At 71.8% G+C, this 57,671-nt stretch carries 40 protein-coding genes and 2 pseudogenes (2 of these 42 running past the window's edge); 19 read left to right on the top strand and 23 right to left on the bottom strand.

Features of this window, described 5'->3' with window-relative positions; translation table 11 throughout:
• The 5 genes in view from ACIQI7_RS13055 to ACIQI7_RS13035 are tightly spaced (each overlapping or abutting the next) and all read right to left on the bottom strand, a layout consistent with a single transcriptional unit that may run on beyond the window.
• Positions 1-791, bottom strand: the 5' portion of a protein-coding gene (locus ACIQI7_RS13055) for an SDR family oxidoreductase (RefSeq protein WP_401108375.1). The gene continues 25 nt to the left of window position 1, outside the view; only the first 791 of its 816 coding nucleotides appear in the window; its start codon is at positions 789-791; its stop codon lies beyond the left edge, outside the window.
• Positions 784-1,779 (bottom strand): zinc-binding dehydrogenase, encoded by a 996-nt coding sequence (locus tag ACIQI7_RS13050; protein WP_401108373.1) that lies wholly within the window; start codon positions 1,777-1,779, stop codon positions 784-786. Before ACIQI7_RS13050 ends, ACIQI7_RS13055 begins: the two co-directional genes overlap by 8 nt.
• Positions 1,776-2,990 carry an MFS transporter gene (locus ACIQI7_RS13045; RefSeq protein ID WP_401108371.1) on the bottom strand — a complete coding sequence of 405 codons (1,215 nt, stop codon included), beginning with the start codon at positions 2,988-2,990 and terminating at the stop codon, positions 1,776-1,778. Before ACIQI7_RS13045 ends, ACIQI7_RS13050 begins: the two co-directional genes overlap by 4 nt.
• Entirely contained in the window at positions 2,987-4,111 is a 1,125-nt protein-coding gene (locus tag ACIQI7_RS13040; protein WP_401108368.1) for a 3-oxoacyl-ACP synthase III family protein, read from the bottom strand. Before ACIQI7_RS13040 ends, ACIQI7_RS13045 begins: the two co-directional genes overlap by 4 nt.
• Complete coding sequence (locus ACIQI7_RS13035; protein WP_401108366.1) at positions 4,108-5,376, bottom strand: sedoheptulose 7-phosphate cyclase; 1,269 nt, start codon at positions 5,374-5,376, stop codon at positions 4,108-4,110. The genes ACIQI7_RS13040 and ACIQI7_RS13035 overlap by 4 nt, the downstream gene beginning before the upstream one ends.
• Positions 5,377-5,617: 241 nt before the next feature.
• Between ACIQI7_RS13035 and ACIQI7_RS13030 the strand changes: the two genes are divergently transcribed.
• The gene (locus ACIQI7_RS13030) at positions 5,618-6,229 is read left to right on the top strand and encodes a TetR/AcrR family transcriptional regulator (RefSeq protein ID WP_401108363.1); all 612 of its coding nucleotides are present in this window, start codon (positions 5,618-5,620) and stop codon (positions 6,227-6,229) included.
• Between the two features lie 189 nt (positions 6,230-6,418).
• On the opposite strand, the gene ACIQI7_RS13025 is transcribed toward ACIQI7_RS13030, so the two are convergent.
• Positions 6,419-7,909: an alpha/beta hydrolase family protein gene (locus ACIQI7_RS13025; protein WP_401108360.1), complete on the bottom strand. Its 1,491-nt coding sequence runs from the start codon at positions 7,907-7,909 to the stop codon at positions 6,419-6,421.
• A gap of 449 nt (positions 7,910-8,358) precedes the next feature.
• On the opposite strand from ACIQI7_RS13025, the gene ACIQI7_RS13020 reads away from it, so the two are divergent.
• Together ACIQI7_RS13020 and ACIQI7_RS13015 are read left to right on the top strand one after the other, a co-directional pair.
• Positions 8,359-9,576, top strand: coding sequence for a sensor histidine kinase (locus ACIQI7_RS13020; RefSeq protein WP_401108853.1), 1,218 nt, complete (start codon positions 8,359-8,361; stop codon positions 9,574-9,576).
• Positions 9,573-10,247 carry a response regulator gene (locus ACIQI7_RS13015; protein ID WP_401108358.1) on the top strand — a complete coding sequence of 225 codons (675 nt, stop codon included), beginning with the start codon at positions 9,573-9,575 and terminating at the stop codon, positions 10,245-10,247. Before ACIQI7_RS13020 ends, ACIQI7_RS13015 begins: the two co-directional genes overlap by 4 nt.
• A 177-nt stretch (positions 10,248-10,424) precedes the next feature.
• On the opposite strand, the gene ACIQI7_RS13010 is transcribed toward ACIQI7_RS13015, so the two are convergent.
• Positions 10,425-14,594: a hypothetical protein gene (locus ACIQI7_RS13010; protein WP_401108356.1), complete on the bottom strand. Its 4,170-nt coding sequence runs from the start codon at positions 14,592-14,594 to the stop codon at positions 10,425-10,427.
• 635 nt (positions 14,595-15,229) lie between these two features.
• Here ACIQI7_RS13010 and ACIQI7_RS13005 point away from each other — a divergent pair.
• Both ACIQI7_RS13005 and ACIQI7_RS13000 read left to right on the top strand, forming a co-directional pair.
• Positions 15,230-23,017, top strand: coding sequence for a polymorphic toxin-type HINT domain-containing protein (locus ACIQI7_RS13005; RefSeq protein WP_401108353.1), 7,788 nt, complete (start codon positions 15,230-15,232; stop codon positions 23,015-23,017).
• A gap of 80 nt (positions 23,018-23,097) precedes the next feature.
• Positions 23,098-23,430, top strand: a complete 333-nt coding sequence (locus ACIQI7_RS13000) for a hypothetical protein (RefSeq protein ID WP_401108350.1) — start codon at positions 23,098-23,100, stop codon at positions 23,428-23,430.
• A 179-nt stretch (positions 23,431-23,609) separates the two neighbouring features.
• On the opposite strand, the gene ACIQI7_RS12995 is transcribed toward ACIQI7_RS13000, so the two are convergent.
• The 6 genes and pseudogenes from ACIQI7_RS12995 to ACIQI7_RS12970 form a co-directional block, all read right to left on the bottom strand.
• Positions 23,610-24,938 carry a tyrosine-type recombinase/integrase gene (locus tag ACIQI7_RS12995; protein ID WP_401108347.1) on the bottom strand — a complete coding sequence of 443 codons (1,329 nt, stop codon included), beginning with the start codon at positions 24,936-24,938 and terminating at the stop codon, positions 23,610-23,612.
• Positions 24,938-25,147 (bottom strand): helix-turn-helix domain-containing protein, encoded by a 210-nt coding sequence (locus ACIQI7_RS12990; protein WP_401108344.1) that lies wholly within the window; start codon positions 25,145-25,147, stop codon positions 24,938-24,940. Before ACIQI7_RS12990 ends, ACIQI7_RS12995 begins: the two co-directional genes overlap by 1 nt.
• Positions 25,147-26,593, bottom strand: a pseudogene (locus tag ACIQI7_RS12985) (replication initiator). The gene ACIQI7_RS12990 and the pseudogene ACIQI7_RS12985 overlap by 1 nt, the downstream one beginning before the upstream one ends.
• A 140-nt stretch (positions 26,594-26,733) precedes the next feature.
• Complete coding sequence (locus ACIQI7_RS12980) at positions 26,734-27,486, bottom strand: DUF2637 domain-containing protein (RefSeq protein ID WP_401108341.1); 753 nt, start codon at positions 27,484-27,486, stop codon at positions 26,734-26,736.
• Between the two features lie 41 nt (positions 27,487-27,527).
• Positions 27,528-28,928 (bottom strand): cell division protein FtsK, encoded by a 1,401-nt coding sequence (locus tag ACIQI7_RS12975; RefSeq protein WP_401108340.1) that lies wholly within the window; start codon positions 28,926-28,928, stop codon positions 27,528-27,530.
• Positions 28,929-29,034: 106 nt separating this feature from the next.
• Positions 29,035-29,367: a hypothetical protein gene (locus ACIQI7_RS12970; protein WP_401108337.1), complete on the bottom strand. Its 333-nt coding sequence runs from the start codon at positions 29,365-29,367 to the stop codon at positions 29,035-29,037.
• Between the two features lie 195 nt (positions 29,368-29,562).
• Here ACIQI7_RS12970 and ACIQI7_RS12965 point away from each other — a divergent pair, with 195 nt between their 5' ends.
• The 5 genes from ACIQI7_RS12965 (at position 29,563) to ACIQI7_RS12945 (ending at position 34,206) form a co-directional block, all read left to right on the top strand.
• Positions 29,563-30,657, top strand: coding sequence for a GntR family transcriptional regulator (locus ACIQI7_RS12965; RefSeq protein ID WP_401108334.1), 1,095 nt, complete (start codon positions 29,563-29,565; stop codon positions 30,655-30,657).
• A gap of 564 nt (positions 30,658-31,221) precedes the next feature.
• Positions 31,222-32,469: a helix-turn-helix domain-containing protein gene (locus ACIQI7_RS12960; protein WP_401108331.1), complete on the top strand. Its 1,248-nt coding sequence runs from the start codon at positions 31,222-31,224 to the stop codon at positions 32,467-32,469.
• Positions 32,470-32,603: 134 nt separating this feature from the next.
• On the top strand, positions 32,604-33,008 hold the full coding sequence (locus ACIQI7_RS12955; protein WP_401108328.1) for a hypothetical protein: 405 nt from the start codon (positions 32,604-32,606) through the stop codon (positions 33,006-33,008).
• Complete coding sequence (locus ACIQI7_RS12950) at positions 33,008-33,259, top strand: hypothetical protein (RefSeq protein ID WP_401108325.1); 252 nt, start codon at positions 33,008-33,010, stop codon at positions 33,257-33,259. The genes ACIQI7_RS12955 and ACIQI7_RS12950 overlap by 1 nt, the downstream gene beginning before the upstream one ends.
• Before the next feature lie 584 nt (positions 33,260-33,843).
• Entirely contained in the window at positions 33,844-34,206 is a 363-nt protein-coding gene (locus ACIQI7_RS12945) for a hypothetical protein (protein ID WP_401108322.1), read from the top strand.
• A gap of 384 nt (positions 34,207-34,590) precedes the next feature.
• Here ACIQI7_RS12945 and ACIQI7_RS12940 read toward each other — a convergent pair.
• Positions 34,591-35,522 (bottom strand): annotated as a pseudogene (locus tag ACIQI7_RS12940) (IS5 family transposase).
• A gap of 718 nt (positions 35,523-36,240) precedes the next feature.
• Between ACIQI7_RS12940 and ACIQI7_RS12935 the strand changes: the two are divergent.
• The 7 genes from ACIQI7_RS12935 to ACIQI7_RS12905 all read left to right on the top strand — a co-directional run bounded on the left by ACIQI7_RS12935 (position 36,241) and on the right by ACIQI7_RS12905 (position 48,059).
• The gene (locus ACIQI7_RS12935; RefSeq protein ID WP_401108319.1) at positions 36,241-37,950 is read left to right on the top strand and encodes an acyclic terpene utilization AtuA family protein; all 1,710 of its coding nucleotides are present in this window, start codon (positions 36,241-36,243) and stop codon (positions 37,948-37,950) included.
• A complete protein-coding gene (locus tag ACIQI7_RS12930) occupies positions 37,947-39,545 on the top strand; it encodes an acyl-CoA carboxylase subunit beta (protein ID WP_401108317.1) in 1,599 nt (532 codons plus the stop codon). Before ACIQI7_RS12935 ends, ACIQI7_RS12930 begins: the two co-directional genes overlap by 4 nt.
• A gap of 14 nt (positions 39,546-39,559) precedes the next feature.
• The gene (locus tag ACIQI7_RS12925) at positions 39,560-41,584 is read left to right on the top strand and encodes an acetyl/propionyl/methylcrotonyl-CoA carboxylase subunit alpha (protein ID WP_401108315.1); all 2,025 of its coding nucleotides are present in this window, start codon (positions 39,560-39,562) and stop codon (positions 41,582-41,584) included.
• A gap of 12 nt (positions 41,585-41,596) precedes the next feature.
• Complete coding sequence (locus ACIQI7_RS12920) at positions 41,597-42,769, top strand: acyl-CoA dehydrogenase family protein (RefSeq protein WP_401108313.1); 1,173 nt, start codon at positions 41,597-41,599, stop codon at positions 42,767-42,769.
• Positions 42,770-43,082: 313 nt separating this feature from the next.
• Entirely contained in the window at positions 43,083-44,681 is a 1,599-nt protein-coding gene (locus tag ACIQI7_RS12915) for a 4-coumarate--CoA ligase family protein (protein WP_401108312.1), read from the top strand.
• Between the two features lie 113 nt (positions 44,682-44,794).
• Positions 44,795-45,415, top strand: a complete 621-nt coding sequence (locus ACIQI7_RS12910) for a TetR/AcrR family transcriptional regulator (RefSeq protein ID WP_387747763.1) — start codon at positions 44,795-44,797, stop codon at positions 45,413-45,415.
• Between the two features lie 148 nt (positions 45,416-45,563).
• Positions 45,564-48,059 carry a SpoIIE family protein phosphatase gene (locus ACIQI7_RS12905; protein WP_401108309.1) on the top strand — a complete coding sequence of 832 codons (2,496 nt, stop codon included), beginning with the start codon at positions 45,564-45,566 and terminating at the stop codon, positions 48,057-48,059.
• Between the two features lie 126 nt (positions 48,060-48,185).
• Here ACIQI7_RS12905 and ACIQI7_RS12900 read toward each other — a convergent pair whose 3' ends face one another.
• The 6 genes from ACIQI7_RS12900 to ACIQI7_RS12875 form a co-directional block, all read right to left on the bottom strand.
• Positions 48,186-49,769 carry an MFS transporter gene (locus ACIQI7_RS12900; protein ID WP_401108306.1) on the bottom strand — a complete coding sequence of 528 codons (1,584 nt, stop codon included), beginning with the start codon at positions 49,767-49,769 and terminating at the stop codon, positions 48,186-48,188.
• Positions 49,766-50,455 carry a TetR/AcrR family transcriptional regulator gene (locus ACIQI7_RS12895; RefSeq protein ID WP_401108304.1) on the bottom strand — a complete coding sequence of 230 codons (690 nt, stop codon included), beginning with the start codon at positions 50,453-50,455 and terminating at the stop codon, positions 49,766-49,768. Before ACIQI7_RS12895 ends, ACIQI7_RS12900 begins: the two co-directional genes overlap by 4 nt.
• A gap of 148 nt (positions 50,456-50,603) precedes the next feature.
• On the bottom strand, positions 50,604-50,996 hold the full coding sequence (gene sepF / locus ACIQI7_RS12890; RefSeq protein ID WP_387747771.1) for a cell division protein SepF: 393 nt from the start codon (positions 50,994-50,996) through the stop codon (positions 50,604-50,606).
• 282 nt (positions 50,997-51,278) lie between these two features.
• Positions 51,279-51,794, bottom strand: a complete 516-nt coding sequence (locus tag ACIQI7_RS12885) for a DinB family protein (RefSeq protein ID WP_387747773.1) — start codon at positions 51,792-51,794, stop codon at positions 51,279-51,281.
• A gap of 141 nt (positions 51,795-51,935) precedes the next feature.
• Entirely contained in the window at positions 51,936-52,664 is a 729-nt protein-coding gene (locus tag ACIQI7_RS12880; RefSeq protein ID WP_401108301.1) for a TVP38/TMEM64 family protein, read from the bottom strand.
• 138 nt (positions 52,665-52,802) lie between these two features.
• A complete protein-coding gene (locus ACIQI7_RS12875) occupies positions 52,803-53,339 on the bottom strand; it encodes a CGNR zinc finger domain-containing protein (RefSeq protein ID WP_401108298.1) in 537 nt (178 codons plus the stop codon).
• A gap of 247 nt (positions 53,340-53,586) precedes the next feature.
• On the opposite strand from ACIQI7_RS12875, the gene ACIQI7_RS12870 reads away from it, so the two are divergent.
• Complete coding sequence (locus tag ACIQI7_RS12870) at positions 53,587-54,888, top strand: MFS transporter (protein ID WP_401108295.1); 1,302 nt, start codon at positions 53,587-53,589, stop codon at positions 54,886-54,888.
• Positions 54,889-54,977: 89 nt separating this feature from the next.
• On the opposite strand, the gene ACIQI7_RS12865 is transcribed toward ACIQI7_RS12870, so the two are convergent.
• A complete protein-coding gene (locus ACIQI7_RS12865) occupies positions 54,978-55,910 on the bottom strand; it encodes a LysR family transcriptional regulator (protein WP_401108292.1) in 933 nt (310 codons plus the stop codon).
• A gap of 128 nt (positions 55,911-56,038) precedes the next feature.
• Here ACIQI7_RS12865 and ACIQI7_RS12860 point away from each other — a divergent pair, with 128 nt between their 5' ends.
• Positions 56,039-56,605 (top strand): cupin domain-containing protein, encoded by a 567-nt coding sequence (locus tag ACIQI7_RS12860; protein ID WP_401108289.1) that lies wholly within the window; start codon positions 56,039-56,041, stop codon positions 56,603-56,605.
• 47 nt (positions 56,606-56,652) lie between these two features.
• Here the strand turns inward: ACIQI7_RS12860 and ACIQI7_RS12855 are convergent, their stop codons facing one another.
• Both ACIQI7_RS12855 and ACIQI7_RS12850 read right to left on the bottom strand, forming a co-directional pair.
• Positions 56,653-57,423: a dienelactone hydrolase family protein gene (locus tag ACIQI7_RS12855; protein WP_401108287.1), complete on the bottom strand. Its 771-nt coding sequence runs from the start codon at positions 57,421-57,423 to the stop codon at positions 56,653-56,655.
• Between the two features lie 94 nt (positions 57,424-57,517).
• Positions 57,518-57,671: the 3' portion of an MFS transporter gene (locus ACIQI7_RS12850; protein WP_401108284.1), read on the bottom strand. Its footprint extends 1,088 nt past the window's final position; the window shows 154 of its 1,242 coding nt (coding positions 1,089-1,242); its start codon lies off the right edge, out of view; the stop codon is at positions 57,518-57,520.

Below are 57,671 nucleotides of genomic sequence, written 5' to 3'. Positions count from 1 at the left end.
GGAACGGTGGTGAAGGCGTGGCGCGCGTTGGCCTCCGCCGCGGTCAGGGCGAGCCCGCCGTCGGCGAGGACCGAGGCGCCGGTGAGGTAGCCGGAGTCCGGCCCGGCCAGGAAGGCGATCAGCGAGGCGATCTCCTCGGCCCCGGCCGGGCGGCCCAGCGGGATGTCGGGACGGCGGATCTCCCGGTAGGCGTCCTCGTCCTGGACGCCGTTCATGGCGGTGGCGGTCTCACCGGGGGCGACGGAGTTGACCCTGATGCCGTACCGGCCGAACTCCAGGGCGAGCACCTTGGTGACCATGCCCAGGGCGGCCTTGCTGGCGCAGTAGAGCGCGCCGCCGGTGATGGGCACCGTCTCGTGGACGGAGGTGACGTTGACGATGCTGCCGCGGACGCCGTCGCGGATCATGCGGTGGCCCACCGCGGAGGCGAGGGCCATCGGGGCGAGGGTGTTGACCGCGAACACCTCGTCGGCCCGCTTCAGGTCCAGGGCGTCGGCGGCGCTGCGGTCGTTGACGCCGGCGTTGTTGACCAGGCCGTCGATGCGTCCGACCCGGTCGACGGCGGCCAGGCAGCTGTCGACGGCGGCCCGCGGATCGCCCAGGTCGGCCCGGACCGGCACGCACTCGACGCCGGTGGCGTGCCGCAGTTCCCCGGCGAGCCGGTGGATCCGGTCCTCGCCGGTGGCGTAGCCGAGCAGCAGCCGGTGGCCGGGGCGGGCCAGCGCCCGTGCGGCGGCCCGGCCGATGCCGCTGCTGGCGCCGGTGATCAGGACGGTGTGGAGGTCAGCCAACGCCCAGCACCACCTTGGGCCGGGTGCGGCCGAGTCGGAGCACCTCGAAGGCGTGGGCGACCTCGGCGAGCGGCACCACCCGGTCGACGAGCCCGGCGCCGAGTTCGTCGACGAGCGCGACGGCGCGGGCGTAGTGGTCGACGCCGTGCCGGACCCCGGAGATGCGGATGCCGTCGAGCGCGATCCGGCCGGGTTCGACGGTCTCGGTCTGTGCGGGGACGCCGACCAGGAGGCACAGGCCGCCGGGGCGCAGCCGGTCCAGCGCGGCGTTGAGGGTGCCGGGGGCGCCGGAGCACTCCACGACGGTGTCGTAGCCGGTGGGGGCCTCGCCGGTGCGGGTGAACCGGTCGCGGTAGCTGCCGGGCGGCAGGTGGCCGACGGTGCCGGGTTCGGCGATGTCGACGGTCACCGGGTAGCGGGCGAGGACGGCGGCGGCGAGGCTGCCCATGGTGCCCGCGCCGACGACCAGGATCCGGTCGCCGGGCCGGGGGTCGGCCGCGTCGACCGCCTCCAGGACGGTGACCAGGGGCTCGACCAGGACGTGCTCCGGGCGCGGGCGCTCGGTGCCCGGGCCGAACGGGACCAGGGCGTGGCGGGGCATCACCAGGTACTCGGCGGCGGCGCCGGTCCAGCCGTACAGGCCGACCTCGCGCAGGTCGGTGCAGAGGTTGCGGTGGCCGGAGGCGCAGGAGCGGCAGGCCTGGCAGGGGATCATGGTGGAGCCGGTGACCACCTCGCCCCGGCGCAGTCCGGTGACTCCGGGGCCGGACTCCTCGACGGTGCCGACCCATTCGTGGCCGAAGCGGTGCGGGAAGGCGGCCCGCCCGTCGACGAGGTACGCGGAGGTGCCGTGGAGGATCTCCAGGTCGCTGCCGCAGAGGCCGACGTAGGCGATCCTGACCAGGACCTCACCCGGCCCGGCGTCCGGGCGGGCGGTCTCCACCAGGCTCGCGGTGTGCGGCTTGTCGATGACGGCGGCCCGCATCATCGCCCCTCTCCGGCCGCCGGGGTGCGGCGGGTGCCCACGACCAGGGCGAGCACGGCCGCCAGGGCGAGCACGGCGCCGACCGTCGGCAGCGAGACCAGCGATCCGCCGAGGGAGAGGGTGAGGGAGCCGATCCAGGCGCCGGCGGCGTTGGCGAGCTGGAAGCCCGCGATGTTGACGGTGGCCGCCAGGTTGGGGGCCCCGCTCGCGGCGGTGATCAGCTTGGAGGCCAGCGGGGGGATGATCGAGAAGCCCGTGGCGCCCAGGACGAACAGCCAGGGTGCGGTGAACCAGGTGCTCGAACCGAAGAGCGCGAGCAGGCCGAGCGAGACGGCGAGGGCGCCGAGCGCGACGAGCAGGGTGCGGTCGATGGAGCGGTCGGCGAAGTGCCCGCCGAGCTGGTTGCCGGCCACCGAGCCGACGCCGAACACGAACAGCAGCACGGTGACGTGGCCGGCCGAGAAGCCGGTGTAGTCGCGCAGGAAGGGCGCGATGTAGGTGAAGACGACGAACAGGGCGGCCTGGCCGAGCGCCGTCAGGGCGAGGGCGGCCCACACCGCGGGGCGGGTGAAGACGGTGAGCTCGGCGGAGATCGACCCGGCCGGGCGGGCGGGGGCGCGCCGGGTGACGGCCACCAGGCCCACGGTCGCCAGGGTCTGGAACACCGCGACCACCAGGAAGGAGGTGCGCCAGCCGAACTGGCCGCCGATCAGGGTACCGAGCGGCACGCCGAGCACGGTGGCGAGGTTCAGGCCGAGCGAGACCCTCGCGATGACCCGGCCCTGGAACTCCGGCGGCACCAGCGAGGTGGCGAGGACCAGGCAGAGCGCGAAGAAGGTGGCGTGCGGCAGCGCGGTGACGATCCGGAAGACCACCAGCAGGGCGAAGTCGTCCGCCAGCGCGGTGCCGAGGGTGCCGACGACGAAGACCGCCATGGAGCCGATGATCAGGGCGGTGCGCGGCACCCGGGTGGTGACGATGGTGAGCAGGGGCCCGCCGATCATCACGGTGACCGCGTAGACGGTCACCAGGAGGCCGGCGGTGGCGTCGGACACCTTGACGTCGCTCGCGATGTCCGGCAGGACGCCGGCCGCGAGGTACTCGACGGTGCCGACGCCGAAGACGGCGAGCAGCATCCAGAGCACCGCCGCGTTGGCGTTCGCCGCCGGTGCGGGGGCGGGCGCGGCGGTCCCGGTCCTGATGGTGTCGGTCAACGGACAGCTCCCGTCGTCTCGTTCTTCTCGGTGGTGGGCGCGGTGGGCGCGGTGGTGGGCGCGCCGGTGGGCGCGGTGGTGGGCGCGCCGGTGGTGCGGGCGGGGGTGCCGGTGTACTCCACGACGGCGCAGCCCCAGGTGAACCCGACGCCTATACCGGTGAGCAGCACCAGGTCGCCCGGGGCGAGGGTGCCGGAGCGGCGCAGCAGGTCGAGGCCGATGACCGGGTCGGCGGCGCCGGTGTGCCCGATCTCCCAACCGCGTTCGGCGAGCGTCCGGTCGGCGTCGATCTTCAGCGGTACGAAGCACTGCTTGCGCAGCAGGACCCGGCCGAAGTTCGGCACCAGCCAGTGGGCGATGTCGGAGTGGCTCGCGCCGGCGTCGGCGAGCGCGGTCTCGGCGCAGCGCGACAGCGCGGCGGCGTTGCGGGTCCAGAACTCCTCGGTGCCGCGGTCCCCGACGAAGACGGAGACCCGCTGGGGCAGGTTCAGGGGCGTGGCGGAGCCGTACTGGGGCATCGTCATCGGGTCGTCGCCCCGGTGCATTCGTTCCAGCGCGGGGTCGCTGACCACGGAGGTGGACAGGACCCGGAAGGGGCCGCCGTCGTGGCCGAGGACCAGGGCGCCCGCGCCGTCGCCGTAGACCACCCCGCTGTCGGAGGACCAGCGGTCGAAGAGCGGCAGCTGCCAGGCGTCGGAGGCGGTGACCATGCCCTTGCCGGAGCCCGCGCACCAGCGGCCGACGAGTTCCATCCCGACGACGGCGCCCGCGCAGGCGGTGCGTATCTCGATCGGCAGGCAGTCCTCGATGCCGAGTTCGCCCTGGAGGTAGGCGCCGCAGTTCCAGGCCTCCAGCCCGTTGTGCAGCACCACCGCGTGGACCAGGAGGTCGATGTCGGAGGGGTCGGCGCCGGCGTCGGCGAGTGCGGCGCGTCCGGCGGTCACCGCCATCTCGGGGGCGCTCTCGCCGCGTTCGGGGCGCGCCACGGCGACGGACACCTGCCCGGTCTTCTGGTGCTCGATCTCGTCGTACCGTCCGGCCGCCACCATCTCGGCGGCCGACTCACGCTCCTCGGGCAGGTAGGAGCCGAATCCCTCGATGTAGAGGTCGTCCCACTTCACGCGGCCTCACCGGCTCCGACGAGTCCGGCGGCCGACCGCAGTGCCGCTCCGTTGCGCTGTGCGGCCCCGGTGCGCTGTGCGGCGTCGAGCTCCTTGAGGGCGATGCCCAGTTCCCCGGGGGTGACGTCGTTGACGAAGCGGTGGTGTCCGATGCCGACCGGCAGCGGCAGCCGCTGCTGTCCGTCGCGGTGGCGCACGGTGTCGGCGAGTGCGCCGTCCAGGATTCCGGGGCGGGCCAGGACGTCGGCCCACAGGGGCAGGCGCAGTCTGCCCATCAGGGTCAGGACGCGCTCGGCCTGGTGCTTGGTGACGTCGCCGCGCATCCGTCCCAGCACGGTGGTGAGCGCCATGTCGACGGCGACCGCCTCACCGTGCAGCAGCTCCGGGAGCGCCTCCATCTCGATGGTGGGGCTGAAGGTGTGCCCGTAGTCGACGCACCGTTCGAGGGTCTGCTCCCACAGGTTCGGCTGGAGCTCCTCCAGCATCAGGTGGATCGCCTCGGAGACCACCTGGCGGGCCGCGGTCTCCAGGGCGGGGGTGCTGCCCTGGAAGCGGTCCTCGATCAGTTGCGGCCCGAAGTCCTCCAGCAGGTCGAAGAGTTCGGCAGACTTGATCAGGGCCATCTTGAGGATCTCGGCCAGCCCGTTGGAGAGGTGGCGGGCGTCGAGGGTGCTCAGGAAGGAGCGGTCCACGAAGGTGGCCACCGGGGGCGCGTAGGTGCCGAGCCGGTTCTTGCCGTGCCCGTGGTTGACGCCGGTCTTGACGCCGACCCCGGCGTCGACCAGGCCCACCAGCGTGGTGGGTATCCGGACGTACGGGGTGCCGCGCCGGTAGAGGCTGGCGGCGAGTCCGACGACGTCGAGCAGGACGCCGCCGCCGATCGCGATCACCGGTTCGCGCCTGCGGTCGATGCCGAAGTCGTTCATCGCGTCGACCACGTCGGTCACCGACTCCCACCGCTTGACGCTCTCGTCCGCGCGGACGGGCAGCAGAGTGGCGGCGATGCCGTGGTGGGCGAAGTAGCGGGCGATCCGTTCGCCGTGGAGTTCCTGGACGGTGGAGTCGATCACGACGAGCCGGCGGTCGCCGGACCGTAACGGGGCGTCGGCGCAGCCGGAGAGCAGCAGGGTGCTGGCGGGCTCGAACAGTCCCGAGGCCTCGACGACGTGGTAGCGGACCTGTTTGACGGCCTCCACCGTCCAGGACGGGGCGGTGGAGCGTCGGCGGGTCAGACCTTCGGTGTAGTGCGGGGCGGTGGCATGCATGTGCGGTCCTCGGTGGTCGGGGGAGTCGGTGTGTCGCGGCCGGCGATCAGGTGAATCACCGTGCCACACAAGCGATATGACGGATCGTCAGGCCTTTTGGGCGTGACGGTTCCCGTCACCGGCCCGGCGATACTAACATTCGTGTAGTGCCCGCTACATGAATAGCGTGTTTCACTGGTGTGAAGCCGTCCTTCGGCGCGCACCCGCGACCGGGCGCGCCACCGACGACATGGGAGCTGCGATGGCAGGTGTACGCGGCCAGGGCCGCAAGTTCGATCTTGAGGACATCCTGGAGAAGGCGATGTTCGTCTTCTGGCGGCACGGCTACGACGGCACGTCGGTGGCCACGCTCACCCGGGAGATGGGGATCGGAGCCCCCAGCCTCTACGCCGCGTTCGGAAGCAAGGAGGGCCTGTTCCTCGCCGTCGTCGAGCACTACAACAACGGCTGGGGCGGCTTCATGCAGCGCGTCTTCGACGAGGAGCAGCGCGCCGCCGCCCTGGTCCGCCGCCTGCTGTACGAGGCGGCCGAGGCCTACGCCCACACCGACTGCCCCGGCGGCTGTCTGATCATCAGCTCCGCCACCCGGGTCTCCGAGGCCGGCCAGGAGGTCGCCGACCGCCTCCGCGAGCTGCGCAACGCCAACATCGACCGGCTGGAGGCCCGGATCGGGGCCGACGCCGACGCGGGCGTCCTGCCGGCCGGCACCGACGCCCGCGCGCTCGCCGAGTTCCTCGGGGCGGTCGTCCAGGGCATGTCGCACCGGGCCCGCGACGGCGCGACGGTCGCGACGCTGCGGACCGTCGCGGGGATGGCGTGGGACTCCGTACGGGTCCCGCTCGGGAAAGCGTGAGCCGACGGCCCTGACCGGGCGTCGGCTCACGTGGATCGGACGGGCGGCTGTCGCGGTTCGGACGGTCGGCTGTTGCGGTTCGGGCGGTTCGGGCGGTTCGGGCGGTTCGGGCGGTCGGCGCCGGGGCCCGGGCAGGCGGCGTCGAGGGGCGGTCGGCCCCTGCTGAGTCGGCCCTGGCGGTTCGGCCGGTCAGCCGCCGGCGCCCGGGCGGTGGACGGTGAGGTCGCCGTAGGCCGACAGCGCGCCGGCCAGGTCGCCGGGTTCCTGCCGCAGGGTGGCGTCCAGGAAGGCGAGCGTGGTCGCGGCGACGACGCGCGGGCCCCGGGTACGGCCCAGGGAGCCGACCAGCGAGGGCACCGGCGGCAGGTACAGGGGCGCGTCCGTGAAGGTGAGGTGGGCGGCACCGGGGACGGTGAGCCGGTAGCCCGTCGCGGTGCTGCGCCCGAGGACCTCGGTGAGGCGCGGGAGGTACCGCGGGTCGGTCGTCGGGCCGAGGGCCTGGGTGAGCGCCAGCGCCGGCTGGTGGAAGGGGAGCGGCTCGGGGTCGCGGGGGTAGCCGTCCAGGTCGATGACGGCGGCGAACCGGCGGTCCTGGCGGGCCGCCTGCAGGGCGGCGGCGCCGCCCAGCGAGTGGCCGGCCGCCGCGGCCCGGCCGGTGTCCAGCCGTCCGGCCAGCGGGCCGTCGATCTCGCCCCGGTCCAGCCGTCCCAGCTGGGTGAGGACGAAGCCGAGGTCCGCGGCCCGGATCCCGGTCGTCTCGGCGGCCCGCCGGTCGTCCTCGGCGTCGTCGCCGGTGGCGGCGAGGACGGTGCCGACCGTCCGGCCGTCGGCGAGCACGACGGCGGCGGAGTCGTACGGGTGGTCGAGCGCGGCGACCACGTAGCCGTGACTGGCCAGCTCCTCCGCCCAGGCGGTGTTCTGGGTGCGCACGCCGCCCAGTCCGGGGGAGAACAGCACGACCGGGAACCGTCCGCCGTCGCCGGCCACCGGGGCGTCGACCACCGCGTGGCCGTGGGCGCGCGGAACGCCGTCGACCAGGAACCCGGGGAGGCCGGAGTAGCGGGCGAGGGCGCCGGCGACGGTCCGCGCCTCCTGCTCCGTACGGCCGAGGTACCGGGCCCGCTGCGCACCCGCGGGGCCCCGCTGCGCGGGGTACCAGAGCTGGACCACGACCGTGCGCCGGTCACCGGGTTCGGGCGTGGCGGTCTCGGGGCGGTCCGGGTCGGTCCACTGCACCACCCGGGTGCCGACCGCGAAGCGGCCGGTCGGCTCGGGGAGGACGGGCACGGGGAAGGCCCAGGCGGCCGCCGGGCCCGCGGCGGTCAGGGCGGCGCAGACCAGCGAACCCGGCAGCGCCACCCACCAGCGGGCCCGCCTGACCGGTCGGCCGCCACGCCGGCGCAGCAGCGGCGAGACGGCGAACGGCAACGCCAGGGCGCCGCCCGCCAGGACCGGCAGCAGCTGCCAGCGGAGCCCCGACACGCCCAGTGCTGTCGCGGACAGCGCGAAGACCGGTCCCGCCGCGACGGTGACGGGCCGACGGGCGGCGGGCGGAAGCCAGCGCGCCACGACCAGTGCGAGGGCTGCCAGCAGGGCGAGGATTTCCAGGGGGGACATCTGCGGTCCCGTGATGATGTCGGTCACCCGGCCATCGTCGGCGCGCGGTGCGTGCCGCCACATCGATCCCGGGTCGCCACCGCGTGCGACCGGAGCCGGAACCGGCGGCACGTCCCCCGCCGACCACGGCAGCACCCGGGTGCGTCGCCCGTGCGACCGGAGTCGCAGCCCGACACGCCTGACCAGCGGTCCTTCTGCGACCCCGGGAGGTGGTGGGACTCCTCCTGCGGTCGTACTCCGGACCGTCGCCCTCCGACGGTGGACTCATGCGCTCCGCCCGCGCGCGGCCCTACGGTGGCAGGGCCGCGGTACGCGGAGGCGGGCCCGACCGGGCCGCCATGACGCCGGATCGACAGGAACGTGCGATGACCGAGGTGGCAGCGGGCACCGGCGGTGCCCGTCCGGTGCGGCGGGGCCGGGTGCCGGGCCGGGTACTTCGGGCGTGGGCGGTCGTACGGCCGGGGGAGTACGCCGACCCGGGCGCCGCGTCCTCCGCCTGGGCGGCGCGAGCGCTGAGCGCCGTGCGGCGCCGGGGCTCCCGGCTGCCGCCCACCGTGTGGGACTCGCTGCTGCCCGCGCTGCTCGTCCTCAACATCGCGACCACGCGCGGGCCGCAGGACCTGCCGGAGGCCGCCGCCTTCACGGCCGCACTCGCGCTGCCCCTGGTGTGGCGGCGCCGGGCGCCGCTCGCCGTGTTCGGCACCGTTGCGGCCGTGGCCTTCGTCCAATGGCTGATGGACGTCCAACTGCCCGCGGACATCGCCCTGTTGGTGGCGCTCTACACGGTGGCCGCGAACGCGGGGCGGCGCGCCACCCTCGTCGCCGGTGCCGTCGTGGAGGCGGGCGCCCTGCTGGCCTGCCTGCGCTGGACGGCGGACGGCGCGTTCCTGACCCCCTTCGTCGCGGCGAGCGCGATGGCCGTCGCCGCCGCCGTCCTCGGCGTGAACGTGCGGACCACGCGCGCCTACCTCGCGGCCGTGGAGGAACGGGCCGCCCGCCTGGAGCAGCAGCAGGAACAGCAGGCGCGGCTGGCCGTCGCCGAGGAGCGGGCCCGCATCACCCGCGAGATGCACGACATCGTCACCCACAACCTGTCCGTCATGGTCGCGCTCACCGACGCCGCCGTCTACGCGCAGCACCGGTCGCCCGAGAAGGCGACCGCCGCGATGCTCCAGATCTCCGAGACCGGCCGGCAGGCCCTGACCGACATGCGTCGCTCCCTGGGCCTGCTGCGCACCGACGAACCGGACGCCGAACCGGACGGGGAGCGCCACCCGCTGCCCGGCATCGCCCAACTGCGGGCCCTGGCCGACCAGATGTGCGCCGCCGGGCTGCCGACCCGCCTGGAGGTCCACGGCGGCCACACCCACGTCCCCGCCACCGCCCAACTGACCGTCTACCGCCTGGTACAGGAAGCCTTGACCAACGCCCTCAAGCACACACCCCCCGGCACCCGGGCGAACGTCCGGGTGCGGTGCTCGGCCGAGGACGTCACCGTCGACGTCACCGACAGCGGCCCGTGCCCGCCGTCCTCAGGCTCCACTCCCTCCGGCGCCACGCCCTCCGGCTCCACCCCCTCCGGCGCCACTCCCTCCGGCCACGGCATCCCCGGCATGCGCGAGCGCGCCGCCGCCTACGGGGGGACGTTGCGGGCCGGACCGCTCCCGGACGGCGGCTGGGGCGTCCGGACCCGCCTCGACCTCGGCGGCGGTACGGAGGCGCCCGCATGACGATCCGCATCCTGATCGCCGACGACGAGGCGCTGCTCCGGATGGCCTTCGGCACCGTCCTGGAGGCCCAGCCCGACATGGTCCCGGTCGGCGAGGCCGCGGACGGCGCCGAGGCCGTCCGCCTCGCCCGGGAACTGCGGCCCGACGTCGTCCTCATGGACGTCCGGATGCCCGGCACCGACGGGATCGAGGCGACCCGGCGGGTGGTCCGGGCCTCCCCGCAGAGCAGGGTGCTGATCCTCACCACCTTCGACCTCGACGAGTACGCCTTCGCCGGACTCGACGCCGGAGCCTCGGGCTTCCTGCTGAAGAACACCAGGCCCGAGGAACTGCTCACCGCGATCCGCAGCGTGGCCGCCGGTGACGCGGTGGTCTCCCCGCGGATCACCCGCCTCCTCCTGGAGAACTTCCGCCCCCACCTCCCCGGCAGCCGCGACACCGCCCGCGACAGCGCCCGCGACGAGCGCCTGCGACGGCTCACCCCCCGCGAACGCGAGGTGCTCGTCCAGGTCGGCCGCGGCCTGTCCAACACCGAGATCGCGGCCACCCTCCACCTCGCGGAGGCCACCGTCAAATCCCACCTCGGCCGCGTCCTGCAGAAGCTCGAACTCCGCGACCGCATCCAGGCCGTGGTCTTCGCCTACGAGTCCCGCCTCGTCCACCCGGCCTGACAGCCCCGCCCGCCCCTGCCCGGGGATGCGACCAGTTACTGCCGGTCCGCCGATCCGGTCTTCGGTGGCGCTCTGCAGAGGTCCCGGCAACTGCGTGGCTGAGCAAATAGCCCGAGCCGGCCGGTTGGCCTGGCGTCTGCTGCCAGGCCAACCGGGCTCATGTCCTCCTGCTGGTGGTCAGACCTGGTACCAGGAGCGGAAGGATTCTCCTGCGGCGGCCTGGTCGATGGCCCAGGTGGTTCCTGCGACGTCGGTGGTCATGACGATCATGGCTCCGTTGTCGAGGAGTGTCACGCGGGGGTCTCCGGCGAAGGTCATGCTCTGGTTGCCGAGATAGGCGCCGGTGCTGAATCCGGTGGTCGGATTGCCCTGGCCGAACAGGGCTATGTGTCCGTTGCTCGTACGGGCGACGATGTTGACGGTGCCGCCCGCTCCGGGGGACAGGGCGATGCTGGTGGCGCCGCCGGTGCCGCCGCTGACGCTGACCTTGTACCACTCGCGGAACGCCGTCCCGGGCGCGGCCTGGTCGATGGCCCAGACGTCGCCGTTGACGTCGATGGCAGCGACGACCATGGTGCCGTTGGAGGCCGTGGTGACGCTCGGGTCGCCGGCGAAGTCGGGTGAGGTGGTGCCGAGGTACGCACCGGTGCCGATTCCCGAGGTGGGGCTGCTCTGGCCGAAGTAGCCGATGTGTCCGTTCGTCGTGCGGGCGAACAGGTTGAGCGTGCCGCCCCCCGCGGGCGACAGCACGGTTGCGGCCCGGCCGGTGAGGCCACCGCTGGCGCTGACCTTGTACCAGGGGCCGAACGGGCCCCCGAGGGCGGTCTGGTTGGTGGCCCACAGGTCGCCCGCCGTGTCGACGGCGGTGACGAGCATGCTGCCGTTGGCGGCGAGGTTGACGGCGGGGTCCCGGGCGAACACCGGCGCGGAGCTTCCGACCGTGACCGCGGGGCTGAAGGACGAGGTGGCCCCGGTCTGGGCGTAGTCGACGATCTGGCCGGCACGGGTCCGGGCGAACACGTGCACGGCGTTGGTCGCCGGCTCCAGGATCGGTGCCGGGTCACCGGTGTGGACGCCGGAGCCGCTGAGCTGGTACCAGCTGCGGAAGGCGCCCGCGGTGCCTGTCTGGTTGGTGCCCCACAGGCTGCCGTCGGCGTTGACCTTGACCGCGACGAGAGTGCCGTTGGCGGCGCGCGTCATCGCCGTGGCCGGGCTGCGCAGGCTCTGCCCGCCGTCGAGCGCGGTGGTGACGTGCAGCAGGCCGCCCTGGGCGGCCAGGCGCGGCAACCCGAGCCCGGTGGGTGTTCCCGGGTACATCAGCAGGCAGCCGGTGGGGCAGGTGGTGGTCTGCGCGCTGCCGTCGGCGGCGGCGTAGGCCACCGGGGTGGCGGGGTCGGCAGGCGTGGTCGCGAGGATGTCACCGGTGGTCTGGCCGGGGGCCGGGGTGAACAGCCGGTAGCCCTTGCCGCTGTCGGCGACGCTGCCGTGCAGGTTGCCCGGCGCCGTGATCAGCGGCCGGTGCTGAGGGTCGAAGCCGGTGGCGTAGACCGTGCCGGCGGCGGGGGCGGCGGCCTGGAACCCGAGGCCGTCGGCGTTGCGGGCGCCGGGCACGAGGCGCACGCGCCCGTACTCGCCGTCGTTCGGGTCGGTGGTGTTGCGGCGGGCGAGCAGGTCGGGGATGCCGTCGCCGTTGACGTCACCGGGGGCGAGCACGTCGTAGTCGGCCCACCCGGAGGCGGACACGACGGTGCCGGGCTTCAACCTGTTGGTGCCGGTCCCAGTGGCGAGAGGCCCTTCCCCGGAGCCGCTGTAGAGGACGAGGGCGTCGCTGTCCTTGGTGATCAGGTCGTTCCCGGGGCGGTTATCGAGGTCGCCGACCGCGAGAATCTGGCTGGTGCCGGACCAGTCGCCACCGCTTGGGTGGAGCAGTTCGCTGCGCTTGGACTCGTCGGGGGCACCCAGGCCGTTGCCGGGGTAGAGGTAGAGCCGGGTGCCCTGTTTGACGAGGAAGTCCTCGTAGCCGTCCTCGGTCTGGCCCGGGTTCTGGGTGGTGAAGTTCCCCCGGTGGGTGATCTGGGCGCCGGACCAGCCAGGGCTGGCGACGGTCCGGGGCTGGTCGAAGGTGCCGTCGCCGTGTCCGGGGTAGAGGACGAGTTCGCCGGTGCTGGTGGCGGCTACCAGGTCGGCGTGCCCGTCACCGGTCAGGTCACCAGGGCGGTCGCGGGCCAGCGCCGGATCGGTGGCGTCGTGGACGAAATCGGGGAATGCGGTGGTGATCAGCGTGGTGCTGGAGTTCGGGCCGCCGTCCGAGCCGTCGTAGGGGGAGAGGTTGCCGGCCTTGTCCATGGCCTGGACGGTGAGCCGGTTGGTGGGATACACGGTGGGCGTGATGGATACTGTGGCTGTGCCGTCCGGGCCGGCGTTCACCCAGGTCCCGCCGCAGCCCTGGTTGACCACGGGCAGCGGCTTGTTGAGCGAGTAGCAGAAGCCCTTCAGGCCGAACTGGTCGCTGGAGGCGAACTTGACCGTGCGCGGGGCACGGGCGGGCACGTCCTCGACGTCGATGCTGTGGCCGTCCGCGGAGGTGACGGTCGGCTTGGACGGCGCAGTCCCGTCCACGTTGAAGCCGCACTCACGGCCGAAGCCCGAGCCGACGATGCCGTCCTCGGCCTGGACGTGCCACTTGTAGCGGCCGCCGTCACGCATCTTGGCCCAGCCGAGCCTCGTGATGGCCCACGTTCCATTGGGAGCGGAGGCCCGATCGACCTGGACGTACTGCCCGGTGTCGTGGTCCCAGACCTCGAACTTGGCGCTCAGGGCGACGTCGGTGTCCGGGTCGGAGATCCTCGCGGTCAGGACGACGTCATTGCGCCCGACGGTCGGCCAGGCGGCCGGGTCGCTGACGCACGGCACGTTGACGTTGCTACTGCTGCCGGGCGTCCACTGGCCCTCCCAGGCCGCGTAGTCGTGCAGGACCGGGGCCCGGTTGTAGGTGACCTCGAGCCACGGGTTGTTCTTGAACCGCTTGTAGCTGTTCTTGTTGCCGAGGTAGTTGTCCGGAGTGCGCAGCCCGAAGGTGACGCTGTCGTCACCCCGGTCGGCCGCGCCCTGGACGACGGCGCGCAGGTTCTCGGTGCTGAAGTCCACACCCTGCACGCCGGGGCAGTAGGTGGGATTGCCGTGGGCGAAGGCCTTGGCGTCGAGCTGCCAGATCCAGGGGGCCTGGCTGTTCCAGGTCGGCGTCGCGGTGTTGATGGGTCCGGTCGCCCAGAGCTCGGTGTTGCCCGCCGCGGCCGGGTCGCAGCCCCACGAGTGGGTCTCTTCCACGTGGAAGGTCGCCGACATGATGGTGGCCCCGGCCAGGCCGCGGGTGTTCATCTCGAAGTAGGAGCGGGTGTTGCCGCTGCCGTTGTAGCCGACGCGCGGCTCGTCCGGCGGGTTGTCCGAGTTCCAGCCGTTGCCGTCCGGGTAGCCGGCGTTGGGCGTGGCGGAGTACACCACCGCCCAGCGGTTGCGCCAGCCGTCGGTGAACGTCGGATCGATGACGACCGGGAAGACGGTGTCCGCGCCGTGCAGCAGACCGGCGTCCGGGGTCAGCCGCAGCGTGTCCGAATCGATCTCGGCGGCCATCGCCTTCGGAGCGTGCGGAGTGGAACCAGGAGCGACCGGGGGCGTCGGCGGGGCGTCGTCGGTGGACCGCGGCGCTGCCGCCAGCGCTGACTTGGCCAACAGCGAGGGGGCGGCGGTGGGCTGCTGCTGCGCAGCAGCGGCCGGGGTGTGGGAGTCCCACATCCGCGGGGCCTCCGCTGTGAAGACCGTGCCACCGGCGCCGTCGGTCGCGGCGATCCGGCCGTCCTTGCCGGAACTGAGGGTGATACCCGTGGTCTTGAGTCCGTAGGTGACCTGGGCCAGACGCGGATCGGCGGCGGCCTGACGGGTCTTGACGATCAGATGGTGGGAGAAACCGTCGGCCTCGGCGAGGACCTTCAGGTCCACCCCGGGCAGCACGTCGTGGTACAGCGCCGTACTGCCGTTCAACTCGGGCTGCGGCAACGGCGCCGGCCAGGTGAGGGCGAGGGACTTGCCGTCCTTCCGCATGGTGGCCAGTGCGGTGCTGCCGCCGGCGGAGAAGGCCATCGGGAACACGGCGGCCTTCGGGGCGATCGTCCCGTCGGGACGGCGCTCCAGCGTGGCATCGACGGGCTTCCACTGCCCGCCGACGTTGGCGCGGACCGGCCGCGCATGCCGACGCTGGGTGAAACTGCCGTCCGGATTCGCCAGGAGATCGGTCGACTCGTCCTGCCGGGCCGTGATCTCGACCGGCTTTCCAATCTGACGCGCCCTCAATAGAGCTACTTGTTCAGGAGCTTCCGATGGGGAAAGCGTGGATTGACCTCCGGCGTTCGCGCTAGCAGGGATCGGCCCCATGGCTGCGATTCCGACGGCGGCCGCCGCGACCAGCGCGGCTGCCGACTTGCGGGTCGTTTGCCCTATTCGGTGGGCAATGTGATGGTGCATCCCCTTCACTTTCTCTGTGGTTCGCGGGCGCCTCATCATGCAAGCAATCGGTGACGGTCCGGTGGGGGGTGAGATGGCCCTCGCTGAGGGGTGAGAGGGATTGGATGCCACATCGTGATCACCGGGCACGGAGAGTGAGTAAGCGGAGGGGACATTATGCGGCAAAGTGACTGTTTGTGGCATGACTCCGATACGGAGAAGTATTGCCGGGTGCGCGAAGGAGTTATAAAAGAGAGATAAATACCACCTGGGTGAGGTGTGTGGCGAACAATCAACCGACGTTCCGTCGGATGCCCTTGGTAGCGTCCCGCCGGGTGCGATCGCACCCGCACGACACGACCCAGAGGAATGAACGGATGCTTCCATCCGAAGCGGGCTCACCGCCCGGGCCGCGAAAGCGGCGGTCCGAATCAATAACACGCCCAGTGCTTCGTAGGATCGCGCCCATCGCGGTAACGGCTCTAATGGCCGCGGCCGTACAGATACCGGCCATCGCGGTAGCGGCCGACAGCGAGTTCAAGCTGCCGCCCGTCCAGCACACGGAGTCGGTCCCGCTAGCGAAGGTCGAGGCGGAACACCCGAAGACGCCTCAGCCCCCGACCGCACCTCCGGCCGCGGCCTGGCCCAAGCCGGGGAAGGCCGAACTCGACCTGCCGGCGGCCTCGGCGCAGAAGCATTCCCCGCAGGCGAAGGCACCAGGCCTCCCGCTGACCGTGGCCTCCACGGGGCAGGATCCGGCGGCGGGTGGGCAGTCCAAGGTCCGGGTGGGCCTGTCGGACCGGGCCGCCGCGGCGAGGGTCGGTCTCGACGGTGTCCTGGTCGACCTCGAACCGGTGGCGGGCAACGCCACGCCGGACACGGCGCGTGTCCAGTTGGACTACAAGGCCTTCCGTGAGTCGTTCGGGGCCGACTGGGGTTCGCGTCTGACCTTCGTCCAGCTCCCCGCGTGCGCGCTGACCACACCGGACCAGCCGCAGTGCCGCACGGCCACGCCGCTGGCCGCCTCGAACGACACCAAGGCCGGGACCCTCACGGCGGACGTCGCGGTGGCCGCTCCCGCCGGTCAAACTGCCTCCGGCAGCGCCGTCAAGGCGTCTCTCGCCCAGGCGGCGAGCACGTCGGTCGCCGGAGCGACGGTGCTGGCCGCCACGGCCGGGGCCTCGGGGCCGGAGGGCGACTACAAGGCGACCTCACTCGCCCCGTCCAGCACCTGGTCCGTGAGCGGCAACACCGGCTCCTTCAACTGGTCCTATCCCGTCCAGGTACCTCCGGTGCCCGGAGACCTGACTCCCCAGGTCGCTCTCGGCTACACCTCGGCGGCCGTCGACGGGCGCACTGCGTCCACCAACAACCAGTCCTCCTGGATCGGCGACGGCTGGGACTACAACCCCGGCTTCATCGAACGCAGCTACACCGCCTGCGCGGGCGACAAGGGTTCGGGCAGCAATGCTCCCGACACAGGAGGTGACCTGTGCTGGAAGTCCGACAACGCGACGGTCTCGCTGAACGGCGGTAGCTCCGCGCTGGTGCGTGACGATGCCAGCGGCACGTGGAAGCTCTCCAACGACGACGGCTCGCGCGTCGAGAAGCTCAACGGCAACGCTGCGGACACCGCCAACGGTGATACCGACAACGAGTACTGGAAGGTCACCACGACCGACGGGACCCAGTACTTCTTCGGAAAGAACCGTCTGCCCGGATGGAGTTCCGGCAAGCCCGAGACCGGTGCGGCGCTGACCGTGCCCGTGTTCGGAAACCAGCCCGGCGAGCCGGGCTATGCGCCGGCGTTCAAGGACTCCTCGCGCGACCGGGCCTGGCGCTGGCAGCTGGACTATGTCGTCGACCCGCACGGCAACGCGATCGCGTACTTCTACGACCAGGAGAAGAACGCCTACGCCAAGAACAGCGGTGCTTCTACCAGCACCCCCAAGGCCGACGCGGCCTACACCCGCGCTGTCACGCTGAACCGCATCGAGTACGGCCATCGGGCGGGCCAGGTCTACAACGCGTCACCCGCCAGCAAGGTCACCTTCTCCACCACCGACCGGTGCGTGGCGACCGACTGCTCCTTCACCAAGGCGAATGCCGCCAACTGGTACGACACCCCGGTCGACCAGTCCTGCGACAAGGACCAGGACTGCCGCAACGGTGCCCCGACCTTCTGGTCCAAGCGGCGACTGACCGGCATCAGCACCCAGGCCCTGCAGGGCAACGGCAGCTACCGGGACATCGACACCTGGGCCCTGGACCAGTACTTCCCCGCCACCGGCGACAGCGGCGGCCGGGCCCTGTGGCTGCAGTCCATCACCCGCACCGCCAAGGCAGGCGCCACCCAGCAGACGCTCCAGCCGGTGACCTTCGGCGGGGACCTGCGCCCCAACCGGGTCGACTCGGCCGAAGGCCGTCCGCCGATGAACCGGTACCGGGTCAACAGGGTCACCTCCGAGACCGGTTCCAACACCGACATCAAGTACACCGACCTCGACTGCGTCGCCGGCGCCCTGCCCGCCCCGGACAGCAACACCCGGCGCTGCTACCCGACCTGGTGGACCCCGGACGGCGCGGTCGACCCGGTCCTCGACTGGTTCCACAAGTACCTCGTGGAGAAGGTCACCGAGCACGACCTGGTCGCCGGCTCCGGATCCCCCGACAAGGTCACTGCTTATGAGTACCTCGACGGGGCCGCCTGGCGGCGCGACAACTCCGAGTTCACCGCGGACAAGGAGCGCACCTGGAACGACTTCCGCGGCTACCAGCGGGTCCGCACCCGCGTAGGCGACTCCAACAAGAGCCTGACCGAGACCGTCTACTTCCGCGGCCTCGACGGAGACACCCTCGCCAACGGCCAGCCCCGCCCCGTCAGCCTCCTCCAGGGAATCAAGGACAGCAACGAACTCGCCGGCTTCGCCCGCGAGAGCATTGTCTACGACCAGGACGGCGGAAAGCCCCTCACCAGCACGGTGAACACCCCCTGGCTGCACAGCACCGCGACCCGGGCGGCGAAAGCCCTGCCCAGCAAGGACGGCAAGCCCACCGCGACCCCGCCGGGTGAATCCGGCCGGCCCGAGGCCGCGGCTCTGCCCCCGGTGACCGCCACGATGGTCCGCACCGAGAGCGTGACCACCAACGCGTTCAAGCCGGACGGCAGTACGGCGCGCACGCTTCGCGAGAGCCGCACCTTCGACGGCTACGGCCAGACCACGACGGTCTCCGACGAGGGCGACACGAACGTCACCGGTGACGAACAGTGCACCCGCACCACCTATGTCACCCCGGACACCGCCAACTGGCTGATCTCCTACCCCCGGTCTGTGCAGACCACCAGCACGCTCTGCTCGGCGAACGCCACACCGGCGACCGTCACGAGCGAAGCCAGGACGGTCTATGACGGCAGGCCCCTCGGGTCTGCACCCGAACCGGGCAAGGGCTATGCCACCGCGACGGAGGCTCTGGACCGCTACGACGGCGCCACTGCGCACTACCTGACGGTCAGCACCACCGGGTACGACCAGTATGGTCGTGCCACCTCCGTCAAGGACGTCAACAACGCGGAAACGACGACGTCCTACACCCCGGCGAGCGGTTCCCAGGCCACCGTCGTCCAGTCCACCAACCCCAAGCAGTTCACGACCACCACCACCTACGACGGCCTGCGCGCACTCCCGGTGAAGGTCGTCGACGCCAACAACCGCACCACCCACGTCGACTACGACTCCCTCGGCCGCACCACGGCCGTGTGGAACCCGGGCCGGGACAAGAGCGCCTCACCCAACGCGACGTACACGTACACCATCGCACCCGGCAAGCAGCCCGCCGTCACGACCAGGACCCTGCTGGAAGGCGGCGACTACCGCACCAGCATCTCCCTGTACGACGGCCTCCTGCGCCCGCGCCAGGTCCAGGAGGAGGCGCACGGAGGAAGCACCGCCCACAACGGCGGTCGCAACATCACCGACAGCTTCTACGACAGCCACGGGCGGGTCTACCGCGCGAACGCGGCGTACCACGCCGACGGCGCGCCGGAAGCGGCGCTGTGGATCGGCCTGGACAACAAGGTCCCGTCCCAGACGGAGACCGAGTTCGACGGCCTCGACCGCCCCACCGCCAGCATCTTCAAGTCGCTGAACGTGGAGAAGTGGCGTTCCACCACGCGCTACGGCGTGAACTGGGGTGCGACGACCCCGCCCGACGGCGGCACCCCCACGCTCACGATCACTGATGCCCATGGCCGAACGTCCGAGGTGCGGCACTACAAGACCGGAAGCCCGGACTTCGACGCGTCCGCGTCGGCGTACGAGACCCTGAAGTACACCTACAACCCGGCTGGCAAGCTCACCAGGTTCACCGACGCCGCAGGCAACGCCTGGACCTGGGAGTACGACCTGCTCGGCCGCCAGACCAAGGCGGTCGATCCGGACAAGGGCACCACCACCAGCACCTACAACCCGGACGGCACGGTAGCAACTGTCACCGATGCCCGGGGCAGGACGCTCGCCTACACCTACGACATCCTCGGCCGAAAGACAGCGACGTTCGACGGTTCCACGAGTGGAACCAAGTTGGCCGAGTGGGCCTACGACACCCTGCCCGACAGCAACGGCATGGCCACCGGCAGCACGCGCTGGGAGAACGGCAAGGCGTACACCACCGCAGTCACCGGGTTCGACGGCGCGGCCCGGCCGCTGGGCAGCACCGTCACCATTCCGGACAGCGAAGGGCCCCTGGCCGGCACCTACACCACGACCCAGACCTACACGCCCATCACCGGCCTGGCGGACACCACGACCTACCCGGCCGGCGGCGGACTCCCGCAGGAGGGCATCCACCGCAACTACACCTTGCTGGGGTTGCCCACCACGGTCAGCGACGGCAGCTACCAGGTCTACTCCCGGGGCAACTCGTACTCACCGTTCGGCCAGCTCCAGCAGAGCACCATCGGCCGGTTCGGATCGGGTGCCGTTCAGACCTATGTCTATGAGGACGCGACCCAGCGACTCGCGCTGGTCCAGACCGACCGGGAGAAGAGCGGGCCGGGAACCCTCGACAAGAAGACCTACACCTACAACCCGATCGGCAACATCACCCGGGTCCGTGACGCCCGCGACAACGCCTCCGTCACGGACACCCAGTGCTACACGTACGACTTCGCCCAGCGTCTGACCAACGCGTGGTCGGCGACCGACGACTGCGTGGCCAAACCGACCCCGACCACCGACCCGTACGTCGGCGGGATCGACCCGTACTGGACCAGCTACGCCTATGACGCGGCCGGCAACCGCACCCAGGCGACCAACCGCTCCTTCGGTGCCGCCCCCGGTCCGCTGATGGACACCACCAAGGTGACCTCCGTCGCCATCGCCGGTGACGGCCAGACCAGCGCCGTGGCGATCTCCGACGGCCAGGTCTACCTGGCTCAGCAGCGCGCCGACGGCACGTGGGCCAACTTCGAGAACCTGCACAAGACCCAGGCAGGGCCCCTGCCCGCCCCTGTCGACTACGTCGCGGCGGCGTGGGCCGACAACACCCTGCAGATCATGGCCGTCGCCGGCGGCAAGGTCTGGCACACCCTGCGCGGCGCCGACGGCAGGTGGGGAGGGTGGGGTGATGTCACCGGTGTGGTCGGCCCCATCGCCAACCCCAGCCAGCTGTCCCTGTCCGCCACCGCCTCCGGGCTGGAGGTCCTCGCCCTCTCCGACGGCGTGCTCAAGCACACCCTGCGCAGGCCTGACGGCGTCTGGTCGGGCTGGGGCAACGTCTACGGCGAGACCGGCAGTCTCACCGGCGCCACCCGTGTCACCAGCGCGGCCACCGGCTCCGGCCTCGAGGTCATCGTGCTCGCGGGTGACCGGCTCTGGCACACCATCCGCTTCGGCAACGGCGTCTGGCAGAAGTGGGGCGACGTCTACGGCGCCACCGGCGCTCTCAGCTCGCCCACCGGTGTCACCGCAACCGCGACTGGTGCCGGCCTCGAAGTCGCCGCCATCGCCGGCGGGAGCATCTGGCACACCGTGCGCAAGCCCGACGCCACCTGGGCCGGCTGGGGCAACGTCAGCCAGGTCGTCGGCCCACTCAACCAGCCCACGTCCGCCGCGGTCGTCAGCTCAGGCGGTGATCTGAAGCTCATCGCCGCTGCCGGAGGAACGCTCAACTACACCAAGCGGGCCTACGCCACCGGCAGCTGGACCCCCTGGAGCCAACTCACCCAGACGCTCCAGAACCCACCGACCGACCAGAGCCAGCGCGCCTCCACCTACCCCGCCCCCGGAGGCACCCGACCCCACGCCCTCAGCCGTGTCGACATCACCGGCACCGGTGCCCGGACCGACATCTTCACCTACGACGAGGCCGGCAACACCGTCCGCCGGGTCACCGCCGACGGCGATCAGGCGCTGGAATGGGACACCGAGGGCCACCTCGCCAAGTCCACCATCGCGGGCAACAGCACGACCTTCCTCTACGACGCCAATGGCAACCGCCTCCTGCGCCGTGAGCCGGGCTCGGTGACCCTCTACCTGGACGGTCAGGAGCTCAAGCTCGACAAGACCACGAACAAGGTCACCGGCACCCGCTACATCACCGTAGCCGACGCCACCATCGTCAAGGCCTCCGACGGCAGCCTCAACTACCTCATCAACGACCACCAGGGAACCGCCCAACTCACCATCAGCGCCGACAACCTCGCCTACACCCGAGGCGACACCACCCCGTTCGGCACTCCCCGAGGCAAGAAGCCCGCCTCCTGGCCCACCGAACGAGGCTTCGTCGGCGGCACCAACGACGCCACCACCGGCCTCACCCACCTCGGAGCTCGCGAATACGACGCGGCCAACGGCCGCTTCATCTCCGTCGACCCGGTGCTCGACCTCACCGATCCGCAACAGGTCAACGGCTACGCCTACGGCAACAACAACCCCGTCAACCTCAGCGACCCGAGCGGACTGCGCCCCGAGGGAATCTGCGGTGGATTCGGCACTTGTTACGACTCCAAGGGCAACATCAACACCGAGACGTTCAAGCGCGAGGACGACGGCACCTATACGGAGAACTACTGGAACCACTGGAGCGGAAACAAGGAGCACCCCAATGTCGTAAGCCCGCACATGCACATCATCTACCGGGGTGGCTCGCTCAAGCAGAACGTCCACGGGATGTTCGACTCGATGCAATTCATCCCCGGTGTGAGTGCCATCGGCGCTGTCGGATCTGCCGTCATGGACGCTGCTGACGGCCACTACACGAGCGCGGCCCAGAACCTTGCAGGGGCTATCCCCGGCGAGCGACTCTTCGCACTGGCCGGAAAGGCCGGGAAAGCCGCCAAGGCAGCGGACAAGGCCCAAGACCTGGGCAATGCGACGTCCGACGCGCTGTCGATTCTCTCGTGTGATGACTCCCAGGCAGGTGCCACACACAGCTTCCCGCCCGGCACGCGTGTCCTCCTGGCTGACGGCACGACCCAGACGATCGAATCCCTCCAGCTCGGGGACCAGGTCCAGGCGACGGACCCGACAACGGGAGAAACCGAGTCCAAGTCAGTCATCCGCACCATCCGAACCCCGGATGACGAGCACTTCACCGACCTGCAACTCCAGGTCAGCGACCCCACCGGCGAACCCGGCACGGTAGAGACCCTTACCAGCACCCAGCACCACCCGTTCTGGGACGAGACCACCCGCCAGTGGACCAACGCCGCCGAACTCACCCCCGGCGACACGGTCCGCACCATAGACGGCCGCACTCCCACCGTCCTGGCAGTCAGGAACTACGACACCGCCCCTCAGGTCGCCTACGACCTCACCATCGCCGACCTCCACACGTACTATGTGCTCGCGGGGGCGACCCCGATTCTGGTCCACAATTGTGGCGAGGTGGCAGTTGATACGAATGCTGTGACGGATGCGCTGTCCGGCGCGAAGACTGCTGAAGTAGATGCGGCTTTGGCGGGACGATCGCCGGTACTTTCACCGACCGCTCATCGAGAATTGCTCGAAGGTGGGCACTCGGCAGACAGTATTGGCAGCTGGCTGTCGGAGCGAGGAGGTCGTATGGGACCTGCTTCCACTAGCGACGGTGTCACTTCTCTCCAGGGCCGCCTCAGGGCCATGTGGAAGGGTAAGTCCTTCACGCCAATGATTGCCGACGATGACGCTTCAGTCTTGCATTCGGCAATCCAGGACGGCTTGTCGATTATCACAAACGACAAGAGGTTCTATAAAAATATTGATAGGCTCGGATATTCGAGTGAACGATATTAGTTGACCATGCTTGGGGGTGGTCCGCTCGACAACTTGCGGACCACCCCCGGCGAGCGAAAGTGCTGGTAGAAGGCGGCCTGATGCGTGAAGATGAGCTTGATGAGATCGAGGAGCTGTGCTCTGCGGCCACTCCGGCGCCTTGGTTTGTCAGGACATTGGATGATGACCGTGCCATGAATCTTGTGGCAGTGAGTACCGTTCCCGACACTGGCCAGGCGGAGAGGTGGCCGAACTTTGATCACCGAGACATAGTTGCTGCGACATTGGTTCAGCATCCGCGCTATGTTGACTCTGGCGATGAGCGTTGGGATGAGAATGCGGCCTTCATTGCAATGGCGCGAGAGGCTGTACCGCGCCTTGTTGATGAAGTTAGGCGTCTTCGAGCCCTGCTCGCGGAAGGGGAAAATCGTTAAGGCGCATTGCCTGGGCTTAAAGATCCGTCGCTAACGAGTCTGTATTGGCCCCTCTTGTGAGGTTGGTACGCGCGGGAAACCATTCGGGTGTGCCCGTGACATAACAGCCCCGCCGGTGTTTTCCGGCGGGGCTGTGTTCCGCTCTCAGGGCAGTCTGACGGCAGTAGTTGACGGCAACGTCAGCGGACGGGGGCCGCACAAGACGGTGGGTCGTCGCCGTCGTCAGGATCGGCGGTGGCCTCGGAGGGCTTGCCGAGTGCGCGGCTGAGGAGGTCGATGGCGTCTCGCTGGAGGCGGAGCCGGACGTGGGCGTACACCGTCGCGGTGACGCCGATGTGGGCGTGTCCGAGGATCTCCTTGATAACGACGAGTTCGACGCCCTGCTCCAAAAGGAGGGTCGCGGTCGAGTGCCGCAGGTCGTGGAACCGGATCGCCCGGAGACGAGAGCGGCGAAGCAGCACCTTGAAGTGACGGGTGAGGGTGGCGGGTTCGATCGGGTGGCCATCGGGCCGGGTGAAGACGTGGCCGCTGTCCCTCCAGTTCGCTCCCGCGCTCTGCTTCTCCTGGGCCTGCTGGGTGCGGTGAGCGCGCAGCGAGGTGAGGCAGGCTGCGGGGAGAGCTATGCGGCGTTCGGAGCTGATGGTCTTGGTTGGCAGGGTGGTTAGGCCGGCGGAGCGGGTGCGTTGGAGGGTACGACGAATGGTGGCGGTGCCACTGTTGAAGTCGAGGTCTTCCCAGCGCAGGCCGAGGAGTTCGCCCTTGCGTAGGCCGGTGCGCAGCGCGAGCTCGAACAGCGCATGAAGGCGGTGGCTCTGTGCAACTGCGATGAACTGCTGGGCCTCGTCGGCAGTGAGGGGTTCGAAGCGGCGGGACCGGGGGGTGCCGGTGCGGACGTTGCGGGCGACGTTGCGCGGGATCTCCTCCTCACGCACGGCATGCTCCAGCGCCGACTTGAGCACAGAGTGGATGTAGGCCAGCGTCAGCGGCGAGAGGCGCTTGCGGCAGCACCTGCCGATAGCGCAGCAGCGCGGCTGGCGGCCAGCCCGGGCATCGGGATTCCGGCGGGCGTCGATGCCGCGCGCGCAGCACTGACAGACGGTCCGCAGCTCGTTCAGCCAGCTCCGGATGTCCTTGGCGGCGAGCTTCGCGAGCTTCTTCTTGCCGAGGCCGGGGATGAGGTACTGGTTGACGCAGGCGGTGTAGCGGGTGTGGGTGGTCTCGCGGAGCTGGTGGACGGCGACCGCCTCCAGCCAGTACGTCAGGTACGCGGCCAGGCTGCCCTGGGCGGAGACCATGGGGACGCCGCGGTTGCTCGTGGCGATCTTCTCCGTGAGCTTGGCGAGCGCTTCCTTGCGGGTGATGCCGTAGACGCGGATGCGCTTGCGGGAGTCGCCAGGGGCGAGGACGTATCCGGCGGCTTCCCAGCGGCCGTCCTTGCGCTGGTAGACGGTGCCGTCGCCGTTGGCGCGGCTGCGGCGGGAGGCGGGGGTGTCGCGGGGTGTGGTCATCAGGCGGCTTCCTGTTCGAGTCGGGTGCGGATGAAGTCGGTGAGGGCGTGGGTGGGTATGCGGCGGGCGCGGCCGAGGGTGATGGAGGCGAGTTGCCGGGTGCGGAGCAGGTCGTAGACGGCGGAGCGGCCGAGTTGGAGGCGGGCCATGACCTGGGGGACCGTCAGCAGGTCCTCGTTCGGGCTCCGCGCCGGGCGCAGCGTGCTCATCAGCAGCCGCCCTCTGCGGTGAACTGCCGTTCCAGGTCTCTGCGGTGCCACACGGCGGCGGCGAGGAGTTCCGCGCCGGGGCTGTAGCCCGAGCCGTGGTAGGTCCAGTGGCCGATGACGAGGGTCGTGCTCGGGTCGAGGTCGGGCAGGCCGGCGTGGGTGCGGGCCTGTTCGGTGCGCCAGGCGCGGCGGTCGTCGCGCAGTTGGCCGAGGGTGACGGAGTAGCAGCGGGACTTGGTGGAGAAGTGGCCCCGGAATCCGAGCATGTGCGCCCACTTCCAGAGCTTGAGGTCGGCGAACTCCGGGCGCTTGCCCAGTTCCCAGCAGGTGCGGATCATTTGCCGCACGTGGCGTTCGACGGCGAGGCGGGGCAGTGGCCGGGCCTGTCCGGTGCCGCCGCAGGCGGTGCACTGGAGCGGGGTTCCGTGTGCGGCCAGGGTCATGCCGCGTCCTTGGCAGGGTCGGCAGAACAGGGCGCGGTCGAGAGCGCCGGAGGAGTCGGCGGACTTGGTGGCGTACTTGGCCACGTAGGCGGCGACCGCGTGATCGGTGAGTTCGGCGTCGGTGCCGAAGGCGGCGATCTCGCGCACGTCGAGCTGTTCGCCCCAGGTGAGTTCGCGTTCCCCGACCGCGTCCGAGACGACGCTGACGGAGACGCGGGCGGCGGCGGCCCGGATGGCGTCGCCGAGCAGGGGCACGGTGGCGGACGGGGGCGGGGGCTGAGTGCTGCCGTCCGGGCCGTCGAGGCGGATCACGGCGTGGAAGTGGACCAGGCCGCGCTTCTGGTACTCGGCGACCTTGGCGAAGGAGACGCGCAGCGCGGCGCGGGCCGCCTTCTGGGTCAGGCCGAGCCGGGCGGCAATCTCACGGCGCAGGTAGATGGTGAAGCGGGCCCACAGGGCGGAGGCGTGGGCGTTGAAGAGGATCGCGCCCGGGTAGTCGTAGGTCTTCGGGTCCAGCGGTGTGCCGAGCAGCGCGTCGGCGGGTTCGTGGAGCTTGCCGCAGCGGCAGGGCCGCAGGACACCGCCCGCGTCGGTGGGGCGGTTGTGGACGGGGCCGAAGGAGGGCGCGGTGAGCGTGGCGAACACGCGGGGGTGGGTGCGGACGGTGTCCGGCACGCTCTTGCCACCGGTCAGGCCTGCCCGGATCAGTTGGAACGTGTCGGCGGCGTAGACGCGGGAGCAGGCCGGGCAGCGCGAGGCGCGGCGGGTTGCCGCAGGACGTCAGCAGGCTGCCCGTGGGCTCGTCGGCGGTGTTGTAGGAGCGCAGTACCTCACCGGTTGCCGTGTCGATGGTGGTGGTCTGGCCGAGTAGGCGCACGGGTTCGGTGCAGCCGCCGAGGCGGTCGATCTGCTGGTGTGCGCGGTCGAAGTCGGGCAGGTTGACCAGGTGGATCAGGTCCCGCACGGCGGGGCTTGCCACGTGGCGCAGGTCCAGGGCGACCATGTCGGGGCGCATCCCTTCTATGGGTGGGTAGCCCCGAGCAGCAACCAGCCAGTCAGAAAGGCGCGGTGGTGCTGCTTGGGGCATGGGAAGCCGAGCCCGGTCGGGCGGGGCCGGTCAGGTGGGGCAGGGGCCGGCGGGGCTCAGGCGGAGAGCTGAGCGTGTGCGGCGGTGGCCAGCGGCAGCGCGACGCCCAAGCGGTCCTTCAGCTGACCGGGCGTGATGTGCACGCCCTGTTCGGCGTGGTGCGTCTCGGCGATACGCCGGGCAGCGATCAGCAGGGCCTCAGGGACGGCCGGGAGCGTGGCGGACGCGGTCGTCTTGGCCGGCACGGGAGCAGGCTCAGGCTCAGCGGTGACGACCACAGCCGGGGCAGGCGTCGGCTTGGAGGGCGGTACGAGGACGGGCTCCGGTCCGGGGTCGAGCGATGCGGACGGGTCTGGAAAGTGATCCACAGCCGGAACCGGGACAGGGGCCTCCGCCGGGTTCGGGGCGCTCAGGGCGTGGAAGTGGCGGAGGAACTGCGGGCCGACCTGGCCCCAGCCGAGCAACAGCAGCGGGGCGACCGCATCGACGGCGGCACGGCCGTAGTGTCCAGCTACCAGGGGTTCGGCGATGTTCAGGGCCAGGGTCAGCAGGCCGCACAGGTGCATCAACCGCGTCGGGGCCCTCAGCTCCTCCTGCGGGATGCCGCGCAGGGACAGCAAGCGCAGACCGACGAGGAGCCCGATCACGGACAGGTCAACCATGGGGGCGATCAGCGGCGCGACCAGGTGGGGCACCCCCAGGCGCAGGGCCAGCGCCCAGACGTTGCCGAAGGAGAACACGAACGCCAGCAGGGCGATGACCGCCATGACCACGGTCACGGTGCGCTGTGTGAGGCGATCCTCGGCCATCAGGCCAACTCTCCTTTCTTGATAGCGAGTTACTGGATAAGTCAGGCCGCTTCGGTCATCAGGGTGTCGGCGTCGTCGTCCATGAAGGCGGGCTTCCAGTCGATGGGGCCCGGGTAGACGTCGAGGTACGCGGCCGGGTCTTCGGTCAGGTGGGCAGTGTCGTCGGCGATCCGGGCCGCGTCGGCGTCGGACACGTACGGCGTGCGCACGCGGGTGAAGCCCCGACGGCCCTGCACTCCCATGGAGGCCACCCCGACGTAGGCCGGGTCCTGGAGGTTGACCGGGTTCGCGTCCGGCCAGTTGCGAATGTCGTCCCCGAGTGCGGCCACGGAGGCTTCCGCAGTCTTCTGCGCGAACGACAGCCCCAGCGGGCACACGTCCCGGATAAACGTCGGGATCGCGTCGCCGGTCGCCTTCTGGGTGGCCAGGATGACCATGATCCCGACGCTTCGGCCCTTCTTCACCAGGTCCTCGACCAGTCGGGCGTTCTCCGCCGACAGGGCCGCCAGCTTCTTCGTCTCGGCGTCGTTGCCCCTGTACTCGCGGAAGTAGGTGTGCGCTTCGTCGATGATCAGGATCGTCAGCGGCCAGATGCGGGACGGACCGACGTGCCACATGTTCTTCACGCCCAGGACGGCGCGGATGGACGAGGAACGGCCCCGCCGCAGCTTCACCGTGCGCTTGAACAGCGCGTTGGCTTCCGCCGGGTCGTCACCCGCGAAGGCGAACAGGCGGGGTGTCAGATCGGCGTAGTCCCCTTCGTGGGCGGTGGAGACCTTGCCGTCCGCCACGGCGAACTGGACCGCGTCGGAGGGGGCCAGGTCGCAGATGAGCTTGTTGATCAGTGACGTCTTGCCGAAGCCGGGCAGGCCGGCCACGGTCACGCCGGGAACGTTCGCCAGCGGCAGGCTGACGTCGTCGGCGTACTCGTCCAGCCCAAGACCCCACGTGTCCAGGCTCCCCGGCACCGCTCCCGTGGGGACGTGCTCGGTCGGCGTGATGAGCGGGTCCAGGCGCACGGCACGGATCACCACCCGCCCGGGACCGTCCGGCAGCACGGAAACCCGTGTGCAGCGCCAGGCATCGGCGAGGAAGCGCGCCGAGCACTGGAACTCCTCCAGCCCGACCTTCGGCAGGCACTTGGCCCGCACCACCACCCCGAACCGGTCCGGCTTAACCTTGATACGCGGGACCAGGACCCGGGGCTTGGGTACCTCGCCCTCACGGCTGACCAGCTCGGCCAGGAACGTCGGCGTCTTGTCCGTCACTGACAGGCCAGCCATCTTGGCCAGCCGCTCCCACCCGAACCGGATGCGCATCCCCTGCCGGATGCTCGCCCGCGTTTCACGGTCCACCCGCAGGTAGCGGACGATGCTCACCACGGCCCACAGGGCCGTCAGGGCGAGGACTGCCCCGATCAGGACCGGGGCGGTCTCGTTCACGTCCTTCACTTCACGCCTTCCACGTCGTAGATGAACCCGAGGGTGAACCGGCTATCAGCGCCGGGCGGAACGGGCAGCGAATACGCCGACTGCCCTACAGTGCAGGTCACTTGATCGTCTCCAGGCGGCCCGCCCGGTAGGCGATGCCCTCCGAGAGCTGGCCGTTGAAGATTCGCGCCCATGGCGTGGCGAACAGGTCCACCGGGCGCACCATGACGCCCGGCTTGAGCCCGTCGGGAAGGCCAGACTGGGGGACGGTGAGCTTCATGATCTCCGCGCGCCCTTCCTCCATGAGCATCACCGTGACCGTGAACAGGTGCTCGCCCGTCTCGCGGTCGGTGGCGATTTCTCCGGTCTGCGGGTCCTTGATCTTCGGTGTCGCGTCGGTGCCCGTCATGCAGACGGCGGAGGGCAGCAGTCCGACGCGAATCCTGGTCATAGCCATGGCAGTTCCCTTGTTCGGGGGTCACGTGTTCGACCCGCCTGAACCATAGCGCGAGGGTCGCACACGCGCAACGGTCATACAGTCGAGCAGTTTGGCGATGCGATACGCACGTACTGTTGGGCCACTACGCCCGCTACAGAGGAGCGCACGGGCGTGTCATCCGTGCGGGACCGCCGCTACCCTCGGTGTATGACGTTGCCGCTCGAAGAGGACCCCAGGCCGCCGTACCTCCAGGCCGCCGATGTGCTGCGCGCCGAGATCCTCGAAGAGCGGATCCGTCCCGGAGAGAAGCTCCCGTCCACGCGCACGCTTCAGGAGAGGTACGGGATCGCCAGCTCCACCGTCCAGAACGCCTTGCGCGTACTCAAGGACGAAGGGCTCGTCTACTCGGTCCAAGGGCGCGGCAGCTACGTCCGGAGCCACGAGAAGGAGTACCGGGAGAAGGCCATCCTGGAGGAGATTCAGCAGATCGCCGACCAGGCCAAGGCGGAGCGGGAGCAGGCCAAGGGCAGCACACAAGATGCCTCCGCCGGCCCCGGAAACACTGAGCCGCCCGTCCTCCAAGCGATCTGGGCTATCCGCGAAGCGATCGTCGAAGGGCGCCTGAAGTTCGAGGACAGGCTTCCCGAGCCCATCAAGCTCCAGCTGATGTTCGCCACCGACAGCGAATCCGTCGAACGAGCGCTTTGGCACCTGGCACACGAGCACCTCGTCCACCGCACCCCCCGAGGCGTCCTCACAGTCGCCCACACTGGCGGCGGGCGCAACAACCTGCGGCGCACGATGCTCGCCCAAGCCCGAATCGAGTCCCTACGGCGCGCCGCCGAGCGCGAAGGTGAAACGCTGGCCGACGACTTCACGCTCGATGAGCCGGTGGAGGAGGATTCCCGGCCGCCCTACATCCAGGTCGCCGACATCCTCCGCAGGGAGATCCTTGACGGTGAGTTGAAGCCTGGCAGTCAACTGCCGGCCGCGCGCGCCCTCCAAGAGCGCTTCGGAGTCGCCAGTTCAACCGTCCAGAACGCTCTGCGTCTCCTCAAGGGCGAGGACCTGATCTACTCCGTCCTCGGCCGCGGCAGCTACGTCCGCAAGACACCGGCCGTCAGGGCTCCGGAGCAGGCCGCTGACGTGCCGCTGGAACGTGTCAAAGAACCCCGGACAGCGGAACACGACGCTGCGGAGCTTGTCCGCCTGCGGAAGCTGGTAGCGCAGCTCCAGAAGACGCGCAAGCAACTGGAAGCCGAAGTCAGCCGTCTGACCAAGGAACTTGAGAGACGCGGGTAGAGCAGAACAGGGACGAGCGAGGCTGGCGGGCCGTGCTGTTCAGATTTTCTTTACTGGATCAAGGTGGCCCGCTGTCGCGGGCCGCGCGCGCTCCGGCCCGGCGGGGCCGCCGCCCGCTCCTGTCTCCGCCCCGCTCAGCGGCGCCCCCGCCCGTCCGGGCGCGCAACACCAGCGAGAGAAGCGCGGTCCGCAGAGCTCTACGTTAACCCTTGCCCTCCCTCCGAGGGACCGGGGGCCGAGCACTGGTGCGGCACCGTCGGGGTGAATGGTCGCGGGTCGCGGGTCGTGCCCCTCGCCGGCCGGCCTCCGGAGGCGTACCAGGAACCCCCGGGGACCGCCAAGGCCGAGCGCAAGCGTCACCTGGTGAGCCTTGGCGGCCCCCGGAGAACCCTGGTCCGGCGAAGCTGCCCGACCGACGAGGGACCCGTCCCGCTCAGGCCCGCAGCCTGCCGGAGGCTCCGGCGCCGCGCGTGGCGGTGAGTCACCGTCTCGGGTGGGTATCTGCCCGGAGACCCCGGTCAGTTCGCCCACCAGGCGTACCGTGGCGCTGGAGGTGGTGAGCAAATGACGATGGAACTCGCGGACAACGTACGGAAGTACCGGCGCCGCGCCGGGATGAGCCAAGAGGAACTTGCCCACGCGGCCGGCCTGTCCCCGGCGACCGTCCGGAAGGTCGAGCAAGGCGGAACCGTCCGCATGGAGACCCTTCACGCTCTGGCCCGCGCTCTGGGCATCCCCACGGCGGCACTCATCGCGTCCGACGCACCGGAGCCCGTGGGACGGGCGGAGGAGCCGAACCGGCTCAACCTCATCCAGCTTCGCGCCGCACTCACCCCGGCGGTAGGGCTCGTGGACCAGGACGCCGAAGCCGTGGGCGAGGAACCGAACCTGCGGGCCTACACGCGAACGGTTCGAGACGCGCGGGTGCTGTACTTCGCCGACAGCTACAAGAGCGTCGCCGCCCAACTGCCCGGCCTGTTGCAGGACGCGGCGCGGGCCGTCGCCCACTACGACAGCGGCGAAGAGCACCGGCAGGCCCTGCTCGCCCGCGCCGAGGCGTTGCGTCTGGCCGGCACCTACCTCACGCAGGTGAGGCAGTACGACATCGCCTACACGGCCCTGCGAGGAGCCATCATGGACGCGCGGGAAGGCGGGGATATGCTCGCGGCCGGTTCCGGAGTCGGCTGCATGTGCTGGCTGCTGGTGCGGCAGGGCCGGCTGGGGGAGGCGGAGCGGATCGCGGCCCAGAGCATGGACGTGGTGGAGCCGAAGATCACCGGCGCCGAGCCGGACCACTACGCGGTGTGGGGCGGTCTGGCCATGGAGGCCGCAGCCGCGGCGGCACGCAACAACCGTCCGGACGAGGCCAAGGAGTACCGCAGGGCGGCGCGGGTGGCGGCAACCGCCGTCGGCACGGCGCACCGCAACGTCTCCCGGCACTGGTCCGTCTTCGGACCGGTGACCGCTGCCATCAAGGCGCTCGAAGACTCCATGGTCGTCGGGGACGCCCGCGCGGTGGTGCGCAAGGCGGCCGAGGAGGTCGAGCTGTCGCCGAAGGCGTGGAAGCGACTGGGCAGGCCCAGCACGAACGACGGGAACCGCTTCACGCTGGACATGGCGCGCGCCCACACGCGAACCGGAGACCTGTCGGCGGCCATGGACGAGCTGACCCGCGCTCGTGAGGCCGCCCCCGAGTGGCTGAGGCACCAGAACTCGGCGGCCGAGACCATGCAGGAGATCCTGAGCAAGCGCAAGCGCACGCTGACCAGCGACATGCGCGAGATGGCCAGCTACCTGGGCGTCGTCGGATAGCTGCTACGTAGCGTGGCAGTTCGCGGACCTTGTGTTGCGATCTGCCTTGCTGGCTCCGTGGATTGACGGATAGTCAGGTCGTTACGGTCGCCGTGTCCTGTTCCAGCGACCGAGGCCGGGGATTCACTGTGGGCATGCCGAGGAGCGACGCAGACCGTCTGCGTCGCAGGGAGTTGCACGAAGCGGCGTCGGGCATGGCGGGACCCCGCCTGCTGCCATGGACCACCGAGGACGGACGCCCCTGCTACCTGAGCACCGACGGCAAGGGCTACATCTCGACGCTCGCCGACGGCATCGAAACCGTTCAGCTCGGCATGGGCCAGGAACTGCTGGAGTACGCCCGGGGCATCCTGGCCCCCGGGGCCAAAGCGCAGTCGGCCATCGAGTACCGCTGGCTCGCCTGCCGGCTGACCGAGGCCCTGGCGGACGCGCTCAGGGTCGCCGAGTCGCGCGGAGGGCGTATCCCGGTGCCTCAGGAGGAGGCCGAGAAGGATGAGCCCGCGAACGCCAGCCCCCTTGCCGAACAGGGGGAAGGCTGATGGGCAAGGCCACCCGCTACCGCTTCCGCGAGTACCACGTGACCACCGTGACCGACCCCATGGCGCTGCCGACGTTCGAGGCGGTCTGCGTCACCGGCGACGAACGGGACTGTGCTGCCGCGTCCGGCGAGCTACACACCCCCGAGGAGCTGACGCGCTGGATCGCCGGACACTGCGCGCAGACCGGTCACCAGTCGTACCAGCAGACCACCCGCACCATCGTCCACGCCGAGCCCGGAGCTTGGCAGTAGGATCACGCCCGCCGCCGACGACAGCACGACTGGTCTACACCTCTGACGGCAGCGGCGACGGCAACAGCTACGGACTTCGGCGCACATCCACGGACACCGACGGACCGTCAAACCACCGCTGACCTGCGAAAAAGCAGGTGGAGATGGGCCGCGTAGCACACGTACTATGTGCTCGCGGGGGCCACGCCGATCTTGGTCCATAACTGCGACGGCAAGGCGACCGTTCGCTGGGATGCGGATATGGAGCACGCCACTATCCGTGTTGAAGGAAATGGCACTTCGCTTGAGACTGAACAAGTGATAAATGGCTGGGACGGAACTGGAAGCCCGAGCGGTCTAATGACTACCGGAGCGCACGCCGAACCCTTGGGGCCGAATGTGATCGAGCGCACGTTCCATGTTCCCAATGTTGAGGCGGCTATGAAGGCCCAGCGCGAATCAATTGGTGCCCCGATGGGCGGATATGACGGAATCCATAATAGCTGTGTCACATATTGCGTTTCTGTCCTCAGGGCTGGCGGAGTAGATATACCAGCGGGTGCGCGGGGCATGCTCGCGCTTCGAAAGACTCTAGGGTAGGGGTGATGGTGAGCTGGAACGATGAGCATCATGATGCGGTGCTGGCTGATATTCTCCTGAGTCGGAAGATTGGTGTCGCTCACATTCGGCACCTTGGTGATCTGATCTCAGTCAGGGCGCAGCTGAGTATGGGGATGCAGGGCCCGGTGGGCCTAACCTTTGCTCGGCGTGCAGAGATTATTGAGGAAGTTCTAGAGCTGGAAGATGCGTACCGTTCCGCATGGGCCGCCGTGGCCGCCGAGTCAAATATCGACCAGCTAATTCCGAAGTTGGAGGAATTGGAGCACTCCATGGAGAGCGTTGTAAGGGGTGTTCGGGAAGTTGCTCGCCGGAATGGAATCAAAATCGACTGTTACGCATCTGAATAATCAGGATAGTTGATCGCCGTAACCGGGGGGCCTCATCAAGGGGCCCTCCGGTTGCCCTGACGGCAGTAGTTGACGGCAGCGTCGGGGCTCCGCCGCTTGCGAAAGTCTCACTTGTCCACTGCTGCTGACCATGCCTTCGCGACCCCGTAGGACGGGCGGAGGAGTCGAACCGGCTCAACCTCATCGACCACGCAGTGGGCCACACGCAGGCGTCCCGTCTCGGTCAGCGGTGCGTTACGGTGGGGCATGAGGGCCTTTCTGGGTGCCGGTGCAGATGTCGCAATCCACACCGAGCCAGAAGGCCCTCACTCATTTCAAGATCACCAGGTCGTGAACCCCGTCACTAACCTCTGTGGTCAGTACAGCTAGGTTCCGTCCGGTCGATCATGTGCGGAGCCAGATGGCGAGGGCGGCTGCGGTGATGGTGCCGAGGTAGACGTATCCACGCTTGTCGTATCGGGTGGCGACGGCTCGGGCGTGCTTGAGCTTGTTGATGGCCCGTTCGACGGTGTTGCGTTTCTTGTACCGCTCCTCGTCGAAGCCCGGTGGCCGCCCGCCGCGTGAGCCCTTGCGCAGGCGGACGGCCCGGCTGTCGGTCTTCTCCGGGATCGTGTGCCGGATGCCGCGCCTGCGCAGGTAGGCGCGGACGGGTCCGTTGCTGTAGGCCTTGTCGGCGGCCACGCTGTCCGGCGTCTTGCGGGGCCTGCCCGGCCCGGTCCGCGGGATGCGGATCTTCTCCAGCACGGGCTCGAACCGGGTGCAGTCCGCCCGCTGCCCCGCGGTGACGACCAGGGACAGCGGGCGGCAGCGGCCGTCCGCGCTCAGGTGGACCTTGGTGGTGAACCCGCCCCGCGAGCGGCCAAGGCCCTCGCCTCCAGCACCACCTCCACCAGGCGGGCGAGGAGGCTCTGCCACGGCGTCCCGCCCTGGTGTTCGCCCGGCCCATCCCCCTTTGACGCAAGAGCCGGTGGCGGATCGGTGCGGGCACCCGCCGCGTGCTGGTGGGCCCGCACGATCGTGGAGTCGACGGAGATGTCCCAGTCGATGTCGCCGGCCGCGTCCGCTTCGGCCTGGACCTGCTGGAGCAGGCGCTCCCACGTCCCGTCGGCCGACCACAGCCGGTGGCGTTCGTAGACCGTCTTCCACGGCCCGAACCGCTCCGGCAGGTCACGCCAGTGCACACCGGACCGAACCCGGTGCAATATCCCGTCGATGACCTGTCGATGGTCGCGCCACCGGCCACAACGCCTGTTGCTGACCGGCAGGAACGGCCGCAGCCGTTCCCACTCGGCATCCGTGAGATCACCCCGCCCCATGCCCGAACTAACGACCAAGGCCGGGGATAGTCACATGATCGGGCGGACAAGTCCTAGCCAGCTTCACGGGCAAGTGCGACAGCTTCCTATTCTGCCCCAGAAGCCCAACTGCCATCAAACGTCGCTGCTTTGGGTGGCGTCGTTGGCGTTGTCGGCGCGGATCGGTTGGTGCTTGCAGCTGCTCTTGCGGAGGTCGGCGGGGGACAGGCCGGTCGCAAGTCCGCACGTGGGAGGCGTCAAGGCATGCGTGGTTCCAGGAATGATCTCCGACCGCGTGTAGCTCCGATGGGAGGTTCGGTGGAGCTCGTCGAAGACGCGTGCACCCAGTCGGCGCCACCGGGTCTGCATGGAGTCGAAGGTCAGCACTATGAGCACTGCCTCCAAGGGGGCCCGCTGTAGTGCACGAAGACTGCCCCTTATAGACACCGTCGCTCCGACGCTGGCCGAGAACTGGCCTGACGCATAGGTCGGGGTGGTAGTGCCAGCTCGTTCACTGCCCATAGCACTGTTGGTCACACAGCGTAGCGGATCTAGTGATCCGCCAACTATGCCTTCCAGCCGCCAACTACGACTTCCAGTCGCATTCCCGTTCCGGAGGGCGGGAAACGGGTGCCCGGAAACAAGCAAGCATGATTGCTTTTTTCTCCGGGCGGTGCCACGCTGCTGCCCGGCGGCGCCCGTCCGAGGGTGCCGTCAACTCACCGGCAGGGGAGGCGCATTGGCGCGCGACGGCACGGTACTGCGGATCGGCAACGCCTCGGGGTTCTACGGGGACCGCTTCGCCGCGGTGCGGGAGATGCTCACCGGCGGGCCGCTGGACGTGCTCACCGGGGACTACCTGGCCGAGCTGACCATGCTGATCCTCGCCCGGGACCGGCTGAAGGACCCGTCGCTCGGCTACGCCCGGACCTTCCTGCGGCAGATGGAGGAGTGCCTCGGCCTGGCCCGCGAGCGGGACGTGAAGATCGTGGTCAACGCCGGCGGCCTCAACCCGGCCCGGCTCGCCGAGGAGCTGCGCGCGCTGGCCCGGCGGCTGGGCGTGGAGGCCGCCGTCGCCCATGTCGAGGGTGACGACCTGCTGCCGCGCCGGGCCGAACTCGGGCTGCCCGACGGCTTGTTGGCCGCCAACGCCTACCTCGGCGGGTTCGGCGTCGCCGCCTGCCTGGCCGGGGGCGCCGACGTGGTGGTGACCGGCCGGGTGACGGACGCGGCGCTGGTCGTCGGCCCCGGGATCGCCCACTTCGGCTGGACCCACGAGGACCTGGACGCCCTGGCCGGCGCGGTGGTGGCCGGGCACGTCCTGGAGTGCGGCGCCCAGGCGACCGGCGGCAACTACGCCTTCTTCCAGGAGCACGACGTCACCCGCCCCGGCTTCCCGCTCGCCGAACTCCACGCCGACGGCTCCAGCGTGATCACCAAGCACCCGGGCACCGGCGGAGCCGTCACCACCGGCACCGTCACCGCCCAACTCCTGTACGAGACCGGCGGACCGCACTACCTCGGCCCGGACGTCACGGCCAGGCTGGACACCGTGCGGCTCACCGAGGAGGGCCCGGACCGGATCCGGATCGACGGCGTGCGCGGCGAGGCCCCGCCGCCCACCCTGAAGGCGGGCCTCAACCGGCTCGGCGGCCACCTCAACGAGGTGGTGTTCCTGCTGACCGGCCTGGACATCGAGGCCAAGGCCGCCCTGGCGCGGCGGCAGTTCGCCGAGGCGCTGCCGCCCGGCGCCCGCCCCGCCGAACTGCGCTGGACGCTGGCCCGTACCGACCACCCGGACGCGCCGACCGAGGAGGCCGCCTCCGCCCTGCTCCGGCTGGCCGCCCGCGACCCGGACCCGGCCCGGGTCGGGCGCGAACTCGGCAGGGCCGCCGTGGAGTCGGGGCTGTCCGGGTACCCCGGCTTCCACCTCGCCGCTCCGCCCGGGCCGGGTGCGCCGTACGGGGTGTTCAGCGCCGCGTACGTCGACGCCAAGGCCGTCGAGCACACCGCCGTTCTGCCGGACGGCCGCCGGATCGCCGTACCGCCGGCGCCCGTCACCACCGCCCGACCGGAGCCGGTGGAAGCCGAGTTGCCCGAACCGCCGGCGGCCGGACCCACCCGGCGGGCCCCGCTCGGTCTGGTGGCCGGCGCCCGCAGCGGCGACAAGGGCGGGGACGCCAACCTCGGCGTCTGGGCCCGCTCGGCGGACGGCTGGCGCTGGCTGGCGCACACCCTCACCGTCGAGAGGCTTCGCGAACTCCTCCCCGAGACGGCCGACCTGCCCGTCACCCGGCACCTGCTGCCGAACCTGCGCGCGGTCAACTTCACCCTCACCGGCCTGCTCGGCGAGGGCGTCGCCGCCCGGCACCGCTTCGACCCGCAGGCCAAGGCCCTCGGGGAGTGGCTGCGCTCCCGCCACCTCGACATCCCGGAGGCCCTGCTGTGACCGCCCTGACCACCCGCGTCGACCCGGCCGGGCCCGAGTACGCCGAGCACCGCGCCGCGATGCTCGCCAGGCTCGCCGAGCTCGACGCCGAGCACGCCAAGGCGCTGGCCGGCGGCGGCCCCGCGTACGTGGAGCGCCACCGCAGGCGCGGCAAGCTGCTGGCCCGCGAGCGGATCGAGCTGCTGGTCGACCCGGACTCCCCGTTCCTGGAGCTGTCCCCGCTGGCCGCCTGGGGGAGCGACCACCCGGTGGGCGCGGCCCTGGTCACCGGCATCGGCGTGATCGAGGGGGTGGAGTGCGTGATCACCGCCAACGACCCGACGGTGCGCGGCGGCGCCAGCAACCCGTGGACCCTCCGCAAGGCCCTGCGGGCCAACGAGATCGCGCTGGTCAACCGCCTCCCGCTGGTCAACCTGGTCGAGTCCGGCGGCGCCGACCTGCCCAGCCAGAAGGAGATCTTCATCCCCGGCGGCGCCCTCTTCCGCGACCTCACTCGGCTCTCCGCCGCCGGAGTCCCCACCGTGGCCGTGGTGTTCGGCAACTCGACGGCCGGCGGCGCCTACGTGCCGGGCATGTCCGACCACACCGTGCTGGTCAAGGAGCGCGCCAAGGTGTTCCTCGGCGGCCCGCCGCTGGTGCGGATGGCCACCGGTGAGGAGGCCGACGACGAGTCGCTGGGCGGCGCCGAGATGCACGCCCGGGTCTCCGGCCTGGCCGACCACTTCGCCGTGGACGAGGCGGACGCGCTGCGGACCGCCCGCCGGATCGTCGCCCGGCTCGACCACCGCAAGCCCGGCCCCGACCCGGACCCGCTGGCCGAGCCGCCCAGGTACGACGAGGAGGAGCTGCTCGGCATCGTCCCGGGGGACCTCAAGGTGCCCTTCGACCCGCGCGAGGTGATCGCCCGGATCGTCGACGGCTCCGACTTCGACGAGTTCAAACCGCTCTACGGCACCAGCCTGGCCACCGGCTGGGCCCGCCTGCACGGCTACCCGATGGGCGTGCTGGCCAACGCCCAGGGCGTGCTGTTCAGCCAGGAGTCCCAGAAGGCCGCCCAGTTCATCCAGCTGGCCAACCAGCGGAACACCCCGCTGCTGTTCCTGCACAACACCACCGGCTACATGGTCGGCAAGGACTACGAGCAGGGCGGCATCATCAAGCACGGCGCGATGATGATCAACGCCGTCGCCAACTCCACCGTGCCGCACCTGTCCGTGCTGATGGGCGCCTCCTACGGGGCCGGCCACTACGGCATGTGCGGCCGCGCCTTCGAGCCGCGCTTCCTGTTCGCCTGGCCGAGCGCCAAGTCCGCGGTGATGGGCCCCCAGCAGCTCGCCGGGGTGCTGTCGATCGTCGCCCGGCAGTCCGCCGCGGCCAAGGGGCGGCCGTACGACGAGGACGCGGACGCGGCGATCCGGGCGATGGTCGAGCAGCAGATCGAGGCCGAGTCCCTGCCGGCGTTCCTCTCCGGCCGGCTCTACGACGACGGCGTCATCGACCCGCGCGACACCCGGACGGTGCTCGGCCTGTGCCTGTCCGCGATCCACAACGCGCCGGTCGAGGGCGCGCGCGGCTACGGCGTCTTCCGACTGTAAGGGACTCCCGAGACATGATCACCAACCTGCTGGTCGCCAACCGGGGTGAGATCGCCCGCCGGGTCTTCCGCACCTGCCGGGAGCTCGGCATCGCGACCACCGCCGTCCACTCCGACCCGGACGCGGGCGCCCCGCACGTGCGCGAGGCCGACGCCGCCGTCCGGCTGCCCGGCGCCGCGCCCGCCGACACCTACCTGCGCGCCGACCTGATCGTCCGGGCCGCGCTGGCCGCCGGGGCCGACGCCGTCCACCCCGGGTACGGATTCCTGTCCGAGAGCGCCGGGTTCGCCCGGGCCGTGCTGGACGCCGGCCTGGTCTGGGTCGGCCCGCCGCCGGCCGCGATCGCCGCGATGGGCTCCAAGACCGCCGCCAAGCGGCTGATGGCCGGGGCCGGGGTGCCGGTGCTGGGCGCCCTCACCGAGCCCACCGGGGCCGACCTGCCGCTGCTGGTCAAGGCCGCCGCGGGCGGCGGCGGCCGCGGCATGCGGGTCGTCCGGAGCCTGGCCGACCTCCCCGCCGAACTGGCGGCCGCCCGCGCCGAGGCGGCCAAGGCCTTCGGCTCGGACGAGGTGTTCTGCGAGCGCTACCTGCCCGCCGGCCGGCACGTCGAGGTCCAACTGCTGGCCGACGCCCACGGCACCGTCTGGGCGGTCGGCGACCGCGACTGCTCGCTGCAGCGGCGGCACCAGAAGGTGATCGAGGAGGCCCCGGCCCCCGGCCTGCCGGCGGAGGTCCGCACCGCACTGCACGCGGCGGCCCGCGACGCGGCCGGGGCGATCGGCTACACGGGCGCCGGCACCGCCGAGTTCCTGCTCGCCGAGGACGGCCGGTTCTTCTTCCTGGAGATGAACACCCGACTCCAGGTCGAACACCCGGTCACCGAGGCGGTCACCGGCCTGGACCTGGTGGCCCTGCAACTCGCCGTCGCCGAGGGCGAGCGGCTGCCGCCCGAGCCCCCCGCCCCCAGCGGCCACGCGATCGAGGCCCGGCTCTACGCCGAGGACCCGGCCCAGGACTGGCGGCCCGCCACCGGCACCCTGCACCGGCTCGAACTCACACTCCCGTACCAGGAGTTCACCGGCACCGGGCTCCGGCTGGACGCCGGCGTGGAGGCCGGCAGCGAGATCACCCCGCACTACGACGCGATGCTCGCCAAGGTGATCGCCTGGGCGCCCACCCGCGCGGCCGCCGCCCGCCGGCTCGCCGACGCGCTCGCCCGCGCCCGGATCCACGGCCCGGCCACCAACCGGGAGCTGCTGGTCCGTGCGCTGCGCCACCCGGCCTTCCTGGCCGCCGAGTTGCACACCGGCTTCCTGGCCGAGCACTCGGCCGACCTCACCGCCCCGGACACCGGGGGCGTCGAACGCGCCGCGCTGGCCGCCGCCCTGGCCGTCGCGGCCGGCCGCCGGGGCGCGCTGCCCTCCGGCTGGCGCAACCTGCCCTCCCAGCCGCAGCTCAGGCGCTACCGGGCCGAGGGCGGCACCAAGGACGGCACCGGGGACGGCACCGAGCTGGCCGTCCGCTACCGGTTCACCCGCACCGGCCTGCTGGCCGAAGACCACCCGGAGGTCGAACTCGTGGAGGCCGCGCCGGACCGGGTGGTGCTGTCGGAGGGCGGGCTCCGGCGCACCTACCGGATCGCCCGGTACGGCGACCGGGTGCACGTCGACACCCCGGCCGGCGGCACCGCGCTCACCGCCCTGCCGCGCTTCCCCGACCCCGCCGTCCGCACCGACCCCGGCGCGCTGCTCGCCCCGATGCCCGGCACCGTCGTCCGGGTCGTCGCCGCCGTCGGGGAGGCCGTCGCCGCGGGGCAGCCGCTGCTGGTCCTGGAGGCGATGAAGATGGAGCACCGCGTCGCCGCCCCGGCCGACGGCACCCTCGTCGAACTGCTCGCCGCCCCCGGCCGGCAGGTCGAGACCGGCACCCTGCTGGCCGTCGTCCAGCCCGCCCCGGCTGTGCAGCCCGTGCCGGCCGTCCAGCCCGCCCCGGCCGCCGTCCGGCCCGCCCCGGCCGTCGTCCAGCCCACCGAAGCCTGAGGAAGGACCCGCATGTCCACCATCGGCAGCCAGCTCCTGGAGACCCCCGAACGCCGGACCCTGCGCCAGGCCGTCGGCGACCTCGGCCGCCGCTACGGCTCCGCCTACTACCTCGCCAAGGCCCGGGCCGGCGAGCCCGCCGACGAACTGTGGGCGGAGGCCGGCAAGGCCGGCTACCTCGGCGTCAACCTGCCCGCCGAGTACGGCGGCGGGGGCGGCGGCGTCACCGACCTCGCCATCGTCCTGGAGGAGCTCGGCACCGCCGGCTGCCCGCTGCTGCTGCTGATCGTCTCCCCGGCGATCTGCGGCACCGTGATCGCCCGCTACGGCACCGAGGAGCAGAAGCGCCGCTGGCTGCCCGGCCTGGCCGACGGCAGCCGCAGGATGGCCTTCGGCATCACCGAGCCGGACGCCGGCTCCAACTCCCACCGGATATCCACCGTCGCGCGCCGGGACGGCGAGGACTGGCTGCTGACCGGCCGCAAGGTCTTCGTCTCCGGCATCGACCACTGCGACGCGGTGCTGTTCGTCGCCCGTACGGAGGACGCCCGCACCGGCCGGCTCAAGCCCTGCCTGTTCGTCGTCCCGCGCGAGACCCCCGGCTTCGAGTACCGGGCGATCCCGATGGAGCTGGTCGCCCCGGAGAAGCAGTTCCAGGTCTTCCTGGACGACGTCCGGCTGCCCGCCGACGCCCTGGTCGGCGACGAGGACGCGGGTCTGCTCCAGCTGTTCGCGGGCCTCAACCCCGAGCGCATCCTCACCGCCGCCTTCTCGCTCGGCCTCGCCCGCCAGGCGCTCGGCAAGGCCGTCGAGTACGCCAGGACCCGCACCGTCTGGTCCACCCCGATCGGCGCCCACCAGGGCCTGGCCCACCCGCTCGCCCAGTGCGCGGTGGAGATCGAGCTGGCCCGGCTGATGACCCAGAAGGCCGGGCTGCTCTACGACGCGGGCGAGGACGTCGCCGCCGGGGAGGCGGCCAACATGGCCAAGTACGCCGCCGGCGAGGCCGCCGCCCGCACGGTCGACCAGGCGGTGCAGACCCTCGGCGGCAACGGCCTGACCCAGGAGTACGGGCTGGGCGCGCTGCTGGCCGCCACCCGGGTGGGCCGGGTCGCCCCGGTCAGCCGGGAGATGGTGCTCAACTACGTGGCCCAGCACACCCTCGGGCTGCCCAAGTCGTACTGAGCCACCGGCCGTCGCACGGATGCGCGAACACCACGGTGCCGTCCTCGCGGCCGGTGCGGCGTCCACGGTCGGGGTCCGGGCCGGCGGCGGGGGAGGGGGTCACCCGGTGGGGGAGCGCCAGGGGGCGGGTGGACGAGGTGTGCACCGCCCGGTCGGGCGCCCCCCGGGAGCAACCGCGCCCCGCATCCCCCGCCCCCGGTTCCCCACAATGGCCGAGCCGGACCCCTGACTGTCCGTATGCTCCTGAACGCGCACCGCACCGAAACGCTCACCGGTTTTGTTGCTACGTCAACTTCCTTACTGGAGGCTCACCTTGGTGTTCCGAAGCGAGTTCCCCGACGTCCCCGTGGTCGACCTGCCGATCCACGAGGCGGTGCTCGGCGCCGCACGGAGGTACGGCGACCGTCCGGCCCTGATCGACGGCATCACCGGCGAGAGCACCAGCTACGCCCAACTCGCCACCGCCGTCGAGCGGGTGGCCGCCGGGCTGGCCGAGACAGGCGTGCGCCGCGGTGACGTCGTCGCCCTCTTCAGCCCCAACTCGACCGCCTACCCGATGGCCTACTTCGGCGCGACCAGGGCCGGCGCCACCGTCACCACGGTCTCGTCCTTCGCCACGCCCCCCGAGCTGGCCGGCCAGCTGCGCGACAGCGGCACCCGCTGGCTGGTCACCGTCTCCCGCTTCCTGCCGACCGCCCGTGCGGCCGCCGAACTGCTCGCCGAACAGGGCCACCCGCTGGCCGAGATCGTCGTCCTGGACGGCGCCGAGGACCACCGCTCGCTCACCGACCTGCTGGCCTCCGCCGGCCCCGCCCCCGAGGTCGCCATCGACCCGGGCGAGGACATCGCCGTGCTGCCGTACTCCAGCGGCACCACCGGCCTGCCCAAGGGCGTGATGCTCACCCACCGCTCGATCGCCACCAACCTCGCCCAGTGCGACGCCCTCTACCGCCCCGCCGAGGGCGAACGGGTGCTCGCCGTCCTGCCGTTCTTCCACATCTACGGACTGGCCGCGCTGCTCAACCAGCCGCTGCGCTGCGGCGCCACCGTGGTCGTGCTGCCCCGCTTCGACCTGGAGCAGTTCTGCCGCACGATCCAGGAGCACCGGGTGCAGGCCCTGGTGGTCGCTCCGCCGATCGCCCTCGCGCTGGCCCGCCACCCCGTCGTGGAACAGTACGACCTCTCCTCGGTCGAGTACCTGCTGTGCGCCGCCGCCCCGCTGGACCACGAACTCGCCGACGCCTGCGCCAAGCGGCTCGGCCTGCCGCACCTGCTCCAGGGCTACGGCATGACCGAGCTCTCCCCGGTCACCCACGTCGTCTCCCCGCGCGAGGGCGACCCCCCGCCCGGCTCGGTCGGCCGGATGGTCCCCTCCACCGAGCTGCGGATCGCCGCCCTGGACGGCTCCGACGGCGACCTCGGGCCCGGTGAGCGCGGCGAGCTGCTGATCCGCGGCCCCCAGGTGATGAAGGGCTACTTCGGCCGCCCGTCCGAGACCGCCGCGGTGGTCGACGCCGAGGGCTGGCTGCACACCGGCGACGTCGGCTTCGTGGACGAGCGCGGCTACCTGCACATCGTCGACCGGGTCAAGGAGCTGATCAAGTACAAGGGCTACCAGGTCGCCCCCGCCGAGCTGGAGGCCGTCCTGCTCGGCCACCCGCAGATCACCGACGCCGCCGTGATCGGGGTCCCGGACGCCGAGGGCACCGAGTGCCCCAAGGCCTTCGTGGTCCGCGCCCCGGGCAGCGCCCTCACCGAGGAGGAGGTCACCGGCTACGTCGCCCGGCAGGTCGCCCCGTACAAGAAGGTCCGCGTGGTGGAGTTCGTGGACGCCGTCCCCAAGTCCGCCGCCGGGAAGATCCTCCGCCGCGAACTGCGCGCCCGCGAGGCCGGTCGCGCCGCCGCCCGCTGACCGGCCCGGGCCGCCCCGGCGGCCGAAGACCGGCGCCCGTCTGTGAGGATCTTCCTGCCGCGCCCCGACCGGGACCCGCCGCGCCCCGACCGGAACAGGAACCGCCCGCCGCCATGACCAGCCACCCCGCCGTGCGCACCCCGCAGCAGGACCGCAGCCGAGCGACCAGGGCCCGGCTGCTCGCGGCGGCCGTGGACTGCCTGGCCGAGCTCGGCTGGCACGGCTCCACCGTCGCCGTCGTCGCCGAGCGGGCCGGAGTCTCCCGGGGTGCGGCCCAGCACCACTTCCCGACCCGCGAGGACCTCTTCACCGCGGCCGTCGAGCACGTCACCGCCGAGCGGCTGGCCGCCGTCCGCGCCCACGCGGACGAGCTGCCGGCCGCCGGGCCGGACCGCACCGGGGCCGTGGTCGACATGATCGTGCGGCTCTACACCGGCCCGCTGTTCCGCGCCGCCCTGCACCTGTGGACCGCCGCCGCCACCGAGGAGGCGCTACGTGAGCGGATCATCGCCCTGGAGGGCCACGTCGGCCGGGAGGCCCACCGGGCCGCCGTGGAGTTCCTGGACGCCGACGAGAGCCGCCCCGGAGTGCGCGAATCGGTGCAGGCCACGCTGGACCTCGCCCGCGGACTGGGCCTCGCCAACCTGCTCACCGACGACAGCCACCGACGTTCCGGAGTGATCCGGCAGTGGGCGGGCGTTCTGGAGAGTACGCTGCGGCCGGTACGCCCATGACGCCCGTACACCCGGAGCGGCCGGACGCCCCCTGACCAAGGGGTCGCCGGGCGGCCGATGTCCGTGCAGTCTGGAGAAGAACCCCGGCCGGCGCGGACCGCGAGGCCCATCCGGCCGGGCACGAGCCGAACCGGGGTGCTGCCTGATCATGCACGGACACGAGTGGGACGCGACCGACGCCGCCGACCCGGCACCGGGCGGCACCCCGGTGCGCCCCGAGGAGGCCCGCTCCGGGGGCGAACGGCCCACCGGCCACCGGCTCGTCCCGCTCGCGACGGCGCTGCTCCAGGACGACGGACTGATCCTGCACTGGAGCGAGGACGCCGAGGCCCTGCTCGGGTACCCCGCCGAGGAGGCCGTCGGCAGCTACGCCGCCCAGCTGCTCACCGACGAGTCCGACCGCGCCGAGGTGCTCGGCCTCTTCCAGCGGATCATGAGCGGCACCGGGTGGTCCGGCGTCTTCCCGGTGCGCCACCGCGACGGCCACACGGTCGACCTGGAGTTCCGCACCTACCCGATCGCCGGGCCGGCCGGCACCCTGCTGCTGCTCGCCACCGCCTCCGACACCCGCGCCCTGCACGCCGTCGAGGCCGACCTCGCGGTGCTGGACGGCATCTTCGGCCGCTCGCCGATCGGCATGGCCGTCTACGACACCGAGCTGCGCTACATCCGGATCAACGAGGCGCTGGCCCGGATGAACGGGGTGCCCGTCGCCGCCCACCTCGGCCGCCGGATATCCGCGGTACTGCCCGGCATCAACAGCGCCGAGATCGAGCAGATCATGCGCCAGGTGCTGAAGACCGGCAAGCCGGTGGTGGACGCCCGCTCGCACGGCAGGGTCCCCGGCGACCCCAAGCGGGACCGCGCCTGGTCCGCCTCCTACTTCCGGCTGGAGGACTCCACCGGCCGGATCTTCGGGGTCTGCTCCTCGATCATCGACGTGACCGAGCGCTTCCAGGCCGAGGCCCGCGCCGCCCGCGCCCAGGAGCGGCTCGCCACCATCGCCGAGGCGACCGCCCGGATCGGCACCACCCTCGACCTCCAGCGCACCGCCGAGGAGCTGATCGAGGCCGTCGTCCCCCGGTTCGCCGACTTCGCCACCGTCGACCTCCTGGAGCCGGTGCTGCGCGGCGCCGAGCCCGCCGCGATCCCCTCCGACCGCAACATCAAGCTGCGCGCCGTCGCCGTCGGGGAGTCCTACGAGAGCGGCCTCGCGCACGCCGTGGACGTGGTGGGCGAGACCTCCGAGTACGCCCCCGACCGCAGCTACGTCCAGTGCCTGCGCAGCGGGAAGCCGCTGCTGCGCGCCCACGTGGACGAGGAGGCGCTGCGCGGACTGGTGGCCAGCGAGGACCGGGTGGCCCCCGGGGTGGCGGCGGGCATCCACTCGTACCTGATGGTGCCGATCACCGCCCGGGGCATGGTGCTCGGCGGCTCCGAGTTCATCCGGATGCGCAACCCGGAGCCGTTCACCGCCGCCGACGTCGCCCTCGCCGAGGAACTCGTCGCCCGCACCGCGCTGGCGCTCGACAACGCCCGGCTCTACCGCCGCGAGCGGGAGACCGCGCTCACCCTCCAGCGCAGCCTGCTGCCGCAGGAGGTGCACCGCACCCTCGGCCTGGAGATCGCCTACCGCTACCTGCCCAGCAGCGTGGTCAGCGAGGTGGGCGGCGACTGGTTCGACGTGGTGCCGCTGTCCTGCGGGCGGGTCGCCCTGGTGGTGGGGGACGTGATGGGCCACGGCATCCGGGCCGCCGCCACGATGGGCCAGCTGCGCACCGTCGCCCGGACCCTCGCCACCCTCGACATGCCGCCCGAGCAGGTCCTCACCCGGCTGGACGAGACCGCCTCCGGGATCGGCGAGGGCCAGTTCGCCACCTGCATCTGCGCGGTGTACGACCCGCTGGAGCGCACCGTCCAGGTCGCCTCGGCCGGGCACCTGCCGCCGGTCCGGGTCGCCCCCGACGGCACCGCGTCCGTCGTGGAGGTGCCGCCCGGGGTGCCGCTGGGCGTCGGCGGGGTGGCCTTCGAGTCGATCGAGTTCGGCATCCCCGAGGGCGGCATGGTCGCGCTCTACACCGACGGCCTGGTCGAGCGGCGCGGCCAGGACCTGGACGCCGGGATCGACCTGCTCGCCCGCACCCTGGCCGGCCCCGGCCGGACCCTGGAGGAGAGCTGCGACGCCGTCCTCGGGGCGCTGGTCACCGACGGCACCGAGGACGACATCGCGATGATCATGGCCCGGGTGCTGCCGCTGCCCGCCGACCGGATAGCCACCCTGCCGCTGTCCGGCGGCGGCCGGGTGCCCGGCAAGGCCCGCCGCTTCACCCGCGCCACCCTGGAGGCCTGGGGCCTGTCGACGCTCACCGACTACGCCGAGCTGCTGGTCAGCGAACTGGTCACGAACGCCCTGCTGCACGCCGACGCCCCGCGCCGGCTGCGGCTGTTCCGCGACCGGGTGCTCACCGTGGAGGTCTCCGACGCGGGCGGGCAGGCCCCGCAGCTGCGCCCGTTCGCCGAGCAGGACGAGGGCGGGCGCGGGATGTTCCTGGTCAGCGAGCTGGCGCAGCGCTGGGGCAGCCGGCTGACCCGGGACGGCAAGGTGGTCTGGGCGGAGCTGGAACTGCCCTTCGGGACCCTGTAGGGAACGCTCGCCGCACGGACGAGAACGGCCCTCGCAGGTACGAGAACAGCTCTCGCAGGCACGAGAACGGCCGTTCCCCTGGGGGAAACGGCCGTTCTCGTTGTTCTCGCCGACGCGTCCGAGCCGCTACGCGTCGACCTTCGGCCGGGCGGCCGGCCCGGCGACCGCGTCCGCCGCGCCCGTTCCCGCGCCGGTCCCCGTCCCGGCCTTCGGGTCGGACAGCCCGCGCAGCAGCCGCCAGGCCATCGCGGCCGCACCGACCAGCAGCGCGGCGGCCAGCAGCCCGGCGCTGTTCATGCCGTGGACGAAGGACTCCCGGGCGCTCGCCAGCAGCGGCTGGGCGAGCTCCGGAGCCAGCCCATGCGCCGTCTCGACGGCCGATCCCAGCGATTCGCCGGCCCGGGCGGCGGCCGCCGGGTCCGTCCCGGCCGGGACCGCCAGCCCGTTCGCGTAGACCGAGCCGACCACCGAGCCCACCAGTGCGATGCCGAGCGCGGTGCCCAGCTCGTACGCCGTCTCCGAGACCGCCGAGGCGGCGCCGGCCCGGTCGGCGGGCGCGGCGCCCAGCACGAGGTCGGCGCCGAGCGTGTAGACCACGCCCTCGGCCGTCCCGACCAGCAGGAAGGAGGCGGCCAGCAGCAGGTAGGTGGTGTCCTGCGCCAGCCAGCCGAGCGCGCCCACGCCCAGCCCCATCGCCAGCAGGCAGACCGTCAGCGCCCTGCGGGCGCCGAAGCGCCTGGCGATCCGGGCGGTCAGCAGACCGCCGACCACGGACCCCGCGAAGGCCGGCAGCTCGGCCAGGCCCGCCTGGAGCGGCTGGTAGCCGCGGACCAGCTGGACGTACTGCGAGACCACGAAGATCACGCCGGACAGCCCGACCAGGGAGATCAGCGACGCCGAGACGGCCGCCGTGAACCGCCGGTCGCGGAACAGCCGGACGTCGAGCAGCGGGGACTCCAGCCGCAGCTGGCGGCGGACGAACACGAACAGCGCGGCGGCGCCCAGCAGGAAGGCGGCCGGTACGTCCCAGCGGTCCACGCCGTGCGCGGCGGCCTCCTTGACGGCGTACACCACGCCGATCACCCCGGCCATCGACAGCAGCACGCTGAGCACGTCCCAGCGGCCAGGCGCCGGGTCCTTGGACTCCGGCAGCAGCCAGGCGCCGGACACCAGCAGCAGGACCAGCACCGGGATGTTCAGCAGGAACACCGAACCCCACCAGAAGTGCTCCAGCAGCACCCCGCCGACCACCGGCCCGAGGGCGGCGCCGGCGGTGGCGGCCGCGCCCCAGATGCCGATCGCGGTGGCCCGCTCCCGGTCGTCCGGGAAGAGGCCGCGGATCAGCGAGAGCGTGGAGGGCATGATGGTCGCCCCCGCCACGCCGAGCAGTGCGCGGGCCAGGATCAGCCAGCCGGCGCTGGGCGCGTAGGCGGCCAGCAGCGAGGCGGCGCCGAAGGCGGCGGACCCGACCAGCAGCAGCTTCTTGCGGCCGATCCGGTCGCTCAGGGCGCCCATGCTGACCAGCAGGCCGGCCAGTACGAAGGAGTAGGAGTCGCCGATCCAGAGCAGCTGGGTGCCGCTGGGGCGCAGCGTCTCGCTGATCGACGGGATGGCGAGGGAGAGGACGGTCGCGTCCAGGGCGACCACGGTCACGGCCAGGACGAGGACGGCGAGGCCGGTCCAGCGCTGGCGGGCGGTCAGGGTGCTCATGGTTTATCGGTGTCCGGCCTGTGGTCGGCGGTACTGGGGGAGGTGGTGCCGTACGGGGTGGTGCCGTGGGCGGTGGTGCCGTGCGGCGTGGCGCCGGGGGCGGTCGTGCTGCCGGCGGAGGCGGCAGCGGCGGTGCGGGCGTCCGGTCTGCGCAGCGCGCCGCCGAGGAACAGCTCGGCGAGCGAGAACGCGGCGTCGCGCGGGGCGAGCCTGCCGTCCTGGATGGCCCAGCCGACGCCGGCCACCAGGTCGAAGAAGGCCTCGCTCAGCCAGGCGGCGCTCAGCTCGATCCGGAACGCGCCCTGCTGCTGGCCGCGCAGGAAGAGCGCGTGCAGCCGGGCGATCTGGACCTCCCAGAGGTCGTTGATGTCGTCGTTCTCGTAGAGCTGGTTCTCGCCGGCCAGGAAGGCGCAGAGCATGGCGTCCGGGACGGAGGCGTCCACGAGGCGGCGCAGCGCGGCCTCGGCGTCGCCCTGCTCGACCTCGGCGGTGTCCAGCGCGGCGGCGAACCGGCGCAGTCCGAGCAGGCCGACCTCGCGGATCAGCGCCTCGCGGCCCGGGAAGAGCCGGTGCAGCGTGGCACGGCTGATGCCGGCGGCGCGCGCGATCTCGTCCAGGTGGGCGGAGGGGCGGCGGGAGAGCACGCCGACGGCGGCTTCCAGGACGGTGTCGCGATCGGTGGCCATGAGTCGAGTCTAGTTCACATGAGACATGGATGTCTCATTCTTTTGTTCGATCTCTCATGCGAGACGCGACGCCCCGGCCGCCGGGCACGCAAAAACCGGGGACGGTGGGTACCGTCCCCGGTCTCGGCCGGGCTCCGGGCCTGTCGGCTCAGCTCTGGTTGTAGAAGCCGGTGTCGTCCATCGGGCGGTCGATCACCATGACCTCGACGTCGGCCGGGGTGAGCAGGAAGACCCTCCGGGCGATCCGCTCGATGCCGCCCCGGGTGCCGAAGATCAGCCCGGAGGCGAAGTCGACCATGCGCTTGGCCTCGGCCTCCTCCATCTCGGTGAGGTCCATGACCACCGGGATGCTCGCCCGGATGTGCTCACCGACCGTCCGGGCCGCCTCGAAGCCCGTCGGCCGCAGGGAGACGATCTTCGTGGGCGCCGGGGCGGTCGGAACCGTCTCCTGGTCGACCCACTCGTCGTCGTACACCGCGGCCGGGTAGTTCCCCGAGGGCATCAGCCACCCGTTGTGGTGCTCGTCGCGAAGTGCTCCCATGCCGCGCCTCCCTGCCTCGTCCCGTCCTGGTCCCCCGGGGTCGCGTGCCGTTCTTGACACGTCATCCACTCGTCGGAACTGTCCGAGTATCGCACTGTTCACCGGTCCCGTGCCCGCTCGCAACCCCCGTACGAGTCGTGCCGCGCCGGAAACCCGGGCGAACCCGGGCACTCCCATGGACGCGGCACAGCGCCGTACGGTTGCGCGCGTTGACCTTATCGGTCGCGGTCACTGCGCAATTGACCTTCTGTCAACAATGCGGAAACGATTTCACCCGTCGCGTCACTCGCCGGTCGAACCGTCGATCAATTCGCGCAGAAGATCCGCGTGGCCGTTGTGTCGCGCGTACTCCTCGATCATGTGGGTGAGGATCCAGCGGAGCGTCACCGGCTCGCCGTGGCGCAGCTTCTTGGCGACGGTGTCCAGCGGCAGGCCGGCGGTGGCCCGGCGGGCCGCCTCGACCTCGGCGCGCCAGGTGGCGAAGTCGGCCGCCACGTCGGCGGTGTCGACGCCGTCGAAGTCGCCGTCCTCGCTCTCGTCGGTCCAGAAGTGCCAGGCGGTGATCTCCCGGCCGGGCAGCATGGACCGGAACCAGTGCTGCTCCACGTCGGCCATGTGCCGGACCAGGCCGAGCAGCGAGAGCTTGGACGGCGGGGCGGAGCGCAGCCGCAGCTGGTCGTCGGTCAGGCCCTCGCACTTCCGCGCGAGGGTGTCGCGGTGGTAGTCGAGGAAGGCGATCAGGGTGGCGGCCTCGTCGGCCGTCGTCGGCGGGTCCACCCGCGGGTCGAGTTCGGTCATGGCGCCATCCTGGCGTCCGGCGGTGCACGGGCGCGAATGATTTAGGCCGGACCCGCCCGTTTCCGCCCTTTCCGGCTCCGCCTCGCCCGTCTCCGCCCCGCCCGTCCCTGCCCGGCGGGCGGTTCAGCCGGTTCGGGCGGCTCAGCCGGCCGTCGCCCGGCGGCGGGTCCGGGCCGTCCGCCAGAGCCCCACCACGCTGCCCAGCACCAGCAGCGCGATCACCCCCGCCGACAGCAGGAAGGCCGCCGAGCCCGGCCGGCCCGCGCTGGCCGCCGCCGTGACGTACACCGCGGTGGTCGGCACCACGCCGATCGCGGTGGCCAGGACGAAGGGCAGGAAGCGGACCCCGGAGAAGGCCGCGCCGTAGTTGGCCGCCTGGAACGGCATGCCGGGCAGCAGCCGCAGCACCAGCACGCTGCGGAAACCCTGCTCGGTGAACCGCCGGTCCAACGCCCCGAGCACCTTCCCGCGCAGGTACGGGCGCAGCGCCTCGCGGCCGAGGCCCCGGCCGAGCCCGAAGGCCAGGGCGGCGCCCACCGTGGTGCCGAGCACCGACAGCAGCACGCCCTGCTGGATGCCGAGCAGCAGCCCGGCCACCGCGTTCAGCGCGGGGCGGGGCACGAAGGCGAGCGTGCCCACCGCGTAGACCAGGGCGAACAGCGGGCCGAACCAGTACCCGGGCATCCGGTCCGCCAGGCCGCCGGAGAGCAGTTCCGTCGGGCTCCACAGCAGCAGCGACCCGGCCGCCGCCGCGAGCACCGCCACCAGCAGCGCGAACCGCCACCACGGAGAGCGCGGCGCGGTGGCGGGTCGCGGCGCGGCGACGGGGGCCTGCGGCGGCGCGGGGACGGCGGCATCGGGCACGAACACCGCCCGAGCCTAACCGGTGCCCGGCCGCGCCCTGCTTCCCGGCCCCGTCCGGGGCGGGGGTACGGGTTCCGGTGCGGGTCGTCGCACCGGGTACCGGCCGGGCGCGCCAACTGCTCCCCGGCTGATGCCCCCCGAGGGTCAGGCGCGAGCCGTGTCCGCCGCCGACCGCGTCGCGCGGTGGCGGCGGACCGCGTCGCGGTTGGCGCAGCGTTGGGAGCAGTAGCGCTGGCGGCCGGTGCGCGTGGTGTCGGCGTAGATCGTGGTGCACCCGGCGACGGCGCACCGGCCGAGCCGGTGCATGCCGCGCCCCACCAGGTGGAACGCCGTGCCCACGGCGATCAGTGAGGACAGCACGGCGGCGAACGGTAGCCGGTCGTCGCGGTAGTGGAGGTGCCAGCCGCCGGAGTGGTCGGTCAGCCGAGGGTGGGACGCTCCGGCGGCCAGCATCCGGTTGAGTCGCTCGGCCCGCTCGCGTTCGGTGGCCGCGTCGACGACACCCTCCCAGGTGTCCAGGAGGGCGAGGGTGTGCGCCAAGTCGGCCTGCGGCACCGGTTCGTCGATCACCAGCCCGGCGGCTCGGCAGCGGTCCGTCAGGTCCTCGACGGTCCGCGGACGTCGGTTGGCCAGCTCGGCGGCGAGCTTCACGGCGTCCCCGCCGTAAGGGTTGAGATGCATAAGACCATGACACCAGGCTGGGCGGCATGAGTCACCACCCCCGTCACCGCCGGAGGTCCGGCGCGGCCTGCCGGCCGCTCCCCGCCCGGGCGCGTCCCCGAACCGATCGACCGACTGCCGTGCGTGCCAAGGACGTTGACGATCTACCGGTACTCGGGACGCGGGTTCCCGCCCTCGACGGCGCGGCCCCGGTCCCGTCCCCGGCGTCCCCGGCGTCCTCGGCGTCCCCGGCCCCGGGCCGGCGCCGGTGAGCGGCCGCACCGCGACCAGGGCCCGGAACGACCGCAGGCCGGCCGCTCCCGTCGGGCGGTACCGCTGGACGGTCCTCGGCATCGCCACCTTCGCCCAGGCGACCTCCTGCTTCTTCGTGCAGGGCATCGGAGCGATGGCCGTCGACCTGCAACGCTCACTGGACATCGGGACCGGCCAGCTCGGACTGCTCCTGTCCTCCTCCCAACTCGTCCCCCTGGTCGGCCTGTTGGTGGCCGGCGAGCTGCTGGACCGGCACAACGAGCGCTGGGTCGTCGGCATCGGCGCAGCCGTGGTCGCCGGAGGCCTGCTCCTCGGCAGCCTGGCGCAGGGGTACGCCTCCCTGCTGGCCGTCCTGCTGGTCGTCGGCGCCGGGTACAGCACGGCGCAGCCCGGGGGCAGCAAGTCGGTCGCCGCCTGGTTCGCCCCCGCGCAGCGCGGGCTGGCGATGGGCGTGCGGCAGGCCGGACTGCCGCTGGGTGCGGCGGTCGCCGCCGCCGTCCTGCCGGCCGTGGCCGCGGCGTACGGGTGGCGGATGGCCCTGGTGGTGGGCGGGCTCGCGGCACTCACGGGAGCCGTGGTCTTCATGGCCCTCTACCGGCGGCCGCCCGTCGTCGTCGCGGTCGTTCCGGTCGCCGACCCCGGCCGGACGCGGTCCGACCTCCGGGAGGGGGCCCCGTCCGCCGCGCCGCGGGCCCGGCTGCGGATGCTGCGGGAACCGGCCATGGTGAGGATCCTGCTGTCCGGCACGAGCATGGTGGCGGTGCACGGCGGCGTCGGCCTCCTGGGCGCGCTGTACCTGCACGACGTGACGCACCTGGGCGCCGGTCCGACGGCCGCCGTCCTGGTGGCGGCTCAGGTGGCGGGCGCGACCGGCCGGATCGGCCTGGCCGCCTGGAGCGACCGCAGCCGCGGCGGACGGTACCGGCCCGTCCTGGTCAGCATGGGCGCGGTGGTGGCGGGCCTGACGGTGCTGATGACGCCGGCGGGCCAGTCCCCACCGGTGGCCGCCCTGGTGTTCACCTGGCTCGGTTTCTTCGGGATCGGCTGGTACGGCCCCTGGGTCGCCCACCTGGCGGAGTCCGCCCCACCGGGCCGGACCGGGTTCGCGCTCGGCCTGGTCATGGCCGTCAACCAGCTGGCCGTCATCCTGGTCCCGCCCGCACTCGGGCTGCTCCGCGACACCACGCACAGCTTCACCCCGGCCTGGGCGGTCCTCGCGGGCACCACGGCCCTGACCTTCGTGGCGACCGCGAGCGGTGACCGGCACCGGCACCGGCGCGGGAGCGGTTCGCCGTGAGCCTCCGGCCTCCGCCGTCCAGGGTCCGCCGTCCGGCGTTCGACGTCCGGCGGCTCTCGGCGGGCCCGGGCGCCCCGCGTCCGTGCCCGTCACGTCGAGGCGTCGATGAGCGGGGCCGTCCCGCTCGTACGTTCGTCGGTGCGGGCGGCGACGGCGTCCGCCGCGGCGCGGGCGAACGCGGTGACCAGCGGCGTCTCGGCGGCGGTGCGCCACACCAGTGCCCACCGGCAGGCGGGGGCGTCCCGCACCGGGACGAACGCCAGGCTCGGCCACGGGTAGAAGCCGGCCGTTTCGGCGGACACGCCGGCGACCCCGTGGCCGGAAGCGACCAGGTGGAGGACCTCGTGCCAGGTGGCGGCCGTCGGTCCGCGTCGGACGGGCCGTCCGGAGGGGGTCCGCAGCGGGTTGAGGGCCGCGTCCATGGTGTCGGAGACCGCCTGCGCCCGGACGAACACGCAGTCCCCGAGGTCCTCCAGGCCGACCGACGACCGGTCGGCCAAGGGGTGTGCGGCGGGGAGCATCAGCAGGACGGGGGCGGTGCGGAGCAGTGGGCCGACGGTGAGGTCCGGCCCGTCGACGGGCAGCCAGACCAGGGCGACGTCCACCCCGCCGGCGCGGACGGCCTCCAGCGGCGCCGGGGGTTGGATCCCGCGGATCCGCACCTCCGCGCCCGGGTGGCGGGCGCGGAACAGCCCGACCGCGTCGGCCACCGCCCACGGGTGCGGGCCCATGCAGCCCAGGGTCAGCGTCCCGGTGATCCCGCGGGCACCGGCCGAGACGGTCTCGATCCCGTCCATGATCCGCCGGTAGCCGGCGTCCAGCTCCCGGTGCAGCTGCCGCCCGGCCGGGGTCAGCCGGACCGTGCGGCTGGTGCGGTCGAACAGCGGGGCTCCGATCCGGCGCTCCTGCTTCTTGATCGACTGGGTGACCCTGGCCGGGGAGACGTGCAACCGCTCGGCCGTCCGGGCGAAGTGCAGCTCCTGGGCGAGCGTCAGGAATATCTCGATGTCCCGCAGTTCCACTCGCCAGGCCCCCGTGATCCTTCGTGTCCGGTGAACGGAACGTTATCGAGGCGGTCGTTGATCGGCCTCCCGCCGAGGAGGGAGCCTGGCATCCCTCTCCCGACCCGTCGCAACCACGAGGAGCCGTCATGTCGTTCCTGTCGCCCGACTACCCCGAGATCGTCTACGACCGGGACGAGGGCGAGGTCAGTGCCTCGTTCCGCCCGGCGGGAACGCCGCCCGACTACGTCGCGCCGAACGGGGCGACGTTCCACTACCTGTCGACGCGGCTCAGCACGGACGGGCTGTACGGGCTCTACCAGAACCGGCTGACCGGGCAGATCGGGGGCACCAGCCCGCACTTCCACAAGACGATGTCCGAGGCGTTCTACGTCCTGTCCGGTGAGATCCACGTCTTCGACGGCGAGCGCTGGTTCGACGCCTCCCGGGGGGACTACCTCTACATCCCGCCGGGTGGTGTCCACTCCTTCGGCAACATCTCGGGGGAGCCGGCCGAGTTCCTGATGCTCTTCGCCCCGGGAGCCGCGCGGGAGGGCTACTTCGAGGGGCTGGCCGACGTCGCGGCCATGACCGACGAGGAGCGGGCCGCCTTCTTCGTCCGCCATGACAGCTTCTTCACCGACATGGCCAAGGGGCCGGGCGCCGACTCGTGGCAGGACCGGGCGGCCCTGCGCAAGTCCTTCAAGACCCGCTGAACAGCGCCGCCCGGGTTCGGCGCGGCGGGGTTCGGCGCCGCCCGGGTTCAGCGCGGCCCGGCGAGGAACGCCAGCAGGCGCCGCCACGAGTCCCGGGCCGCGTCGGCGTGCTCGACGGCGGCGCTCTCGAAGAAGTTGTGCGGTGCGCCCGGGTAGCGGACGAACTCGTGCGGGCAGCCGGCCGCGGTGAGCGCCGCGTCGAAGGCGTCGACGGTGGGGGCCGGGATGTGCTCGTCGGCGCCGCCCCAGAAGGCGAGGACCGGGGCGGTCAGCTCTCCGGCCAGCTGGGTGGGGCCCGGGGCGCCGTGGAGGGCGTCCGGGTAGCCGTAGTAGCCGACCGCGCCGGCCAGGCCGAAGCGCGGGGCGGCGGTGCGGAAGGCCTGCCGGCCGCCGAAGCAGAAGCCTAGCGCGACCACCTCGGCGGGCCCGACCGCGCGCAGCCGTTCCAGTGCGGCGGTGATGTCGGCGTCCAGTCCCCCGGGGGTGAGCGCGAGCAGGTGGGGGAGCAGGCCCGGCATTTCGCCGAATTCCGCCGGGCGCCTTTCCGGGAAGGCCCCGGCGGTGCGCCCGTAATAGTCGAGGACGAGGGCCGGGTGGCCCTGTTCGGCGAGCCGGGCGGCGGTCTGCCGGTAGAACGCGGAAAGGCCCTTGTTGTCCGGCAGGACGAGCACGCCGGGCCCGGTGGCGACCTCGGGGCGGGCCAGGAAGGCGCCGAAGCGGGTGCCGTCGGCCGAGGTCAGGGTGAGCGGGGCGGCCTCGGCCAGCGGCCACCGGGCGGGGCTGAAGGCGGGCGGGGCGGCGTCCGGGTCGTAGCACACGGGGAATCCCTCTCGTGGAACGCGAGAACCGCCGGGCGCGGTGTGCGCCCGGCGGTTCGAGACCTTAGCGGGGAATTCCCTCGGGAATTCACCATCATATCGCGGAGAGATCTTTTCCGGAAGGCTTTTCCGGTGACATTGCGGTCACGTTCCCGTCGCCGGAATTCCGTTCGGCCAGCTTCAGTGCCCCGGCGCTCAGCAGCAGGGCGCAGGCGAGCACGGTGACCAGGGCGAAGGAGACGGTCAGC

It is taken from the genome of Kitasatospora sp. NPDC092039, assembly GCF_044756065.1.
Taxonomy (GTDB): domain Bacteria; phylum Actinomycetota; class Actinomycetes; order Streptomycetales; family Streptomycetaceae; genus Kitasatospora.
This window is presented reverse-complemented; position numbering and strand designations above follow the sequence as displayed.

What these genes read in the sequence shown, in the direction of transcription:
- ACIQI7_RS13050 (WP_401108373.1), bottom strand. Translation starts at nt 1,779, where the DNA reads ATGATGCGGGCCGCCGTCATCGACAAGCCGCACACCGCGAGCCTGGTG.
- ACIQI7_RS13035 (WP_401108366.1), bottom strand. Translation starts at nt 5,376, where the DNA reads ATGCATGCCACCGCCCCGCACTACACCGAAGGTCTGACCCGCCGACGC.
- ACIQI7_RS13030 (WP_401108363.1), top strand. Translation starts at nt 5,618, where the DNA reads ATGGCAGGTGTACGCGGCCAGGGCCGCAAGTTCGATCTTGAGGACATC.
- ACIQI7_RS13025 (WP_401108360.1), bottom strand. Translation starts at nt 7,909, where the DNA reads ATGTGGCGGCACGCACCGCGCGCCGACGATGGCCGGGTGACCGACATC.
- ACIQI7_RS13015 (WP_401108358.1), top strand. Translation starts at nt 9,573, where the DNA reads ATGACGATCCGCATCCTGATCGCCGACGACGAGGCGCTGCTCCGGATG.
- ACIQI7_RS13005 (WP_401108353.1), top strand. Translation starts at nt 15,230, where the DNA reads ATGGCCGCGGCCGTACAGATACCGGCCATCGCGGTAGCGGCCGACAGC.
- ACIQI7_RS13000 (WP_401108350.1), top strand. Translation starts at nt 23,098, where the DNA reads ATGCGTGAAGATGAGCTTGATGAGATCGAGGAGCTGTGCTCTGCGGCC.
- ACIQI7_RS12995 (WP_401108347.1), bottom strand. Translation starts at nt 24,938, where the DNA reads ATGACCACACCCCGCGACACCCCCGCCTCCCGCCGCAGCCGCGCCAAC.
- ACIQI7_RS12990 (WP_401108344.1), bottom strand. Translation starts at nt 25,147, where the DNA reads ATGAGCACGCTGCGCCCGGCGCGGAGCCCGAACGAGGACCTGCTGACG.
- ACIQI7_RS12980 (WP_401108341.1), bottom strand. Translation starts at nt 27,486, where the DNA reads ATGGCCGAGGATCGCCTCACACAGCGCACCGTGACCGTGGTCATGGCG.
- ACIQI7_RS12970 (WP_401108337.1), bottom strand. Translation starts at nt 29,367, where the DNA reads ATGACCAGGATTCGCGTCGGACTGCTGCCCTCCGCCGTCTGCATGACG.
- ACIQI7_RS12965 (WP_401108334.1), top strand. Translation starts at nt 29,563, where the DNA reads ATGACGTTGCCGCTCGAAGAGGACCCCAGGCCGCCGTACCTCCAGGCC.
- ACIQI7_RS12960 (WP_401108331.1), top strand. Translation starts at nt 31,222, where the DNA reads ATGACGATGGAACTCGCGGACAACGTACGGAAGTACCGGCGCCGCGCC.
- ACIQI7_RS12955 (WP_401108328.1), top strand. Translation starts at nt 32,604, where the DNA reads ATGCCGAGGAGCGACGCAGACCGTCTGCGTCGCAGGGAGTTGCACGAA.
- ACIQI7_RS12950 (WP_401108325.1), top strand. Translation starts at nt 33,008, where the DNA reads ATGGGCAAGGCCACCCGCTACCGCTTCCGCGAGTACCACGTGACCACC.
- ACIQI7_RS12945 (WP_401108322.1), top strand. Translation starts at nt 33,844, where the DNA reads ATGGTGAGCTGGAACGATGAGCATCATGATGCGGTGCTGGCTGATATT.
- ACIQI7_RS12925 (WP_401108315.1), top strand. Translation starts at nt 39,560, where the DNA reads ATGATCACCAACCTGCTGGTCGCCAACCGGGGTGAGATCGCCCGCCGG.
- ACIQI7_RS12920 (WP_401108313.1), top strand. Translation starts at nt 41,597, where the DNA reads ATGTCCACCATCGGCAGCCAGCTCCTGGAGACCCCCGAACGCCGGACC.
- ACIQI7_RS12910 (WP_387747763.1), top strand. Translation starts at nt 44,795, where the DNA reads ATGACCAGCCACCCCGCCGTGCGCACCCCGCAGCAGGACCGCAGCCGA.
- ACIQI7_RS12905 (WP_401108309.1), top strand. Translation starts at nt 45,564, where the DNA reads ATGCACGGACACGAGTGGGACGCGACCGACGCCGCCGACCCGGCACCG.
- ACIQI7_RS12900 (WP_401108306.1), bottom strand. Translation starts at nt 49,769, where the DNA reads ATGAGCACCCTGACCGCCCGCCAGCGCTGGACCGGCCTCGCCGTCCTC.
- ACIQI7_RS12895 (WP_401108304.1), bottom strand. Translation starts at nt 50,455, where the DNA reads ATGGCCACCGATCGCGACACCGTCCTGGAAGCCGCCGTCGGCGTGCTC.
- sepF (WP_387747771.1), bottom strand. Translation starts at nt 50,996, where the DNA reads ATGGGAGCACTTCGCGACGAGCACCACAACGGGTGGCTGATGCCCTCG.
- ACIQI7_RS12885 (WP_387747773.1), bottom strand. Translation starts at nt 51,794, where the DNA reads ATGACCGAACTCGACCCGCGGGTGGACCCGCCGACGACGGCCGACGAG.
- ACIQI7_RS12875 (WP_401108298.1), bottom strand. Translation starts at nt 53,339, where the DNA reads ATGCATCTCAACCCTTACGGCGGGGACGCCGTGAAGCTCGCCGCCGAG.
- ACIQI7_RS12860 (WP_401108289.1), top strand. Translation starts at nt 56,039, where the DNA reads ATGTCGTTCCTGTCGCCCGACTACCCCGAGATCGTCTACGACCGGGAC.